We start from the raw sequence: 57292 nt of genomic DNA, 5'->3' as shown, positions 1-57292 counted from the left end.
GCTGAAGATCGTCGGCGACGAACTCAGCTCTGCCTACAAGAATGTCGACAAGCAGAAGCGCTACGCCGCCGTCGACGCCGTCAAGGCCAAGGTCAAGGCAGCGTTTGCCCCGGCCGAAGGCGAAGAGGCCAAGTACACGTCCGAGCAGATCGGCTCGGTATTCAAGGAACTCCAGGCCAAGGTCGTGCGCTGGAACATCCTCGACACCGGCTCGCGCATCGATGGTCGTGACCTCAAGACCGTCCGCAAGATCGTCTCCGAAGTTGGCGTCCTGCCGCGCACGCACGGTTCGGCGCTGTTCACCCGCGGCGAGACCCAGGCGCTGGTCGTTGCCACGCTAGGCACCGGCGAGGACGAGCAGTATGTCGATTCGCTGACCGGCATGTACAAGGAGAAGTTCCTCCTTCACTACAACTTCCCTCCCTACTCCGTCGGTGAGACCGGCCGCATGGGTTCGCCGGGTCGCCGCGAAATCGGCCACGGCAAGCTCGCCTGGCGCGCTATCCGCCCGATGCTGCCGAGCGCTGACCAGTTCCCCTACACGCTGCGCGTCGTCTCGGAGATCACCGAGTCCAACGGTTCATCGTCGATGGCCACCGTCTGCGGCACCTCGCTGGCGCTGATGGATGCCGGCGTTCCGCTGGCGAAGCCCGTCGCTGGTATCGCCATGGGCCTGATCAAGGAAGGCGAGCGCTTCGCCGTTCTCTCCGACATCCTTGGCGACGAGGATCACCTCGGCGACATGGACTTCAAGGTCGCCGGCACCGCCAACGGCATCACCTCGCTGCAGATGGACATCAAGATCGATGGCATCACCGAGGAGATCATGCAGATCGCGCTTGGCCAGGCCAAGGACGGCCGCCTGCATATCCTCGGCGAAATGGGCCATGCGCTCTCCGGCGCGCGCTCGGAACTCGGTGAGTTCGCACCGCGCATCGAGGTCATGCACATCCCGACCGACAAGATCCGCGACGTGATTGGTTCGGGCGGCAAGGTCATCCGCGAGATCGTCGAAAAGACCGGCGCCAAGATCAACATCGAGGACGACGGTACGGTCAAGATCGCTTCGTCGAACGCCAAGGAGATCGAGGCGGCCAAGAAGTGGATCCACACCATCGTTGCCGAGCCGGAAGTCGGCGAGATCTACGAAGGCACGGTCGTCAAGACCGCCGACTTCGGCGCCTTCGTCAACTTCTTCGGCCCGCGTGACGGCCTCGTCCACATCTCGCAGCTTGCCAACGACCGGGTCGCCAAGACCTCCGACGTCGTCAAGGAAGGCGACAAGGTCTGGGTCAAGCTGATGGGCTTCGACGAGCGCGGCAAGGTCCGCCTGTCGATGAAGGTCGTCGACCAGACCACCGGCAAGGAACTCGCCCGCGACAAGAAGACCGAAGGCGAAGAAAACGCCGCCTGAACAGGCTGATAGTGTAATCGAAGCGGGCGCGCCGTAAGGTCGCGCCCGTTTTCTTTTTGGAGCACAACGGGATTTTCCGTTTTTGCTGCGGTGGATCAGGTGGGATCAAGGAATGTCCGGCGAAGCGACGAAGACACTGTTCCATCCATTCGAGGCGCAAGCCATCTCGATGCCGGGCAAGGGCGAGTGCGCTCTCTTCCTGGGCGCGGAACCCGGCTTTCGGCTGCCTGACGGCTTCGAGGCCGAAATCCATCTGGTACAGGGCTTCCGACCCTATTTTCGGGCGCTGCAGACATCCGGCCGGATCATCACGCCGCAAGGCGAAGGCACGGGTTTCGATGTGGCGCTCGTGCTTGCCGGGCGCCATCGCGGACAAAACGAACTGCGTATCGCGGAAGCGCTTGAGCGTGTGGCGGCCGGTGGGTTGGTCGTTGTCGCTGGCGGCAAGGATGAGGGCATCGCCAGCCTGCGCAAGCGTCTCGGCGAGCTTGTGCCGCTTGACGGCCATATGCCGAAATACCACGGCACCGCCTTCTGGTTTCGCCGTCCGGCGGATGCCGTGGCCGCCGCCACGCTTCGCGCCGCCAATCCCGCTCCGCGGGTCGACGGCCGTTTCACGACAAATCCCGGCATGTTTTCCTTCGACCGGATCGATGTCGGTTCGAAACTGCTGGTCGATAACCTGCCTGCCGACCTGCGCGGCCACGTCGCTGATTTCTGCTCTGGCTGGGGTTATCTGGCGGCGGAGACGTTGGCGCGGTCACCGGCCATCTCCGCGATTGACCTGCATGAGGCTGACTTCGCTTCACTGGAAGCGGCAAAAGCCAATCTTGCGGATGTCGCCCAATCGGTTGCAAGAAATTTCTTCTGGGTCGATCTGCTGAGCGAGCCGGTTGAGCGGCGCTACGATGCCATCGTCATGAACCCGCCATTCCATCGCAGCCGCGCGGCCGAGCCCGAGATTGGTGCCGGCATGATCCGCGCGGCGGCGAAGGCCTTGAAGCCGGGCGGGCGGCTGTTCATGGTCGCGAACCGCCAGTTGCCCTACGAGCCGGTGCTGGCGGCGGCCTTCTCCAGCCATGCCGAGATCGCCCGAGACGGCATGTTCAAGGTGCTTTCCGCGCGCCGCTGAAACGGCGCCGCGGCGGCCTCAATGCATGTTGGCGACGAGAAGCTCGCGAGCGCCTTGCGCTGCGTGCACCTCGCGAAGCCCGATCTTGAGCGGTGCCGGGCGGCCGAACAGGTAGCCCTGGACCACTTCGCAGCCGGCGGCCCGGAGCAGTGTCGCCTGGTTCTCGGTCTCGACACCTTCAGCGATGATACTGACGCCGAGCGCTCGTGAAAGTCCGACGATGGTCGAGACGACCGCGCCCGAGCTCGAATCCGTGTCGATACGGCTGACGAAGGAGCGATCGATCTTCAGCTTGCCGAACGAAAAGTCGATCAGGTAGCTGAGGTTGGAATAGCCGGTGCCGAAATCGTCGACGGCGACCGAAATGCCCATCTCGGCAAGCTGGCGCAGGATGATCGCGGCGCGGTCGCGGTCCTGCATCATCGCCGTCTCGGTCACTTCCAGCTCCAGCCTGGACGGCTTGATGCCGGTGCTTGCCATCGTGTCGCGCACGATGCCGACGAAATCCCTGGTCATGAACTGCACCGGAGAGATGTTGACGGCGACGAAACAGTCATCCGGCAGATGCCGGGCATCGCTACAGGCCTTGTGCAACACCCACTCGCCGATGGGACCGATCATGCCGGTTTCCTCGGCGATCGGAATGAACTCCATCGGCGGTATCATGCCGCGTTCCGGATGGTTCCAGCGGATCAGCGCCTCGTAGCCAATAACCCGGCCGGTCGGTAGGTCGAGTTGCGGCTGATAGTGGAGGTCGAAGTCGCCCCGATCGAAGGCTGTGTTCAGCTCGGATTCGATCCATTGGCGATGGTCGGCGACCCGGCCCATGTCGGTGTGGAAGATCGACCAGTTGCCGACACCGCCGGCGCGCGCATTCTGCAGCGCCAGATTGGAGCGGCGCAGGATGAGCACAGGATCGACGCCGTCCTTGGGCATCGCAACGATGCCCACCGACAGGCTGACCGATTGCAGGTGGGAACTGAGCTGATAGGGCTCCATCATCTCGTCGATGATCTTCTCGACGGTGCCTTCCATCGATCCCTGGATTGCAAGGTCGGGCAGCAGCACCGCGAACTCGCCGGCGCCGATGCGCCCGATCACCGCGCTCTCGGGCAGGCAGGTCTTCAGTCGCTTCGTGAAGGCGCGGATCAGTTCGTCGCCCTGGCTGTAGCCGATTGCGTCGTTGATCTGCTTGAAGCGGTCGATGTCGATGTCGATGAGATACACCGGTTCACCGGTCTTGCTGGTGGCGCACGCGGCTTCGGCGATCTTGCCGACCATCGCCGGTCGTGCCAGCAGGCCGGTCAGCTTGTCGAAATGGGTTTCCTTGAAGACATATTCCGCCGATTCATCGACGCCGGCAAAGAACGACAAGGAGGCACCCGCGGCGGCTAGCGCGCAAAGGGCGGCCATGATGCAGATCATCGTGCTCACCGGCATGCCGGCAAGGTTACCGCCGAAGCTGTACTTCAGGCCCCAGAGGCCGAGAACGAAGCTGCCCATTCCCGAGCTTGCGATGGTCAGCAGCCGGAATATCGGTGTTCGCTTCGGGTTACCGACAGCTTGCATTACAAAAGTCCCCAGTGCGGGGCTTTCTAACGGACTTCTCCTTAAAATGAGTTTCCGTCAATGCATATAATTTTACTGGATAAGACTATTCCCGTCCGCCGTCGGTCTGCTTCAATTCGTCGAGGGTCGGCATCGAAACAATATGATAGCCGGAATCGACATAGTGGATTTCGCCGGTGACGCCGGAAGACAGATCGGACAGGAGATAAAGGGCCGAACCGCCGACCTCGTCGATGGTCACCGTGCGGCGCAGCGGCGAGTTGCGCTGCTGGTAGGAGAACATGTGGCGTGCATCGGAAATCCCCGCGCCAGCGAGCGTGCGCACCGGTCCGGCGGATATGCCGTTCACCCTGATCCCGCGCGGACCGTAGTCGTTGGCGAGATATCGCACGCTGGCTTCCAGGCCGGCCTTGGCGACGCCCATGACGTTGTAGTTGGGCATGACACGGACGGATCCAGCATAGGTCAGCGTGATCATCGAGCCACCGTCTTTCATCAAGGCGGCGGCATGGCGGGCCACTTCGGTGAAGGAATAGCAGGAGATAACCATGGTGCGGACGAAATTGTCACGACTGGTGTCGGCGTAGAGGCCTTTCAGCTCGTTCTTGTCGGAAAAGCCGATGGCGTGGACGATGAAGTCCAGCCCGCCCCAGCTGTTTCCCAGGGTCTCGAAGGTGGCGGCTACCGATGCGCTGTCCTCGACGTCACAGGGAATGATCTGGGACGCACCAAGCTTCTCGGCGAGCGGCTTGACCCGGCGCCCGAAGGCGTCGCCCTGATATGTAAAAGCGAGTTCCGCCCCATGTTCGGACAGTTTTTTGGCAATGCCCCAGGCGATCGAATGATCGTTGGCGACGCCCATGACAAGCCCGCGCTTGCCCTTCATCAATCCGTCCATGGCCGGCAATCCTTCTACAAAAACGCTGGCCTTATGCGGAATAGCGCTGGAAAACGAGCGTTGCGTTGGTGCCGCCGAAGCCGAACGAGTTCGACAACACCGTGTCGATCTTGGCGTTGTCGATGCGCTTCCGCACGATCGGCATGCCCTCGAATTCGGGATCGAGGTTCTCGATATGAGCGCTCTCGCCGATGAAGCCGCCTTGCATCATCAGGATCGAGTAGATCGATTCCTGCACACCGGCGGCGCCCAGCGAGTGGCCGGTCAGCGATTTCGTCGAAGTGATATGCGGCATGTCTTGGCCGAACACCTCGCGGATGGCGCCCATTTCCTTGGAGTCGCCGACCGGCGTCGAGGTGCCGTGCGTGTTGATGTAGTCGACCGGTCCGGACACTGTCGACAAGGCCTGCCGCATGCAACGAATAGCGCCTTCGCCAGAGGGCGCCACCATGTCGTAGCCGTCAGAGGTCGCACCATAGCCGACGATCTCGGCGTAGATCTTGGCGCCGCGCGCCTTGGCGTGTTCGAGTTCTTCCACAACCAGCACGCCGGCGCCGCCGGCAATGACGAAGCCGTCGCGGTTGACGTCATAGGCGCGTGAGGCGGAAGACGCCCGGTCGTTGAACTTCGACGACATGGCGCCCATCGCGTCGAACAGGTCGGACATCGTCCAGTCGAGATCCTCATGACCGCCGGCAAAGACCATGTCCTGCTTGCCCCACTGGATCAGTTCGTAGGCATTGCCGATGCAATGTGCCGAGGTCGAACAGGCCGACGAGATCGAATAGTTGACGCCGTGGATCTTGAACCATGTGGCAAGCGTCGCCGATGCGGTCGACGACATCGCCTTAGGTACGGCGAACGGACCGATGCGCTTGGGGCTGCCGTTCTTGAGCGTGGTCTCGGCCGCTTCGACAATAGTGCGGGTGGACGGTCCGCCCGAGCCCATGACGATGCCGGTGCGCTCGTTGGTGATGTCGCTCTCGCCAAGGCCCGCGTCCGCGATCGCCTGATCCATGGCGACGTGATTCCAGGCAGCACCCTTTGACAGGAAGCGCATCGCACGACGGTCGATCATTTCGGACGGGTCGAGCGTCGGTGCGCCCCAGACCTGGCAGCGGAAGCCATGTTCGGCAAAGGAATCGGAGAAGCTGATGCCGGATTTGGCATCGTGGAGCGAGGTCTGCACCTCGTTGGCATTGTTGCCGATTGACGACACAATGCCGAGGCCTGTGACTACGACCCGTCTCATGGGCTGCTCCTTCCAGAGTGTCCGGTGACGATCAGGCGACCGCCGACTGCTTTGACAGACCCACTTTGAGATCCGTCGCCGAGTATATGGGCTCGCCATCGGCCTTCAGCCAGCCATCGGCAATGCCGAGCACCAACCGTCCGCGCATCACACGCTTGAAGTCGATGCCGTATTCCACCTTCTTGACCGAGGGCGTCACCATGCCCTTGAATTTCACTTCACCGGTCGACAGCGCCATCCCCTTGCCAGGCTCGCCGAGCCAGCCAAGATAGAATCCGGTCAGCTGCCACATGGCGTCCAGCCCCAGGCATCCCGGCATGATCGGGTTGCCGATGAAATGGCAAGCGAAGAACCACAGGTCCGGCTTGATGTCGAATTCGGCCCGGATGAACCCCTTGTCGAACGCGCCGCCGGTTTCGCTGATCTCAGTGATGCGGTCGAACATCAGCATCGGAGGATAGGGCAACTGGGCGTTTCCCGGCCCGAACAGCTCGCCGCGGGCGCAGGCAAGCAATTCCTCATATTCGTAGCTGGATTTCGAACCCGCCATCAACTCGTCCCCGTAATCGTCCCGGGCGGTAGTGCGCCCTTGTCGTTGGTTTCCTAACACAATCTGTTTCCGGCCGGAAACCGGCGTTTGCGCTTAACCCGCCCGTCTGCCCGGGTCAATGCGCGCTATTGATCGTATTCAGCCGACAGAATATATGTCAGCGGGTGTCCGGTTCAGGCAGAGGCCCTTATTTTGCCACTCTGGACGTGTCTTGGGGCGGAAGTAAGGGCTCGACAAACAGATGGATCTGGGCAGCCGGAAGGAAGATGTCGCTGTGGACAAGCGGGTTCGCGAAGCAGGCTTGAGGCCGACACGTCAACGCATCGCGTTGGCCGATCTGCTTTTCGCCAAGGGCGACCGCCATCTTTCAGCCGAGGAACTACATGAGGAGGCGATCGCCGCCGGCGTGCCCGTATCGCTGGCCACGGTCTACAACGCCCTTCATCAGTTCACCCAGGCGGGCCTGCTGCGCATCCTGGCTGTCGAAGGGTCGAAGACCTATTTCGACACCAACACCTCGGACCACCACCATTTCTACATCGAAGGCGAAAACCGGATCTTCGACATCGCCGATGGTCCGGTGACGGTCACCAATCTGCCGGAGCCGCCGGAAGGGATGGAGATCGCCAATGTCGACATCGTGGTGAGGCTGCGCCCGAAACGCCGCGATTGATCCGCACGCGATGAAATCCCTGAATTTGACGGTCCGGCTCGAATGGGCCGTTGTCGCGGTGGCCGCCATCGCATTCTACGCGGTCGGCGGCAGTTCCTGGTGGCTGTTTGCCCTGCTCATCCTGGCTCCGGACCTGTCGATGCTCGGCTATCTCGCCGGGCCTCGGGTGGGCGCTATCAGCTACAACGCCCTGCACATCCTGATCCGCCGGTGCTGCTGCTGCTCGCGGGTCACTTCGGCGGCAGTGCGATCGCAACGACGATCGCCTTGATCTGGATCGTCCACATCGCCATCGATCGCGCGCTGGGTTACGGCCTCAAGCTTCCGAGCGGTTTCCAGGACACACATCTCGGCCGTATCGGCCGATAGACGATCCCATGGATCGAATCTGGTTTTCTCGAATGCTCATGCCCTTGGAGATAAAGCAGGGGCCGGATCAGTCCTTGACCCGCTCACCCGGATAGGCGCCCCATACAAGCGACTGCGCGAGCCAGCCGGTATGGCCCTCGAAAGTCATTTCGCACCACTGACCATTGCAGGACTTGATCGAGCCCATGACGCCGGGCTCGATGATGGCGACCACCCTCGCGCCGTCTTGCGGGCTGTTGAGCAGGTTGATCTTGGCATCCTTGCCGCGCTGCCAGGGCGAGACGATGGCTGTGCGCTTGCCTGAAAGCAGCGACTGGTTGATCCAGCCCTCCGACCCGTCGGCATCGCGTACGCGGCGCCAGGTATCGAATTCCTGGATGATTTCCATTGGCAGGCCGGCCTTCATGTACATCCAGTCGACAGAATAGTTGGCGCCAGGGCCAACGCGCGAATTGACGCGGCCGGATTTCAGGCTGACGAATCGCGGCAGTGGCAGACCGCTCGGTCCAAGCGTGATGCTCTGCGCGGGCGCGGCCGCGCCCTGCGCCGCCACGACCGGGGAATAGACGAGAGCGCCAAGACATGCTGCGCTGAAGGCCATGCGAAGCGACGCGTAACCAGACACTTTCGTTCCTTTCGGCGCCGGACTGTTGGCCATGGCGCCCCTTTTTCTTTGTCTTCCGCGGAACCGCTTGTTACATGGGTAACTGGCACCGCGACCAGTTTTCAGTTTCGCCTGTCTTGGTTAAAGAGGTCTCAACGAGATCGGGGTACGAGGAAACAATGGCAGGCAAAAAGAAGCCTCTCGTCGTCATCACGCGCAAGCTGCCGGACCCCGTGGAGACCCGCATGCGCGAGCTGTTCGACGCGCGGCTCAATGTCGAGGACAGGCCGATGACGCAGCCCGAACTGGTGGCGGCGGTCAAGGAAGCGGATGTTCTGGTCCCCACCGTGACAGATCATATCGATGCGGCGCTGATTGCCCAGGCGGGCGAGAATCTCAAGCTGATCGCCAATTTCGGCAACGGCGTCGACAAGATCGACGTGGCGGCGGCGGCCAAGAAAGGCATCACCGTCACCAACACGCCGAACGTGCTGACCGAGGATACCGCCGACATGACCATGGCGCTGATGCTGGCTGTGCCGCGCCGGCTGGTGGAAGGCGCCAGTGTCCTGACCGGTGACAAGAAATGGGCCGGCTGGTCGCCAACCTGGATGCTCGGCCGGCGCATCTGGGGCAAGCGGCTCGGCATCGTCGGCATGGGCCGAATCGGCACCGCCGTTGCCAGGAGGGCAAAGGCCTTCGGCCTATCGATCCACTACCACAACCGCCACCGCGTCCTGCCGGCGGTCGAGGACGGGCTGGAGGCGACCTATTGGGAAAGCCTCGATCAGATGCTTGCCCGCATGGACATCATCTCGGTCAATTGCCCGTCGACGCCGGCGACCTTTCATCTGCTTTCGGCGCGGCGGCTGGCCCTGCTGCAGCCGACGGCCTACATCGTCAACACGGCGCGCGGCGACATCATCGACGAGGAATCGCTGGTCAAGCTGATCCAGGACGGCAAGATCGCCGGCGCCGGCCTCGACGTCTACGAGCACGAGCCAGCGTTGAACTCGAAGCTGCTGAAGCTCGCCGCCAAGGGCAAGGTCGTGCTGTTGCCGCATATGGGATCGGCGACGCTCGAGGGCCGCATCGACATGGGCGAAAAGGTCATCATCAACATCAGGGCCTTTTTCGACGGCCACCGCCCCCCTGACCGGGTGTTGCCGCTGCGGACGTGACCTTGCCACGATTGCGTCGCCTTGCCGGAATCGTCCAATCGTATGACGCTTGAAGGTTAGCGGGAGCTTATATAAACGTCTTGCGCATGGTGATCGAGGTGGGCCGGCTGTAGCCCTCATGCGCGGTGCGTTCGGTTTCACGAAAGCCCATGCGGGCAAACACCGCATGATTGGCGGTCAGTTCGATCCGCGTCTCAAGTTCGATGGCCGCCTTGCCGCAGTCGCGGGCAAGGCGTTCGGCAGCCAGCATCAATTGCTTGCCGATGCCTTGGCCCTGCCGCTCAGGTTCGACCGCGAGCTTTCCGACATAAAGATCATCAGGCCTTTCCCGAACAAAGACGCAGCCGACAATCCTGCCGTCCTGCAACGCCGCGAAGCCTGTCTCGTGCGTGGCCTTTTCCCTGAGGCCCGCCACGGTGAGCCGGTGCGCCGAGGACGGTGGGTCGATGACGCCGTTCATCGAGGCAAAGGCGCGGAGGATAAGCGCCAGCACATCGTCCCAGCGCTCGAAATCGGCCGGAAGCCTAACAATGGAAACGCTCGCAGGCCCGCCCATGGGGTCAGTTTCTCTTGTAGCGGATCGTATCGAAGCGCGCGGCCAGCGCATCGTAAAGCAGCAGTCGGCCGACCAGAGGCTCGCCGATGCCGGTGATCAGCTTGATCGCCTCCATTGCCTGTAATGTGCCGACGACACCGGTCAGGGCGCCGAGAACGCCGGCCACCGCGCAGGACGGCACCAGGCCGGGCGGCGGCGGCTCGGGGAAAAGATCGCGATAGGCTGGGTTTAGCTTGCCATCCTTGCCGGCTTCGAACGGTTTCAGCACCGTCACCGAACCATCGAAGCGGCCGACGGCGGCATGCACGAGCGGCCGTTTCTCCGTCGAGCAGGCATCGGCCACCGCATAGCGCGTTTCGAAATCGTCGGAACCGTCGGCGACGACGTCATAGCGGGCGACGAGGGCCGCCGCGTTGTCCGCGGTCAGCCTGAATGTATGCGTTTCGACAGTGGTGTTGGGATTGATGCGGGCGATTGCTACCTTGGCGCTGTGGGTCTTCAGCATGCCGACCGTGTCGGTGCCGTGAATGACCTGCCGCTGCAGGTTGGAAAGCGAGACGACGTCGTCGTCGACGATGCCGAGCGTGCCGACGCCTGCGGCGGCAAGGTATTCGAGCACCGGCGCTCCCAGCCCGCCCGCGCCGACGACCAGCACCCGTGCCTGTTTCAGCTTCTGCTGTCCCGCCCCGCCGATCTCGGGCAGAACGATGTGACGGGCGTAGCGTTCGATTTCTTCGGCGGTCAATGCGGTGGGGGTCATTGCCAGACCATATAGCGGCGGAAAAACCTTGTCAGGGGTTCATCGGCGGAGATTCAGATGGTTGGCGCAACCGCGCCGTGGTCAACCGTCAGGAATTGTGCACGTCCGGTCAGGCTGGAAAACAGCGCTGCGTCGGTTCCGGTCATGAAGGCCTGGCAGTTCAACTCCTCCAGGATGGAGAACAGCGCCGCGCGCCGTCCGCTGTCGAGATGCGCGGCGATCTCGTCGAGCAGCAGGATCGGCGTCATGCCCGACATCTCGCCGGTCAGGCGGGCATGCGACAAGACGATGCCGACCAGAAGCGCTTTCTGCTCGCCGGTCGAGCAGAGTTCGGCCGGCATCGCCTTGGGCCGGTGCCGAACCATGAGATCCGAGCGGTGCGGGCCGTCGAGTGTCCGTCCCGCGGCACGGTCGCGCTCGCGACCTCTGGCAAGCGCGCGGCGGAAGCGTTCCTCGACATCGACTGCCGGCGCGGCGCTCACTTCGCTTTCCAATTCTCCCGAAAGGCTTATGTCTGCCTGGGGAAATGGTCCGGCGTCCGGCAATCTGTTGATCATGGTGGCGAGCAGGCGCACCAGTTCGGCCCGCGCCGCGGCGATCGCCACGCCGGTTTCCGCCATCTGCATCTCGATTGCGTCGAACCAGGCGCCGTCACGCGAACCCTCGGCCAGCAGGCGGTTGCGGCCGCGCATCGCTTTTTCATAATCGAGCGCACGCTGGCCGTGGCCCGGATCGATCGCCAGCACCAGCCGGTCGAGGAAGCGGCGGCGGTCGCCGGCCGGCCCGGTGAACAGGCCGTCCATCGCCGGCGTTAGCCACACGACGCGCAGCCACTCCAGCATGTCTTCGGCCGAGCGTGCCGTCGCGCCATTGATGCGCACTCGCCTGCTGCCCTCGCCAGCGGCATCGCCGGAAATGCCGGTGCCGATCTCGACTTCGCCTTGCGGCCCATCAAGACGTGCATGCAGCGCAAAACCGCCGTCACCACCCTCGCGCGCCACGTCGCCATAGGGCGCACGGCGCAAGCCGCGCCCAGGCGTCAAAAGGGAAATCGCTTCCAAGAGATTGGTCTTGCCGGCGCCGTTGTCGCCGGAAAAAACCACAGCGCCGGGGCCAAGATCGATTGACAGCGCCGCATAGTTGCGAAAATTCGTAAGTGTCAGCTTACTTATATGGGTCTGTTCCGGCAACCGCTATCCGCCTGTAGAAGTCGCCGCAATCATCGTTCCCAAGGCCGCACCCAGCAGAGCCGAGTGCGGCGATGCGGCTAAACGCGCATCGGCATCAGCACATAGAGTGCGGTTTCGTCGGCCATGTCGTGGATCAGCGTCGGCGAGCCCGCATCCGCGAGCATGAATTTTGCTTCCGTGCCGGTCAGCTGGGCGGCGACATCAAGCAAATATTTGGCGTTGAAGCCGATTTCGATCGGATCGGACGAATAGTCGGCGGCCAGTTCCTCGGTGGCGCTGCCCGAGTCCGGGTTGTTGACGGCAAGCGTCACCTGGCCTTCGGTGATTGAAAGCTTCACCGCCCGGCCGCGCTCGGAGGAAATCGTCGAAACGCGATCGACGGCGGCGGCAAAACTCTGCCGATCGATGATCAGCTTCTTGTCGTTGCCGGTCGGAATGACGCGCTGATAGTCGGGGAAAGTGCCGTCGATCAGCTTCGAAGTCAGAACGACGCTGCCGATGGTGAAGCGGATCTTGGTGTCGGACAATTCCGTGGTCACCGCCACGTTCGGATCGTCGACCAGCTTCTGCAACTCGCTGACCGTCTTGCGCGGAATGATGATGCCCGGCATGCCCTCGGAACCCGCCGGCGCGTCGATCTCGGCGCGTGCCAGGCGATGGCCGTCGGTCGCTACAGAGCGAAGCTTCAGCTTGCCGCCGACCTCATGCGTGTGCAGGTAGATTCCGTTCAGATAGTAGCGCGTCTCTTCGGTGGAGATGGCGAACTGGGTCTTCTCGATGAGGCCCTTCAGGGCGACCGAATCCAGCCGGAAAATATGCGAGAAGGATCCGGCCGAGAGTTCGGGGAAGTCGGACTGGGGCAGGCACTGGAGGCGGAAGCTCGAGCGTCCAGACGTCACGGTCATGGCATTGCCGTCTTCGTCGGTCTTGAGCATCACCTCGGCGCCGTCGGAGAGCTTGCGCACAATGTCGTAAAGCAGATGCGCTGGAACGGTTGTCGCTCCGCCGCGCTCGACCTTGGCGGGTGTGGCCTCGGTCACCTCGAGATCAAGGTCGGTCGCCTTCATTTCGAGACTGGCGCCCTCGGCGTTCAAAAGCACGTTGGACAGGATCGGTATGGTGTTGCGCCGTTCGACCACGCGGTGGACGTGGTTGAGCGACTTCAGGAGATTTGACCGTTCCAGGATAACACGCATGACGAAACAGGCTCGCTTGAATGAATGAACGGGTCCCCGGCGAGCGGCGCCCCGCGAAAGGTCTGAACAGGCTCAGAATCTGCATAAACTGACAGGAAAAAGCCAGCAAACGCAAGCCCGCGCCGCCGGTTCGGTCCGGTCATGCGGGCTTTCTGGGGATAAAGATGCCGAAGCCCGCGAACCAAAGCATTTTGCAACCGGGTGGAACCATTTGGCGTCCGCACAAATGCGGCAAAACAAACAGTTAGAGCGGTTTGCCAGCTCCAGGCCAGCCAACCGCTCCAGTGTTTCCGTTCGGGTCAGGCCTGGTCGTTGATCAGCCTTCTCAACAACTCAAGCTCCTGCGCCAGCGTGTTGTCGTTGCCCGACAGGTCTTCGATCTTGCGCACGGCGTGCAGCACCGTGGTGTGGTCGCGACCGCCGAAGCGCCGTCCGATCTCCGGCAGGGAACGCGGCGTCATGACCTTCGACAGGTACATCGCCACCTGCCGCGGCTTGACGATGGTGCGCGTGCGCCGGTTGGAGAGCAGTTCGGTCTTCGACACATTGTAGTGGCGCGCCACGATACGCTGGATGTCCTCGATGCGAACCCGCTTCGGCTCGCCCGAGCGATAGATATGGCCGAGGATCTCATCGATGCGGTCGATGGTGATCTGCGGTTCGAAGGATTGGCGGAACAGCAGCTGGTTGAAGGCGCCTTCCAGTTCGCGTCCGCTGCCGGTCACCGTGCGGGCGACATGGTTGAGGATCTCTTCCGAAATATCGAGCGAGGCGTCATCGATCCTGGCGGTAGCGAGGCGCAGCTTGAGCATGCCAATGCGCATGGAAAAGTCGGGCGCCGACATTTCCAGCGCGACGCCACCATTGAGGCGCGAGCGGACCCGGGGCTCCAGCGACTCCAGTTCCGACGGCGGCCGGTCGGCGGCAACCACCACCTGCTTGGCGCTGTCGAGCAGCATGTTGATGAGATGGCAGAACTCATGCTGGATCGACTTGCCCTGCAGGAACTGCATGTCGTCGATGATGAGCAGGTCGATATCGCGCAGCTGTTCCTTGAGCGTCAGCGCATTGTTGTCGCGGATCGCGGTGGCGAAACGCCACATGAAATACTCGGCCGTCAGATAGACGACGCGCGACTTCGGATTCTGCTTCAGCGATTCCGCCGCGATCGCCTGCAGGAGATGCGTCTTGCCTAGTCCCACCGTTGCGTGAAGGAAGAGCGGATTGAAGCGCACGGCGCTCGACTGGGATTCCGCCACTGCCTTGGCGGCAGCGAAAGCCACCCGGTTCGACGGCCCTTCGATGAAGGAGCCGAACGTGTAGCGCGGATCAAGCGGAGAACCGAGCACATTGTGCCGGAACTCGCTCTCGACGGGTGTTCCCGGGCGAGGGGCCGGTGCCCGCTCGACCCTGCCAGGGCCGGCTGTGCCCGTGGCAAGCGCCGTCTGTGTCTGCTTGGTCATCTTGCGCGCCGTGGGCATTTCGGGCTCTGGGCTGCCGCGGCCCTGACGGGTGGCGGTGCGCACGACGATCTCGATCTTGAGGAGTTCAGGGTCCTCATGCTTCCACAACTCGGAGATGAGATCGAGATAGTGGCCGTTGATCCACGAGCGCAGGAAGGCGGTTGGCACCGAGATGCGGACAATGCCCTTGGACGCCTCCGCGACCTTCATGCGGCCGAACCAGCTCGAATAAACCTCGGTTCCCAGGCGCGCCTTCAACTGGGCTTTGACCCGATCGAATTTCTGTTCCGCCTCGCTGGAAGCCGTCATGTCGTTCCCTCTGATCAAAGTTCCAGGAAATGGGAGGTCGCCCGTAAGCTCCCTTTCGATGCCGCTCTGCATGATCGAGTTCCTTGTCTTTCTGTACCTGTTTCCGCCGGGAGTGCGCCTCCTGCACCCGTGTTCCGGCGTCTGCTTTGCTGCGATGCCATCTGCCGCCGCTGGCAGACGATCTCGCCTCGTAGATCGGGGATCGGCACCGGCTTCCTGGAAGCCAGTCCGGTTGGTCATGCCAAGGCAATACGACTCCATCCGGCGAACAAAGCGCCGGCGCGCCGTCAATCTGCCATGTACAATTACGCCAGTCCCCTACCGTATCAAAAAGGCAAAACCAACCCGTCCGCGAAATAGATCCGCGTTGCAAACTCCGCCAATTTATGCTGGCCGATTCAGGCTGGGTTAAGGGCCTAAGGCCCGTCCCTTTCGATGGATGGACATTACCGAAATCGCTGTGGATAGGGCAAGGCCACCACTAACCGATTTTTAAGGAATCTGGTTAGCACAGAGGGTTGTGGAAGCCTTGCTGCAGGGGCATATTTTGACAAAGCCATTGTGATTCAAACCCTTTTCCGGCGAATATGAAAAAGGCCACGCGGCCTGAAATTTTCTGAAATAATTCGCTTGACAGCTACTTGTCCCCCATCGCCCCCGGGCGATGTGAACAAGCTGTGGATCACCATCCATAACTATCTGAAAAATAAGGGTAATTTGTGCCAGGCCCCGTTCCGGGCAGGGATGCGTTCAATGCCTGCGGGGATTGGTCAGCATGTTTATGCCGGCAAAGCATTTCGAGCTTCGAAATACCTGCGGTGCGTGGTTTTGGTGCTTTGTTTCAAGTGCTTGCCGGCAAACGAAAAAACCCGGCTCAAACGGCCGGGTTTTAAGAAGATCAGTTCAGAAAGGGGATGTTTAGGCCGACAGAACCTTGACCCTCTGGGCCAGTCTCGAAACCTTGCGGGATGCGGTGTTCTTGTGAACGACGCCCTTGGTCGCGGCGCGCATCAACTCCGGCTCTGCGATCTTGAAGGCTGCCTGTGCCGCTGCCTTGTCGCCGGAGGCCAATGCCTCTTCGACCTGGCGGATATACGTGCGGACACGCGAGCGGCGGTTCTTGTTGATCGCCGCGCGGCGGGCGATCTTGCGCGTTGCCTTTTTGGCCGAGGATGTATTGGCCATGATGCCTCTCTTCTGATCTGGTGAGCTCATGCGGGGTGCCGCAGGGCGCAAAAAACAAACGGGCAGCCACGGGGCCGCCTCGGTTGGTGCGGCTTATAGTGCAGCTTTTCCGGCGCGTCAACGCTCGCCGGCTTTCTTTTTGGTCAATGTTGCTGCTCTATCGGTTCGTGAAATTCGGCTTCCGCTTTTCAGCGAAGGCCGCCATGCCTTCCTTCTGGTCTTCGAACGCAAAAAGGGAGTGGAACAGGCGGCGCTCGAACCGCAGTCCCTCGCCAAGAGTGGTCTCGTAGGCACGATTGACGGCCTCTTTTGTCATCATCACGGACGGCAGTGAAAATTCGGCGATCTTGGCCGCTGCCTTCACGGCTTCCTCGACGAGATCGCTGGCTGGCACGACCCGCGACACCAGGCCCGAGCGCTCGGCTTCCTGCGCATCCATCATCCGTCCGGTCAGGCACATGTCCATTGCCTTCGACTTGCCGACAAAGCGGGTCAGGCGTTGCGATCCGCCCATGCCCGGCATGACCCCAAGCGTGATCTCCGGTTGGCCAAACTTGGCATTGTCGGCGGCAATGATGAAATCGCACATCATGGCCAGTTCGCAGCCGCCGCCCAGCGCATAGCCGGCCACCGCCGCGATGATCGGCTTGCGCGTGCGTGTAAAATCCTCCCAGCCGACGAAGAAGTCCTGGGTGTAGGCGTCGGCATAGGAGAGCGCCTGCATTTCCTTGATGTCGGCGCCCGCCGCGAAGGCTTTTTCCGAGCCGGTGACGACCATCGCCCCGATATCCGCATTCGAGCCGAAATCGGTGACTGCCGCGACCAGTTCCGCGAGGACCCGAGAATTCAGCGCGTTGAGCGCCTTTGGCCGGTTCAGCGTGATCAGGCCGACCTTGCCGCGCGTTTCGGTGAGGATGGTTTCATAGGTCATGGCCGCATCTCCTTGCTCAAAACAACTAGCTCACACCTGGCATGACCGGCAATAGAAGGTGGAGCGTCCGCTCTGCACGATGCGCTCTATGTGGCCACCGCAGCCGGGCTTGGAGCAAGGTTCTCCCTCGCGGTCATAGACAGCGAAGGAATGCTGGAAGTAGCCCAGGGAGCCATCCGTCTGCATATAGTCACGCAAGGACGATCCTCCGGCAGCGATGGCATCGGCAATGACGGAACGGATCGCCTCCGCGAGGCGCTCACTCTGTTCCCGGGCCTTCTTGCCGGGTTTGGCTATCGTGCCGGCCTCGCGCAGGGGCGAAAGGCCGGCGCGCCACAGCGCTTCCGACACGTAGATGTTGCCCAGGCCCGCGATCAGCCGCTGGTCGAGAAGTGCGGCCTTCAACGGCGACCTCCGACCCTGCAGCAGCGATGAAAGCAGTGCGCCATCCAGCGTGTTGCCGGTCGGCTCGACGCCCAGTCCTGCCAGCATAGGATGCTCATTGGCGGTCGCTTCCGAAAACAACATGAAGCCGAAGCGGCGCGGGTCGTTGAAAATCACCCGGGATCGGTCGCCACTGGCGGACGCGACGTGGAAAACGACATGGTCGTGATTGGCGCTCTTCGAGCGTTCATGATGGAACACGCCCGGCATTTCGTCGCTGTCGGACGTTTCGACGCGGAATGAGCCGGACATGCCGAGATGACAGATCAGCACGGGCCCGTCTTCCATATGCATCGTCAGATATTTGGCCCGGCGGCCAAGCGCATTGATCGTCTTGCCGGCCAGTCGCTCCGAAAACCGTTCGGGAAACGGGAAGCGCAAATCCGGCCGGCGGGCCTCGACGCGGATGATGCGCGCGCCTTCCAGAACCGGTTGCAATCCACGCCGTACTGTTTCGACCTCGGGTAATTCAGGCATTGCCACTTATCGCTGCGTAAAAGGAGGTGCCATGGCGACCGCGCGCCAGCCCGAGATGTTCCGCAACCGTTTCCCCGATATCGGCGAACGTTGCTCGAAGTCCGATATCGCCGCCTCTCAAACCAGGCCCGGTGCCAATGACCGGAATGCGCTCACGCGTATGGTCGGTGCCGCGCCAGGTCGGATCATTGCCATGATCCGCCGTGAGGATGAGCAGGTCTCCGTGCTTCAGCCGCGCAAGCGCCTCCGGCAGCCGCCGGTCGAAGTCTTCGAGCGCGGCGGCATAGCCGGCGACGTCGCGCCGATGGCCGAACTCGGTGTCGAAGTCGACGAAATTGGCGAAGACGACATCGCCGTCGCCAGCATCCTCCATCGCGCCCAGCGCCTTGTCGAACATCGCCATGTTGCCGGCGGCCTTGCGCACTTCCGAGATTCCGCGATGGGCAAAAATGTCGCCGATCTTGCCGACCGCGATGACCCGGCTGCCGCGTGCCGTCAGCCTGTCCAGCAAGGTCTGCTCCGGTGGCGGCACGGCGTAATCGCGACGATTGTGCGTGCGCGTGAAAGTGGCTGATGTCTCGCCGACGAAAGGCCGGGCGATCACCCGTCCGATGTTCAGCGGATCAACCAGCCCGCGCACCACCTTGCAGAATTCGTAAAGGCGTTCCAGGCCGAAATGCACTTCATGGGCGGCGATCTGGAGAACGGAGTCGACCGATGTATAGCAGATCGGCATGCCCGAACGGACATGCTCCTCACCGAAGCGTTCGATGATTTCGGTGCCGGGGGCATGGCAATTGCCGAGAATGCCCGGCACTCCGCCTTCGCGGATCATCGCTTCGGTCAGCTGGGCTGGAAAGGCGGGAACGGTGTCCGGAAAATAGCCCCAGTCGAAGCGGACCGGCAATCCGGCGATTTCCCAGTGACCCGATGGCGTGTCCTTGCCGCTGGAAATTTCCTGCGCCGCGCCGTGAAAGGTGGAGGCGAGGTGATCTCTGGCCGCTCCGTCGATCGTGAATCCCGTCGCGGTCCTGGCAGCCCCGCCCAGGCCGAGCGAAAGCATGTTGGGCACAAGAAGCGGTCCGCCGCGCAAACCTTCGCGATCAGCGCGTCCCTGCGCGCAGCTTTCAGCGATGTGTCCGAAAGTGTTGGAGCCGGTATCGCCATAGCGCTCGGCATCCGCGGCGCCGCCAATGCCGAAGGAATCGAGAACGAAAAGGAAAGCGCGCGCCATCTGGGCTCATCATTGCCTGTCTAGGGACCCAGACATAGGGTTCCATGCTGGCGTTGGCAATTCGGAAACCAAACCGCAACGGGTTGGCCCGATAATCGAGAGGTTGAGCGGTTTGGTGTTCTTCCCCGGCAGCACCGGCATGGGCATGGATCCGTGAAAACTGGCAGTGGATTTTCCATGAGACATCCCCTGAAGATGTATGCGGCGGTGGCGATGCTTGTCGGCGCGTCCTGGTCGGGTTCGGCACGCGCCGACTGGCGCGACGACATCGGCACGTTTCGCATCGGCGTCGTCGCGGAGCCCGGTGCCGGCAACACCGTTCCGGGTCTGGCGACATTGACCGACGCCTACACGAAGGCGTTGGGCATGAAGGTCGAATTTGTCGTTGCCCGGGACTACGCCGCGTTGATCGAGGCGCAGGCCGACGCCCACATCGAATACGCGGTCTATTCGGCAACCGCCTATGCCACGGCCTTGCAGCGTTGCGGCTGCGTCGAGCCGCTTGTGGCTCCGGTTGATTCCGACGGTGCTGTTGGCATCCGCTCCGTCCTGCTGACGCGAGGTGGCAAGGTGCGGGATATTGCCGCCATGGAAGCGCATCGGATCGCCATGGCTCCGTCAGACAGCGTTGGCGGCTCTCTTCTGCCGCTTGCCGCATTGACCGCTGAAGGCGTCAAGATCACTCAAAACGCGCCGTTCATGATACAGGCCAGTTCTGCCGCGGCCGCTGAAGCGATGCTGGTCGATGGCCAGGTCGATGCACTGTTCGGCTGGGCGACGGTTGCGGCCGACGGTCAATCCGAGGTTACAGGTGGCACCGAGGCAAGGCTCGAGGCGGCCGGGATCGGAAAATCCGAACTCGAGACCGTGTGGGCGTCAGGCATTTTGAGATACGGCCCCCACACAGTCCGCAGTGATCTTGACCCGGAAGCGAAACGCCGGCTCACTGTGTTCCTGACCAATCTCAAATCGATGTCGCCGGATATCTATGATCTTCTGGAAACCAAGCACGCCGGCGGCTTCACCAGCGCTGCTCCGAAGGACTACGATATGGCGGTTGCAATCGTGCACATGATGTCGGACGGCAGCTTGCAACGCTAATTGGACGAATGCATCTCGCCAAAGGCGAGCAAGCGGCCAAGGGTGTCGGACAGTCCCGTCGATCTACTGCTGGCATCGACATGCGGAACGTGCCTCAGCAATCGCTGCACGGGATCGTCTGGCTTCTGCGGGGACGCAGGTAATAGGTTTCGCCCATCGTTATCGTGTCGAATGCCGAGGTCAATCCGAGCCGCTGCTCGCCCCCCGCCGACCAGGTGATGATCGGCTTGTAGGCGAGGCTGCTTTGAACACGGATGAGGAAGGTGCCAGCGATCTTGAGCGAGGCCGGAACGGTGGTAAGAGTGTTGGGCGCAGCATCGACGCTGTTGACACCGCCGACGACCTTGCGCGACCAGACCACCTGCACCTTGGGCGTCGGATCGGTCGTGACTTGTATCGCCGTGATGATGATGTTGGGAACCGACCGGTTGTAGGGCTGAAGCGTCGAGGCGCCGATCTGCATGATCGCGTCGATATCCGCCTTGACGATTGTCTGCTGCTGCGTGACGAGGTCCGCGACCATGCTGCCGATGCGGCTGACCTTCTTGCTGGTCTCGATGGCTTGTGACGCCTCCATCGTTGTAAAGTACATGACCAACAGGACCGGTACGATGAACGCAAACTCGATGGCCGCGACGCCGCGACGATCGGCGAAGAAACGGGCCGCTTTCGACCAGATCCTTGCAATACCCGGATGTGCCCCCGCACAAATCATGCCTGTGCCCTTTTTTCTTGCTCAACCAAAGATGAGGTTCAGTCGTTGAACGGCTCGTTCTGCCACGTCACCGACGAGAAATGCAGCGTGTACCCGGTTCCCATGTTGGACATCGCCATGGCCAGGAAGTTGGTCATGACAGGCCATTTGTAGAAAACCCGCAGCATGTTCTTGGACTCTGACGGGCCAGGGGCAGCCGTGAACGTCGTCGGCGATGTGCCTGTCAGCGTGATAACTCCGTTCTTGTCGATGCTGAAGCCGGCTGCTGCGGCGGCGGCGAACGTTGCGTATTGGCGGAGGTCGACCTGCAATCCCGGGCAGTTCTGAGCAACGATGATCTGCATCTGGCTGCAGATCATCTGCTTCAACGAGGTGTCGGTCACAGTGGCCGCCCTTACCTGGCCCGTGCGCAATTGGCGCGCCACATTGTCCGTGGCGTTGGCCATCACTTCCTCTCCGGCAAATGAAATACAGCTCTCCAGGATAGCGAAGACGAGAAGTGCGAATGGAAACGCCAGCATGGCGAATTCGATCGCCGTGCTGCCCCGTCGGTTATGAAGGAAACGGGCGCAAAGCCCTGTTCGTCCCTTGTCGCGCTTGGGTCTGGGGTCTTCGCTCATGCCCGTTCCTGCCGATCTCATGCGTATCGGTGTAGTACTAGCGCAGATCCATTGAGGTCCGGTTTGGATGATCGTTAAAGTCGATCAAGGCCCTTTAACCTGCCGGTAACCGAAGCGTCCTTTTCGGCCAGTCTAAAGTAGACCGACCACCTACCGGCCTGTGCTCATCTCGGATTCGGAGGCCTTCTCGGCATCGCTCTTGTACGAGCTTTCGCAATAGGGGGTGCAAGACATGGTCTGTATTTCGGCGCGCCTGTAAATGCGCACCGACGATGCGGCCTGCCGCACGACGGTGACTTGCTCGTCGACGATCGGGCTACCTTCTTGATCGAGCACGACGAGGTTTGTGACGCCGAACCCCTTTCCCGTCAGCACGATCGTCGAGGCATCCTGTACGGCGGCATCGGCGATCGCCGGGTTGCCGACAACGATCGTGTCGGCCGCGCGCGACAATTTGACGATCTTTGCCTGGTTCATGGTGACTTCGATACCGGCGCCGGCCTTGGCGGGCACGACAAGGGCGGCAAGAAGCGCGGCAACTAGAAATGACGATCTGGGCTCGGCCATTGTAGCGCTCCACGGCAGCAACTGTTCAACGGAACATGAACGAGATTGGTGAACCAACGGTTAAGCAGCGGATCATCCGACGGTGTCTGGATCGGCATCGCGGCGCCGATCGGTTCATCCCAGTCATTCCACGGAATCAGGAAACGGTGCTTTTCGTCGCCAGGGCGCCGAGGTTCAGGCCGATGGCAGGCGCTTAGTTCACGGTTAACCACGCAATATGTTCAAATCGGGAAAGGAATCGGTAAGGCTGTTTATTAAGCCGATCGAAAGAGCTTCTCCCTAGATTGGCAGCATCCGATCAACCACCAAGAGAAGTTGACGGAAGTGCTGTAACACGTGGAGTAGGAGCTCTCGAATGTCTAATCTCATTGCACGTTTCGCGAAAGACGAATCCGGCGCGACCGCTATCGAATACGGTCTGATCGCTGCTCTCATCGCACTCGCCATCATGGTCGGCGCCACCTCGCTCGGCAACGCCCTGAACACCAAGTTCAGCGCGATCGCAACCGCGGTCAACACCGGTACCGCCCCGTAATATCTACGACTTCTGGTGGTTATTCAAAACAAGGGCCGCCGCGTTGGCGGCCCTTGTTTCTTGTTACCCAACCATTTTGAACTCTTGGCATCATCAATCGTTAATCGAACATGCCTAGGCTCGCGCCAGGTTGAGTTTGAACAGGCGCCGGCCAATGCTTGAAGCCTTGATCTTCGTTGTTTTCCCGTTTTGCATGTTGTTTGCGGCGATCTCCGACATGCTGTCGATGACGATCGCCAACCGTGTTCCGGTGCTGCTGGTGGTCGTTTTCGCGCTGGTTGCGCCGCTGACGGGCATGGATTGGGCAGCCTATGGTTGGCATTTTGCTGCCGGTGGTCTGGTGCTGGCCGTGACGTTCGGCCTCTTCGCGCTCGGAGGCATGGGCGGCGGCGATGCAAAACTGCTGGCGGCCACCGCCGTCTGGATGGGACTGAACATCCATCTCGTCGATTATCTCGTCGCCTCGACGTTCATCGGCGGGCTGCTGACGCTTGCCATCCTCCTCTACCGTAAATCGCCGCTGTCCGCCTTTACGGGCCATAACCCGTTTCTTCGCCACTTCGCCAACGAGGCGACGGGTGTTCCCTATGGCATAGCGCTCGGGCTTGGCGGGCTGCTCACCTATCCGGATTCGCCGTTGATGGTGTGGGCACTCGCAAGACTGGCTGCCTGATCTCGCAATCTAGTCGCTCCACTGTTGGAGTTGAGGAGCGGAAAGACCGCTCTTTCTCTGGGTGGAAGGCTGTTTCCAGCTAATTAATGTAAACCTTAAATTAATCACGATCGTAAGCATTGCATTAACCTTGTTTTGACGATTGCCGCTGCAGAGTCCGGCTTGGCTAGGTGGTTTGCCAAGGGCGAGGATTCGGACAGATGCCAGCATCCCGATTGATCATTCTGAGCGTGGCGGTGGCCGCGGCAGGTGGTGCAGGATATGTCGCGAAAAACATGGTGGCCGCGCCGCCGCCTCAGATCGTTCTCGATTCCGGCCCCAAGGCACCGGCGATTGCACTGCAGGACGTGCTGGTGCTCTCGGGCGATGTGCCCATGGGCGCTCCGCTTGAGAACAATATCAGCTGGGAGTCCTGGCCCGCGGACGGCATCAACGCAAATTTCATCACACGCGCCGCTGAGCCTGAAGCGCTGGAGAAGCTGAAAGGCTCCGTGGCCCGCATGGCGATGTATACCGGGGAACCGCTGCGGCGCTCGAAGCTTATCGGCGAGGGGCAGAGTTTCATGTCCTCTATCCTGCCCAGCGGAATGCGGGCGGTCGCAACGGCCATATCGGCCGACACGTCGGCAGGCGGCTTCATCCTCCCCAATGATTTTGTCGACGTCATCATGACCCGCAGGGCCGATGCCGCCAGCGGCAGCACCGGCTTCACCACGGAGACCATCCTCAAGAACATTCGCGTCCTTGCAATCGATCAAACCATTCAGGAAGACGAGCAGGGCAAGAAGACCAGGGTTGGCCAGACCGCCACGCTGGAGCTGACACCGCAGCAAGCGGAGATCATTACCGTGGCTCAGCAGATGGCTGATCGCCTCACTCTGGCGCTGCGGTCGATCGCGGACACGCAGGAAAAGATCTCGGAGGAGGCGGATTATCTCGTTTCCGGAAAAGGACGGCGGGGAACGGTTCGGCTGATCAAGTCGGGTGAAGTTTCCGAAGTGGGAGCAAGGAAATGAGGTCAAACCGTAAATTCCCTGCCCTTGTCGCCACGGCATTGCTGCTCGTCGGAACAAATGCACAGGGCCTCGTCGAGGCGAGCGCCGCCGGCAAGAATGCACAGGTGACGGCTTCCACCGCCACCCAGAAGATAAAGCTCGGCCTCAACAAATCCGTGGTCATCGACCTGCCCAGCGACGCCTACGATATCCTTGTCGCGAACCCTGCGGTGGCCGATGCCGTCACACGGACCTCGAGACGCATCTATCTGTTCGGCAAGGCGGTAGGCGCAACAAACATCTTCGTCTTCGGTCCCAATGGCGAACAGATCGTCAGTCTCGATCTGGCTGTCGAACGCGATGTGGCTGGTCTGGAAGACTACATCAAGCGCTTCATCCCGACATCGTCGATCAAGGTCGAGTTGTTGAATGACAACGTCGTCTTGACGGGGACAGTGGATACGCCGCTGGACGCCAAGCGCGCCGAACAGCTGGCAAACATATTCGTGTCCGGTGGTGAAGCAACGACGGGACAGTATTCTCAAACAGCCGCCGGCGGTTCGGCTCAAGGCGGGGTCGACATCAACAACCCGGACTCCCAGCGCCGCGTCAGCCAGATCGTCAACCTGCTGTCGATCATCGGCGACGATCAGGTGACGCTGAAGGTGACCGTCGCCGAAGTCAGCCGCTCGGTGATGAAGCAGCTTGGCGTCAACATGATGGGCAGCGGCGGCAGCAACGGCATCAGCTACGGCGCGCTCAGCGACAATTTCACGGGCCTCGGCAAGCAGTTGTCGAATTCGGGCTTCAACATAGGCACCTCGTCGCTACAGGCCTATATCAACGCGATGGAACAGTCCGGGGTCATGAAGACCTTGGCTGAGCCGACCTTGACCGCGGTATCCGGCGAGAAGGCGACCTTCAAGGTCGGCGGCGAATACAACATGGTGACTGGCGTCTCCCAGAACGTATCCACCGATAACCAGACTGGTCTGAGGACCTACTCCGTCTCGAAGATCGAGTACGGCATTGGCCTGGAATTCCAGCCGGTGGTGCTGTCTCCTGGCCGCATAAGCCTGAAAGTCAGGACTTCGGTTTCCGAGCCGACAACGGAAGGGTCCGTGTCGCTGTCTGCCGGCGGAACGAGCCCTGGCATGAATGCCCTGTCACTTCGCAAGCGCCTTGCCGACACAACGGTGGAACTTCCTTCCGGTGGTTCGATGATGATCGCCGGCCTTGTTCGCGATGATGTCAGGCAGGCCGTCAACGGGCTGCCCGGATTGACAAAGATTCCGGTGCTCGGTGCACTCTTCCGCAGCAGGGATTTTGTGCGCAACGAGACCGAACTCGTCATCATCATCACGCCTTATCTGGCAAGGCCGGTGGCGCGCAACGAACTTGCCAAGCCGGACGACAATTTCAACGCCCCGAGCGACGGCGCCGGCATGTTCCTTGGCCGCGTCAATCGTGTCTACGGCACCATGCAGACGGACAAGCCCAATGGCCGCTACCACGGCGTTGTCGGCTTCATCTACAAGTAAGCGGGGAACGGACATGTCTCAGTCAGTGTCGAAGGCAAGGACGATCGCCGCAACAATGCGGCCAGGCCGTTCGCGTATGTTCCTGCGGGCTATTCCGGTCGTGGCGGTCGCGGCGGCTGTGCTGCTGGGCGGCTGCGCCAGACGGGACAGCATCACGGTTGGCGCGATTCCGGACGATTATCGCACCAATCATCCGATCATGATCGCGGAGAAGAACCAGAAGATCGATCTTCCGGTCGGTGCCGGCGATCGTGGCATGACAGGCCATCAGCGCGACACGCTTCTGGGTTTTCTGGATGGTTACGACAAGAGCGCTGCTCCGGCACTCACCATTGCAATCCCTCTAGGCTCGGCCAACGAGGTCGCCGCCATGGTGGCCGGCCGCGATTTCGCCAGGCTTGCGGCGGCCAGCGGCGTCAATCGAAACCGGATCGTGATGACCTCTTACCAATCTGCTTCCGCGGAAGCCTCCGCGCCTGTTCGTGTCTCCTTTGTCGCGGTGAAAGCACAGACGGACAAATGCGGACGTTGGCCCGATGATCTGCTGGAGACGTCGGAAAACAAGCACTATGCCGATTTCGGCTGCTCGTATCAGAACAACCTCGCAGCCCAGATGGCCAATCCGGCCGATCTGCTCGGGCCGCGCAAGTCCTCCGATATCGACCCGGCCAATCGCAGCAAGGTCATCGACGTCTACCGCGCCAGAGGCATTTCGAACGAGTTCCTCGGCAACTCGGAAGTGACGTACTAAGTCCCAGGTCACGGAAAGAGCATGACAATGAGCAATCTTGCTTACGACGCCGAGGTGGATGGGGGCGAAACCTCGCCGCAGGATGTTGCCGCCATGCAGGCCCTGCGGCCGATCCCGCGTATCTCGATCCAGGCATTTTGCGAGACCGAGGGCGTTGCCAATCCGGTCGAGCGCGCCGGCGAGGACCGCCGTATGGCGAAGGCGCATCTGAAGGTTCACATGGGCGGTATCGCCACCGCCATCGAATTCTACCAGTCGGCGCCGACGCCCAATCTCATCCTTCTGGAGTCGCGCAGCGAGCCGAAACAGTTGCTGGAGCAACTCGGTCAGTTGTCCGAATATTGCGATCCGACCTCGAAGGTCGTGGTCATCGGCCATTACAATGATGTCGGCCTCTACCGTGAGCTCATCCGCTCGGGCATTTCGGAATATGTGATCGCACCGGTGTCGATGGCCGACATCGTCAGCGTCATATCTTCGATCTTTGTTGATCCCGATGCCGAGCCGATCGGTCGTTCGCTCGCGTTCATCGGCGCCAAGGGCGGTGTCGGCTCCTCGACCATTGCCCACAATGTGGCCTGGGCCATGTCGTCGCTGTTCAAGTCCGAAGTGATCGTCGCGGATCTCGACCTGGCTTTCGGAACGGCCAATATCAATTTCGATCAGGATCCGGCACAAGGCATCGCCGAGGCCGTGTTCTCGCCGGAGCGCGTCGATGAAGTCTATCTAGATCGGCTGTTGGCCCAGTGCGCCGAACATCTTTCCTTGTTGGCGGCACCGTCCACGCTCGAGCGGGTCTATGATTTCGATCCGGAAGCCTTCACGCAATTGATCGACACGGCGCAGCGCAGCGTGCCGCTCCTGGTGCTCGATGTTCCGCACATATGGACAGGCTGGACCAAGAATACGCTGGTCAAGGCCGACGAGATCATCATCACGGCCACGCCGGAACTGGCCAATTTGCGCAACACCAAGAATCTTGTCGACATGCTCAAACGGCTGCGTCCGAACGATCCGCCGCCGAAGCTGATCATCAATCAGGCCGGCATGCCCAAGCGTCCGGAAATATCGGCGTCCGACTTCGCCGAGCCGCTCGGCCTTTCGCCGATGTCGGTCATCGCCTTCGATCCGCTTTTGTTTGGCAACGCGGCCAACAACGGGCGCATGCTCGGCGAAATGGACGCCAAGAATCCGGCCGTCGGCACGATCAACGAAATTGCCCATGTCCTGACCGGGCGCAGCGAAATCAGGCCGAAGAAAAAAGCGGGTCTTGGCAACCTCCTCGGCAAGCTATCGCGCAGCAAGAAGTGACGCTTCAGTGGCGAAATTGGTAGTCGAACATGTTTGGTAAAAGAGGCAGTGACGACGGTAGCCGGTTCAATCCGGAGTTCCGTCAGCCGGCATCCGCGCCTGTCGCGCCCGCGTCTGCAAATGCCGCGGAAACGGCGGTTCTTGCCCGGCCCGGGGCACCCATGCCGCCAGGTACGTCCGCCACGCCGCCTGCCCGCCGCGCGGTCGAGGCGCCGCCATTGGCGCCTGAGCCCAAAAAGGTTCAGCGCGAGCGCAGCGAGAGCTACTACGACACCAAGAGCCAGGTCTTCTCCGCGCTTATCGACACGATCGACCTGTCGCAGCTGGCCAAGCTCGATCCCGAAAGCGCACGCGAGGAAATTCGCGATATCGTCAACGATATCATCGCGATCAAGAATTTCGCGATGTCGATCGCCGAGCAGGAAGAACTGCTCGAGGATATCTGCAATGACGTTCTGGGCTACGGGCCGCTGGAGCCTCTGCTCGCTCGTGACGACATCGCCGACATCATGGTCAACGGATCCAAGAACGTCTATATCGAAGTCAACGGCAAGGTCGAACAGACCGGCATCCGGTTTCGCGACAACCAGCAGCTCCTCAACATCTGTCAGCGCATCGTCAGCCAGGTTGGTCGGCGCGTCGATGAATCGAGCCCGATCTGCGACGCGCGCCTGCCGGACGGCTCTCGTGTCAACGTCATCGCGCCGCCGCTCTCCATCGACGGCACCGCGCTCACCATCCGCAAATTCAAGAAAGACAAGCTGACACTCGATCAGCTGGTCAAGTTCGGTGCCATTTCGCCGCAAGGAGCCGAAGTTCTCAAGATCATCGGCCGAGTTCGCTGCAACATCATCATCTCGGGCGGTACCGGTTCGGGCAAGACGACGCTGCTCAATTGCCTGACCAACTACATCGACCGCGAGGAGCGCGTCATCACCTGCGAGGACTCGGCCGAACTGCAATTGCAGCAGCCGCATGTCGTGCGTCTCGAAACCCGCCCGCCCAATCTGGAGGGCGAAGGCGAAGTGACCATGCGCGACCTTGTCAAGAACTGCCTGCGCATGCGCCCTGAGCGCATCATCGTCGGCGAAGTGCGCGGACCCGAAGTGTTCGATCTCCTGCAGGCCATGAACACCGGCCATGACGGCTCGATGGGCACGATCCACTCCAACAGCCCGCGTGAATGCCTGAACCGTATCGAATCGATGATCGCGATGGGCGGCTACACGCTGCCGCAGAAGACCGTGCGCGAGATCGTGGTCGGCTCGGTGGACGTGATCATCCAGGCTGCCCGTTTGCGCGACGGATCGCGGCGCATCACCCACATCACCGAGGTGATTGGTATGGAAGGCGACGTCATCATTACGCAAGACCTCGTCCTCTATAATATCAAGGGCGAGGATGCCAATGGCAGGCTGACGGGCGAGCATGTCTCGACAGGCATTGGGCGGCCGCATTTCTGGGATCGCGCCCGTTACTACGGCGAGGAACAGCGCCTCGCCAATGCGCTCGAGTCGATGGAGAAACGCGCTGACTGACGCGGTTGCAGACGTGGGGGCTCTGTGAATGTTCGGAATTGACGGCACCGTACTGGCGTTTGTCGTGCTCGCGGGCTTCAGCGCCGGCGCGGTGGCCTATGCTTTTCTGTTCAACCAGATCACCAACGAGAAGCAGGTCGGCAAGCGGCTCGAGACGATCAAGACCGCCGAGACCGACCGCTCCGTCGTCAAGGCCTCCCGCGACCGTGTGGCCGAAGCGGCCAAGCGCCGAAAATCGGTGCAGGATTCGTTGAAGGACCTCGAGCAAAAGCAGAAATCCAAGGACCTGGTCGTCAAGAAGCCCCCGCTGAAGGCGCAGATCCGTCAGGCCGGCATGAAGGTCTCTCTTGAACGCTTCTACATCTACTCCGCCGTTTGCGGTGTCGCTCTGACGGCGGTTGCCTATTTCGCCGGCGCACCATTGCTGGTCCTGCCCGGGGCATTGCTGGCGGGCGCTCTAGGCTTGCCGCGCTGGTTCGTCTCGTTTTGCCGGGCGCGCCGAGTCAAGCAGTTCCTCAACGAGTTTCCCAACGCACTCGACATCATCGTTCGGGCGGTCAAATCCGGACTGCCTCTCAATGACGCGATCCGCCTGATCGCCAATGAATCGCCCGAGCCGGTGAAGACCGAGTTCCGGCGCATCGTCGATTCCCAGCAGATGGGCCTGTCGATCCCCGACGCCTCCTTGCGCATGGCTGAAACCATGCCGTGCACGGAAGCGAGTTTCTTCGGCATCGTCATCCAGATCCAGTCTCAGGCCGGCGGCAATCTTTCCGAAGCCTTGGGCAATCTTTCGCGCGTGCTTCGCGATCGCAAGAAGATGAAGGCCAAGGTCCAGGCATTGTCCATGGAAGCGAAGGCATCCGCCGTCATCATCGGCGCGCTACCCTTCATCGTCGCCTTTCTCGTCTATCTGACCAGCCCGAACTACATCATGCCGCTGTTCACCACCAGCACGGGCAATTTGATCCTCGGTTGCTCGGGGGTCTGGATGTCGATCGGCATCCTGGTGATGCGCAAGATGATGAACTTCGATGTCTAGGATCCGAGCATGACCCTGAAAAGTGGTATCCGGTTTTCGGAAAAGGTCATGCTCGAACGAGAAGATAAAAAGCAATGACCGACCAAGTCGTCAAATCCCTAACGGACCCGGCGTTCCTGATCGCCTTGCTGGTCGCTATCGCCGTATTCGCCACCGTCTTCACGCTGCTGCCTGCCCTTGGCGGCAACCAGCTCAAGAACCGTATGAAATCCGTGGCTCTGGAGCGCGATGAGCTGCGCGCCAAGCAGCGCGCCAGGCTTGCCGCCGAGGCCGACCGCCGGCGCAAGGGTTTGCGCGAGGAACAGTCGATCGGCATGCGCAACATTGTCGACCGCCTCGACCTGAGGCGCGCGCTGGCCGACGAAGGCACGCTGCAGAAGCTCAAGGTTGCCGGCTTTCGCGGGCAGAATCCGCTGACGCGCTTCCTGTTCTTTCGCCTTGTCCTTCCGTTTGTCGGCTTCGCGCTGGCCCTGGTGTACCTGTTCGTGCTTGGCGGATTGCCTGACAAGCCGCTCTTGATCAAGGTGTTCGTCTGCATCGTTGTTGCCTATGGCGGCTTCTACGCACCGGTGCTCTACGTCAACAACCGTGCCACCAAGCGCAAGCAGTCGATCCAGATGGCGTGGCCGGATGCGCTCGACCTGATGCTCATCTGCGTCGAATCGGGCATGTCGGTGGAAGCGGCCCTTCGCAGGGTTGCCGACGAAATCGGCGCGCAGTCCGTGGCCTTGGCGGAAGAGTTCATCCTGACCAATGCGGAGCTCTCCTATCTGCAGGAGCGCAAGCAGGCCTACGAGAACCTCGCCAGCCGCACCGGCCTGGAATCGGTCAAGTCGGTATCGCAGGCGCTGGTCCAAGCCGAGCGCTATGGTACGCCTGTCGCGCACGCGTTGCGTGTGCTTGCGGCCGAGAGCCGCGACATGCGCATGAATGCGGCCGAGAAAAAGGCCGCGGCCCTGCCGCCGAAGCTCACCGTGCCGATGATCCTGTTCTTCCTGCCCGTACTCTTCGCCATCATCCTCGGCCCGGCCGGCATCCAGGTCAGCCAGCGCGGCATTTTTAGCGATCCGCACAAGACCAGCAGCCAGTAACTGGCGGCGACTAGAGCAATTCCAGGAAAAGTGTGAACGGTTTTCCGTCCGGAATTGCGTCAAAACAAAGAGATAGAGCGGTTCGGCGTTTCCGTGAAACGATGAACTGCTCTGGATAGCGAATTCAAAGGGCCGCGCTGCATATGCAGCGCGGCCCTTTTCATTTCGGCATGCCTGAGGATGGTTTGGTGGAAAACGCCGCGTGATCAGTTGGTGGCTGGCTTTGTCTTGTCCTGGTCCTTGAGCTGGCTCCAGGCGTTCTGCTGCGCCAGCATCTGGCGAAGGTAGGTTACATTCGCCTGCGCCTGGTCGGGCGAGAGCTCCTGCGATGCGATCTTCTCGGCCTCGTCGAAGCGCCCCTGCAAGCCAACCACCAGCGCCAGATTCTGCCGCACGCGGCTATCGGCGTTCGGCTGCTGGGCTGCCGAGCGCATATAAGTTTCGGCCATGCGCAGGTCGCCCTCCAGCACATAGGACATGCCGAGATTGGAAAGGATGGAGGGTTCGTTCGGTTTGAGCTCGAGCGCCTTGCGATAGAGCTGGCGTGCCTGGTCCTTCTGGCCCATCTGGTCGAGAATGGCGGCTTCCGCCGACACCAGTTTCCAGTCCGGATATTCCGGTGTCTGCGCGCGGCGCACGGCGTCCAGCGCCGGCTCCAACTGGCCGTTGGCGGCCAGCGCCTTGCCGTAGGCGGCCAGCACATCGCGATCCTTCGGCAATGCGATCGCCAACTTGCGCATCACGGCGAGCGACTGGTCGGCGTCTCCATCCATCTGCAGCGCTGCCGCATAGTTGGTGGCGATTCGCTTGTCGGCGGGGTTGCGCGCGTAAGATTGGCCGAGCGCCATCGTGGCGCTGTGCAATTCGCTCGCGGACATCGTCTCCAGGGGCTTGCCGCTGGTGCGGCCGATCGAACCGGTCGTGAGTTTGTCGGTTCCGCAGCCCGAAACGCTTGCGGCAAGAGCCAGGAGAAAGGCCGTGGTGACCAGCCGTTTTCCAGTGGCGTTCATCGTGCGGTTGGTCAGCATCGGCACCCAGGCCTCCGTTCATGCGCGTGGCCATTGCGTGGCCATCTTCCCTACCGCAGAAATATTCTGTTAACCCTAACGGACGGTTAACGATCCGGCTCCGAGCCTATGGATCGGAGTGGCGGAACGGGGCAAGCCGGCGTCATCACAGAGGATGCAGGTCGTTAGGCCATAGCGAGGTCGCGGCTCACAGATGTATTGACGCGCGGTCGATCCTGGGCTTTGACCTTTGATCCTCGGGGGGCGCACGCTGAAAGTTTATCTCATCAATCTCGACCGGTCGCAGGTCCGTCAGGCGAGAATGAGCGCCTTGCTGGAAGCAGCTGGCGTGGCCTTTGTCAGAGTGAGGGCTGTGGACGGACAATTGCTGAGCCAGGCCGACATTGACAGTGTCTATGTGCCACGCCCCGCGGATGTGCCGCTGACCAAAGGCGAGGTTGGCTGCTTCCTCAGCCATCGCGCCTGTTTCGAGAGGATAGCAGCGGACATCGATCCCTATGCGGTCATTCTGGAAGACGACATGCATCTTTCCCAGGATTTCGCGGCTATTTGCGCAGATTCCGGCTGGATCCCCGCGGGAGCCGATCTGGTCAAACTTGAGACGAGCTACAAATACGGATCCCTGGTCGAGATAGACAGACATGGCGTTCCGGTTGGCGATAGCAGGCGATGCCATAGGCTGCATGGCTGGGTCTCTGGCACCGGCGCCTATGTGGTTTCCCGAGACGCCGCATCGAAATTGCTGGACATGACCGCAAAGTTCGAAACACCGATCGACGTCCTGATTTATGATCCCCTGATCGGATCCGCCAGGCATTTCAAGATCCAGCAGGTGGTCCCGGCCCCCTGCATTCAGGATTCAGGGGCAAATTGGCCAACCACCCCAGGCATTGAGAGTATTCTCGCTTCCGAAAGAAAGGCCAGTGCCGGGGACAGAGAGGTCAAAAGGCAGAGATCGCTTGCCGGCAAAGTCTGGCGCGAACTGAAGCGGCCGTTCGAACGCCTCTTGATATCGCCCCATATCCGTATCAGGGAATTCTTCCGACTGGTGGTCGAGAAGAGGCGAAAGATCATCATCGAATTTCGCCGGTAGCCGGTCGCCCGATGACGGTGCGGCCACGCCGCGCAGCCTGTTGTTTGGTTTTTGGATTTGGAAGTTCCAAAGGCGAAGGTCGCCAAGGGGATTTCATCAGCGGAGAATATCGAATGCCTGTCGAACTCGTCGAGACGAAAACCAGCGATGCGCGGCCAATCCATCTGATCGCCATGGATGCTCTGGATACAGTTGGCCTTGCGCCGGCCAACGTCGCCTGGGCCAAAGCCAATGGCTTTTCGGGCGAAGCCGGCAGGACGCTCGTTGTGCCCGGCGAAAACGGCGCCATTGCCGGTGCGTTGTTCGGCATCGGCGAAGGCGAGGGCTCCCTCGCTGTAGGCGCGCTGGCCAGAACATTGCCGGAGGGCGAATGGAGCTTTGCGTCCACCCCCACGGACCCGGAACTCGCAGCGCTTGGCCTCATCCTCGGGGGGTATGTCTTCACCCGTTATGGCAAGAAACCGGGCAAGGCGCTGCGCTTCGCATTGCCCCCTAGTGCGGATGCCGCCCGCATCCGCCGTATCGCCGACGGCGTTTTCCTGACGCGTGATCTCGTCAACACGCCGACCAGCGACATGGGCCCGGACGAACTTGAGAAGGCGGTGAGGGTCCTGGCCGGGACCCACAAGGCCGAGGTGTCGGTCATCAAGGGCGACGACCTGCTCAAGCAGAATTTTCCGATGATCCACGCTGTCGGCCGCGCCTCCGTGGGTGCGCCGCGGCTGATCGATATGACCTGGGGTGAGATGGACGCGCCGAAGGTGACGCTGGTCGGCAAGGGCGTCTGCTTCGACACCGGCGGGCTCGATATCAAGCCGTCATCGGGCATGCTCCTGATGAAGAAGGATATGGGCGGCGCCGCCAATGTGCTGGGCCTGGCCTCGATGATCATGGCGGCCGGCCTGAAGGTCAGGCTGCGGGTGCTGATCCCCGCGGTCGAGAACTCGATTGCCGGCAACGCCTTCCGGCCCGGCGACGTGCTGATGAGTCGCAAGGGCATCACCGTCGAGATCGGCAATACCGACGCTGAAGGCAGGCTCGTTCTGGCGGATGCGCTCGCGCTGGCCGACGCCGAGGAGCCGCAGATGCTGATCGACATGGCGACCTTGACAGGTGCCGCGCGTGTCGCGCTTGGGCCTGACCTGCCGCCTTTCTACACAGGCGACGAAGCGTTGGCATCGGAACTGGCAGCGGCATCCCTGGTGGTCGAGGATCCGCTGTGGCGCATGCCGCTATGGCGGCCCTATGACGCAAAGCTCTCGTCGAAGATCGCCGACATCAACAACGTCACCACCGATGGGTTCGCCGGTTCGATCACCGCTGCGCTGTTCCTGAAACGCTTTGTCGAGAGGACCGCGGGTTGGGCGCATTTCGACATCTTCGCCTGGAACCCCTCCGACCGTCCCCACGGCCCTGCCGGCGGCGAGGCGCAAGGCATTCGCGCGCTGGAGCGGATCATCTCGGCCCGCTTTGGCTAACCATGATCCGAAACGAAGGCCGGCGAAGCAAAAGTGGGAACCGGTTTTCGGATGAGATCATGGTCCGACATGAAGACTCGACTGAAACGGAACCGAAACAATTTGCCGTCATGCTGATCGGATGTCGATTGTGCTGCGTCCGAGCCAGGCCTTGCGATTGTGGCAGCAGGTGATGCTGTCGCAGGTGCGCGACGACGCGCCAGACCTGACCATGCGCCAGACGGCGATCCTGTTCACCATCTATCTCGATCCGCCACCGCATACGGTGCGCGGGCTCGCCGCTAGGCTCAACGTCACCAAGCCGGTCATCACCCGCGCGCTCGACACGATGGGTGCGTTGAAATTGGTGTCGCGCCATCGCGACGAGCTCGACAAGCGGAACGTCTTGATCAAACGCACCGTCGAGGGTGCGCTCTTTGTCGAGCGCTTCGGCGATGTTATCATCGCCAAGGCCCACGAATTGCCGATCTGAAGCATGATCCCGAAAAGTGGGAACCGGTTTTCGGACAAGATCATGCGCACACAAAAAGCAGGGTTGCCGATTTTGACCGTCCATGATGCACGCCTTCACGCCTTCCGTTCCGATCTCGCCGATGCGAGGTTGAAAGGCGAGGTCGTTGCCGAACGCTTCGTGGCCGGTCGGCCGGCGCGAATTTCGGCCTCCGTGGCGGATGTGCGCAAGGCGCCAGGTCCGGACGCGGGCATCAACACCCAGTTCCTGTTCGGCGACGATGTGCTGGTCTTCGAGGATGTCGAGGGATGGGCCTGGGTGCAGGGCGAACGTGACGGCTATGTCGGCTATGTCGCCGATACGATGCTGGCCGCGCGTGACCATAAGCCAACTCACATCGTCGCGGTGCCGCGCACGTTCGTGTATCCGGGACCGGATCTCAGGTTTCCGCTTAGCGGCCAACTGTCGATGGGATCAACGGTGGCCGTGACGGGAGCGGCCGAAACGCGTGGTACTGGCTATGCGCTCCTGCCGTCCGGTGAGGCTCTCATCGCGGGTCATCTGCGGCCAGTCGATGAGGCTGCGATCGACTATGTCGCGGTGGCCGAGACCTTCCTCGGCACGCCCTATTTGTGGGGAGGTGTCTCCGGCTTTGGCATCGACTGTTCCGGTCTTGTGCAGCTGTCGATGCGCATGGCCGGCAAGGATGTGCTGCGTGATTCCGACATGCAGGCCGCAACCATTGGCGAGCCGCTGGAACCTGGTCCGGATTTTACCGGCTTGCGGCGTGGCGACCTGGTGTTCTGGAAGGGCCATGTCGCCATCATGACCGATGCCGAGACGATGATCCACGCCAACGGCCATACCATGCTGGTGTCGCGCGAAGGGTTGAAGGAAGCCATCGCCCGTATTGGTTATCTCTATGGTGGGCCGACAGGGTTTCGGCGGCCGTAACGCTTCTTCCCTCTCCCCGTAAACGGGGCGAAGGACGCTCCGATCACCTTTTGTTCCGATTCTTCTTGGCGATTGACCCTCGCCGCGCTACCTCTGGCGGGTGACAGAGCAGCCGCGCCTTGCCGAGCAGAATGCCGCCGTCGTCTTGCCCGAACCATTCATCAGATGGTTTGGCGAGAAAGGCTGGTCGCCACGCGCCCACCAGATCGAATTGCTGGCCAAGGCCCAGGCCGGTCAATCCGTGCTGCTGATCGCGCCGACCGGTGCCGGCAAGACGCTGGCCGGGTTCCTGCCTTCGTTGACGGAACTCGCCAATCGGCCCCGGAAGAAGCCCGGTGAGGCGCGACGCGGCATTCACACGCTCTATATCTCGCCCTTGAAAGCGCTGGCCGTCGATATCGAGCGCAACCTCGCCAGGCCGGTCGAGGAGATCGGCCTGCCCGTCACCATCGAGACGCGCACCGGCGACACGCCTTCGCACAAGCGACAGCGCCAGAAATTGGCGCCGCCCGACATTCTACTCACCACGCCCGAGCAACTGGCGCTGCTGATCGCGGCAGGCGATGCCAAGCGTTTCTTCGAGGATCTGCGCTATATCGTGCTCGACGAACTGCATTCGCTGGTGACATCGAAGCGTGGGCATCTGCTGGCGCTCGGGCTGGCACGGCTGCGCAGCTTTGTTCCCGGCCTGCAGACAATCGGCCTGTCCGCTACAGTGGCCGAACCGGACGAATTGCGGCGCTGGCTGGTTAGCCAGAATCCACCAGGTGACATGTCTGAACTGATCGTCGTCACCGGCGGCGCGAAACCTGAAATCTCCATCCTCGATTCGGAAGAGCGCGTCCCGTGGGCAGGACATTCCGCTCGCTACGCCACGCCGGAAATCTACCGCGAGATCAAGCGTCACAAGACCACCCTGCTGTTCGTCAACACGCGCAGTCAGGCGGAACTGCTCTTCCAGGAATTGTGGCGGGTCAATGAAGACACCTTGCCCATCGCGCTTCATCACGGCTCGCTGGACGTCGCTCAGCGGCGGCGGGTGGAAAAGGCGATGGGTGAAAACGCGCTGCGCGCCATCGTCGCCACGTCGACACTCGATCTCGGCATCGACTGGGGCGATGTCGATCTGGTCGTGCATGTCGGCGCGCCGAAAGGCGCCAGCCGGCTGGCGCAGCGCATCGGCCGCGCCAACCACCGCATGGATGAGCCGTCCAAGGCGATCCTCATTCCCGCCAACCGCTTCGAGGTGCTGGAATGCCGGGCCGCGCTCGATGCCAACTATCTCGGCGCACAGGATACGCCGCCGTTGATCAATGGCGGCCTCGATGTGCTGGCGCAGCACGTGCTGGGCTGCGCCTGCGGAGCACCATTCCGCGCCGATGATCTGTTCGAGGAAGTGCGAACGGCCGCACCCTATGCCAGTCTGGATCGGCCGACCTTCGACCGCGTCATCGATTTCGTGGCCACAGGCGGATATGCGCTCAAGAACTACGAGCGATACGCCCGCATCCGCCTGAACAAGGACGGGTTCTGGCGGGTATCCAATCCTCGAATTGCCCAGCAATACAGGCTGAATGTCGGCACCATCATCGAGGTGCCGGCGCTCAATGTCCGCTACGTAAAGGCCGGCAGCAGAGGCTCCGCCTCGCGCGGCGGCCGCATTCTCGGCAAGATCGAGGAGGCCTTCCTCGAAACATTGACGCATGGCGATACGTTCATGTTTGCCGGCAAAATACTTCGTTTCGAAGGCATCCGCGAAAATGAATGCTTCGTGTCGAACGCGCCAGGCAGCGACGCCAAGGTGCCCTACTATGGCGGCGGCAAGTTTCCGCTCTCGACCTACCTTGCCGAACAGGTCCGCATCATGCTGGACGACCCGACGCGATGGAAACAATTGCCGGAGCAGGTGGCCGACTGGCTGCGGTTCCAGGCCAACAGATCGGTGTTGCCCAAGCGGGACGACCTGCTGATCGAGACCTTTCCGCGCGGCAATCGCCATTATCTGGTCGCCTATCCCTTCGAAGGCAGGCTTGCCCATCAGACGCTGGGAATGTTGCTGACCCGTCGCCTCGACAGGGCGGGAGCCAGGCCGCTCGGCTTTGTCGCCACCGACTATGCGCTTGCCATCTGGTCGCTGGGCGACATGGGGTCAATGTTCAAAGCCAGGAAACCTTCGCTTGGCGCGCTCTTTGAACAGGACATGCTGGGCGACGACCTCGAAGCCTGGTTGGCCGACAGCTGGCTTCTCAAGCGCACCTTCCGCAATTGCGCGCTGATTTCGGGGCTGATCGAGAAACGCCACCCGGGCCAGGAAAAAAGCGGCCGCCAGGTCACAGTTTCGACCGACCTCATCTATGATGTGTTGCGCAGCCACGAGCCCGACCACATCCTGCTGCAGGCGACACGCGCGGACGCCGCGACCGGTCTGCTCGATGTCAGCAGACTTGCCGACATGCTCTCGCGTATCCAGGGTCGAATCATGCATAAGAATCTCGAACAGATCTCGCCGCTGGCTGTGCCGATCATGCTCGAAATCGGCAAGATGCCGGTGAATGGCGAGGCCGATGAAACATTGTTGATGGATGCGGCGACGTTGGTCGAGGAGGCCATGGGGCCGGGAATGAGTGAGGGATGAATTTTTCGCTGGCGCGGACATCGCTGATCGCCGAGGCCGATATGGTCGGCATCGCCGGCGAGCGCGCTGTATGCGATCCACGCGGCGTGCTCTACTTTCCCGAGCTCAGGCTTCTGGCAGTATCCGACCTGCATCTGGAAAAAGGCTCGTCGCTGGCCAGGCGCGGCACGCTGATCCCGCCCTACGACACCGGGGCGACCTTGCTGCGATTGCAGGCCGTCATCACCGATTACCAGCCTTCGATCGTCATCAGTCTCGGGGATAGCTTCCATGATGGCGGTGGCGCCGAGCGCATGCATGCAAGCTTCCGCGAACGGCTGGAAACGCTGATGGCCGGCCGCCAATGGTTCTGGGTTGCCGGCAACCATGACCCGGATGCGCCGGCCGACCTGCCCGGAGAAACGGTGCGGGAACTGGCCATCGGCTCGTTGCTGTTTAGGCATGAGCCGTCGAAGCTGCGCGTCGAAGGCGAGATTGCTGGTCACCTGCATCCTTGTGCCCGCATCGTGCAGCAGGGCCGTTCGGTGCGGCGTCGCTGCTTTGCCGGCGATGGCGGACGCATGATCATGCCGGCCTTCGGCGCCTATACCGGCTCGCTCAACGTGCTCGACCGCGCCTATGCCGGGCTGTTCCGGCCGGAAACTCTGATGGCCTACATGCTTGGCGCCGAGCGCATTTTTGCCATCTCCCGCTCGATGCTGAGGCCGGGCTGAAGTCGCTCTTCTAGAGCATGATCCCGAAAAGTGGGAACAGGTTTTCGCGGACAAACGGTTCCCGTTTGTCCAGAGATCATGCTCAAACAAGAAGATAGAGCCGCATCCCGATTCCATCGGGATGGAATAGGCTCTATCGTCCGTAGTAGAGGGTGACCGTATGCTTCGCCTCGGCGAAGAACAGCCAGCGTTCGACCAGCATGCCGGCGAATTGGATGATCGCGGCGAGCACTGACAGCACCGCCGCGAACGGCACTGGCAAGAAGAACGCCGCAATCAGCAGCGCGACAGGCAGAGCGAAGGCCAGCAATTGCGTGATCTGGCGCAGCCGGGCACTGTGCTTGCGCGCTATGCGAAAGCCCATTTCCTTGAGCAGATAATTCTCTTCGGTGTGCGGCCACTCCAGCGACCGCACTGTGCCGCCGGTCAGCCCAGTCGCTGTGTTGGCGGTTGTCGGGATTTCCAGTCGGTCATTGTAGCGCCATGTCGCCAGTTTCCAGCCCCAGCCGAGCAAGGTCAGCAGCACGCAAGCCGCCAGAAGCATCATTGAACCGAGAGCAAAACCCTGGAGCAGCGCGTTCAGCAGCACGCTGCCAGTCATCGCCGAGAAGATGAGATAGCCGGGCAGAGTGAAGCGGCTGTGCCACTGGGCGATCGGTTTCAGCGACGCATAGATCATCCCCGTGGTGCAGACGGTGGCGATCGCACCAATCGCTGCGAGCAGTCCGGCTGCGGCCACCCATCCACCCGCTCTGCCCAACAGAACCCAGCCGATGCCGAACAGCCCGGCCGGGATGAAGGTCAGGACCGACGAAACGCCTTCGCGCGACAGCCATGAACTGCGCCATTGCGAAAAGGCCCGCCAGGCGCGTTCAGGTCTGCCGAGATGACCGGTCGACGATAGGAGCCCGGCGGCGATCAAGCCGAGCGCCAGCCCCATGCCGATGAAGCCCAGCCAGAAATCGGCGGGGATGATGCCGAAGCCCCCGAGCACGCCGAGCAGCGCGAGCAGGCCGTAGCCGGCGCCCGTGGCGGTGGTGAAGAAGACGACGGAGAAGGCTGGATGCATGGCTAGTTCGAAAGCATGCGGTCGACCCAGCCGAGGAAGCCGCCTTCGGCCCGCACCGGTTCGAGGGCTGGCGCGGCCACCGATGCGGCGCGCGTGGTGTTAGCGCGTGGCGGCAGGTATTTGTTGGTTGGCTTGTAACCAAGTTCCGGCATCAGGTCGACGCCGCCACGCTCCGCCACCAGTTGCGAGACAGCTGACTGGGGATCACCGAGATCGCCAAAATGCCGGGCGCTGGTCGGACAAGCCGCGACGCAGGCCGGCACGCGGTCTCCTTCGGCCAGGTTGTCATTGTAGATGCGGTCGACGCACAGCGTGCATTTCTTCATCACGCCGACATCGGTGTCGAATTCGCGCGCGCCATAGGGACAAGCCCAGCTGCACAATTTGCAACCGATGCACTTGTCCTCGTCGATCAGCACGATGCCGTCGGAGGCCCGCTTGTAGGAGGCGCCGGTCGGGCAGACGGTGACGCAGGCCGGTGTCTCGCAATGCAGGCAGGAACGTGGGAAGTTCACCGTGCGCCCGCCCATCTCCGTGGTGTGTTCGTAGCTGTGCACGCGGTTGAACCAGACGCCGTCGACATGGCCGCCATAAGGGTCGATGTCGGTCAGCGGCGCCATGTGGCCGCCGGTGTTCCATTCCTTGCAGGCGGTGACGCAGGCCTGGCAGCCGACGCAGGTGTCGAGGTCGATGACGAGGCCGAGCTTCTTGTCGGTATGGGCTGGAAGGCAAGTCATTCCGCGGCCTCTCTTGCCAGCCGGAAATCGGCGCCGAAGCTCAACTTGTCGGGCGAAGGCTCGAAGTGCGGCGGCTGGTGGAAACGCTCGAATTGCGGCTCGGTGAAGCCAGCTTCCCCGGCCGCGCATTTGACGATGCGCACCCGCAGGTCGAACCATGCCGCCTGGCCGGTGACCGGATCGGAATTCGAATAGCGCTTGCCGTTCGCGTCAGCCGAGGTCTGATCGCCTATGACATGGTTGAGCAGGAAGCCGCGATTGGATTCCGCGGCGTCGTCCTTAAGTCCCCAGCTGCCGCGTCGCTTGCCGATGGCGTTCCAGGTCCAGACCGTGCTTTCGTTCACCCCGTCGATCAGCTTGATCTGTCCCTTCACCCTGCCGTTGATGCTTTCGATCCACACCCAGTCGTCGTCGACCAGACCGAGGCTGGCGCCAGTCCGGTGGTGCACGAACAGCCGGTTCTGGCTGGTGATCTGCCTCAGCCAAGCATTCTGCGAGCCCCAGGAATGATACATGTGCATCGGCCGCTGCGTCAGCGCGTGCAGCGGATATTTCCGCAGGTCCACAACCGCCTCCTCGAAGGGCATGTACCAGAACGGCAGCGGGTCCATATAGGTCTCGATGCGCTGGCGGTCGCCCTCTGGCGGCAACACAGTGCCGTGGCCACGCGCGGCGAGGCGAAAGCGCTGCATCGGCTCCGCGTAGAGCTGGAAAACGATCGGCTCTGCCTTCGGGATAAAACCCATCTGCACCGCGAAATCGAGATAGGAGCGGTTGGCCATCTTGTAGTAGCGCTGGTCGTCAGCGAAATCGTGGTGCCAGAAGCCGCCATTGTCGATGTAGCGTTGCAACTGGTTGGGATTGACCTCGCCCTTGCCGATCGAGGTTTCGTCCTTGCCGCGCCAGCCGGCGAGCGGCCCGATGCCGGGCGTCCGCTCATGGTTGACGATGTAGTCGGCATAATCAGTATATCTGGCCGATCCGTCGTCATTGACGAAGCCGGGCAGGCCGAGCCGGGCACCGAGTTCGATCAGCACCGACTGGAATGGCCGGACGTCGCGATCCGGCTCGACGACGGGATGGCGTATGGCATCGCCTGGCCCGTCGGCATGGCTGATCGGCCGGTCGAGCAGGCTGATGCAGTCGTGTCGTTCGAGATAGGTGGTGTCGGGCAGCACGAGATCGGCGAACGGCACCGTCTCGGAATAATAGGCATCGGAATAGATGATGAAGGGGATCTTGTAGTTACCCGCTTCATCGCTGTCGGTCAGCATGGCGATGGTCTCGACGGTGTTCATCGAGGAATTCCAAGCCATGTTCGACATGTACATCATCAGCGTGTCGATGGGGTACGGATCACTGGCCCAGGCATTGCGGATCACTGTGTGCATCAGCCCGTGCGCGGCAAGCGGCGCATCCCAGGAATAGGCCTTGTCGATGCGGAGAGGCGTGCCGGTCTCATCGACCAACAGGTCGTCCGGCCCGCACACGAAGCCCAGAGGCATGCCGTCGAGCGCCGTCATCGGCCTGGTGGTCTTGCCGGCCGGCTTCGGACCCGGCGGTGCCGATCTGGGGTAGGGCGGCTTGAAGCGGAAGCCACCGGGAACATCCACCGTGCCCAGAAGGACCTGAAGCAAATGGATGGCGCGGCAGGTATGAAAACCGTTCGAATGGGCGGAGATGCCGCGCATGGCATGCATCGCGACTGGGCGCCCCTTGATCGTCTCATGCCGGCGGCCAGCCCAGTCGGTCCAGGCCACCGGCAGTTCGATCGTCTGCTCGAAGGCGACATGAGCGAGTTCAGCGGCGGTCCTGCGGATCGTGTCGGCGGGAATGCCGCAGCGCTCCGCAACGGCATCGGGTGCATAGCTCTCATCGAGGTAGCGGTCGGCGATCAGCTGGAACACCGGCACGCAGCGCCGGCCATCCACGGCAAAGGTGCCGGTCAGTGCGGGTTTGGCGCTGGCGTCGGTGGCGCTGACAGGCGTCTTCGCAATCCTGTCCCAGGCCAGAGGGCTGCCGTCAGCGTCGCGCACGAACAGCCCGTCATCGGCCGCACCCGGCTCCTGGATGACCAGCGTGTGGGCGTTGGTGTAGCGCAAGAGATAGTCGAGATCGACGCGGCCCGCCTTCAGCAACTCATGGATGAGGGCGAAGACGAACAGGCCGTCGGTGCCGGGCCGGATGCCGATCCAGTCATCGGCAATCGCATTGTAGCCGGTGCGGCACGGATTGATCGAAACCACCTTGGCACCGCGCGCCTTGAGCTTGCCGAGCCCGATCTTGATCGGGTTGGAATCATGGTCCTCGGCGACGCCGAACAGCATGAAGTATTTTGTGTTGTCCCAATCGGGTTCGCCGAACTCCCAGAACGAGCCGCCGATCGTGTAGAGGCCGCCGGCCGCCATGTTGACCGAACAGAAGCCGCCATGGGCGGCAAAATTCGGTGTGCCGAAGCAGCTTGCCCACCAGCCGGTCAGCGACTGCGACTGGTCGCGCCCGGTGAAGAAGGCGAGCTTCTTCGGGTCGGTGCGGCGGATGGCCGAGAGCCGCTCCGTGGCGATCGAGAAGGCTTCCTCCCACTCGATCTCGCGGAACTCGCCGGAGCCTCGCGGGCCGGTGCGCAACAACGGCTTTTTCAGCCGTGCCGGGCTGTAGTGCTGCATGATGCCGGAGCTGCCCTTGCCGCAGATCACGCCGCGATTGACCGGATGGTCCTTGTTGCCGTTGATGTAGCGAACCTTGCCGTCCTTGATATGGACGTCGATGCCGCAACGGCAGGCGCACATGTAGCAAGTCGTCTTGGCAATGCTGTCGGAGATGCTGGGCGAGGTATCGACGCCGTCGCCTTCGTCTGGCGCGGTTGTGTCGGCAAGCGGCCGCTGGGAGGGGGCGGAGTTGGCGCCGCACGGCGGTCGGTGGCTCATGATCCCCGCATGCTGTTGCGGTCCGCGGACTTGGCTCTCGTTTTCGGTCCGGGGCCGCGCATGTAGTGCTCTTCAGGATGATAGCGGTCGCCAGCCAACTGCCGCCGAAGGCTCCGGGTCCAATGGGCAAGCAGCGATTTGAACCGCCCGATCATGTGTTCTCTGCGATTCCGATGGGGAATTTTTTCTAACTTCGTTCGAAAACTTAGAATAAAGCTATCGATCCGTCTAATCAGTTGTTCTTGTAAATTCAATCGATATTGGTTCTTAATGCCGCCATGACTCTGGATCAATTGCGCATTTTTGTTGCCGTCGCCGAACGCGGCCACATGACCAAGGCGGCCGAGCTGCTGGGCATTTCCCAGTCGGCCGCGTCCGCCGCCATCCGGGCGCTCGAGGAGCAACACGGCGTCCATCTGTTCAACCGGGTCGGCCGCAACATCGAGCTTGCCCAGACCGGCCACCGGTTCCTGCCGGAGGCCAAGGCCGTATTGGAGCGAGCCGCCGCCGCTCGCGACGTGCTGGAACATGTCTCGCAGACGGTCACCGGCAGCCTGTCGATCGCCGCCAGTCAGACGATTGCCAGCTACTGGCTGCCGCGCCGGCTGGCTTCCTTCCATGAAGCCTATCCCGCCGTCAGGCTGAGCGTCACCATCGGCAACACCAGGCAGGTGGAGGCCAATGTCCTTGATGGAACCGCTGATCTTGGCCTGGTCGAAGGGCGCACCGAATCCGACATCCTGCGTCGGGCCAAGGTCGATGTTGACAGGCTGATGCTGGTGGTCGCCAGCTCGCATCCGGAGATCGCCGAGATCTCTGACGGCCGGCCCGACATCAGGGGGCTGCGCTGGATCATTCGCGAGGGTGGCTCAGGCACGCGCGAGGTTCTGGAGGATCTGGCCCGCCACGAGGGCATTTCGCTGGCCGACCTGCAGATATTCCTGGTGCTGCCGAGCAATGAGGCGGTTCGCCAGGCGGTCGAGGCGGGTGCTGGCGCCACCATCATTTCGGAGCTCGTCGTCGCGCGCGCCGTCGCCGAGGGCAGTTTGCGCTCCGTGCCGATGGAATTGCCGAAGCGCGACTTCGCCATGATCACCCATCGCGATCGCCAGGCAAGCCTGGCCCAGATGGCGCTCAAGGCGCATCTCGGCGCCGAAACCACTGGAAGCAGTTCGGCCTAAATCAACCGAACTTCCGCTGAGCGTCCAGCGCCAGGCCAAGCCCGACCGAGCCGAACATGTCGCCGTCGATGACGGATGCCTGCGGCACCAGCGACAGGATCTCTCGTCTTGCCAGCGGGATCGCCGTCGATCCGCCGGTCAGGAACACCGCTGTGATGTCGGACGGCTTGACCTGGGCATCGCGGATGGTCTGTCCGACCGTGGTGGTGACCCGCTCGATATCCCTGGCAATCGTGGCGTCCAGCCCGCTGCGCGTGATCTCGGCGGCGAACTCCGCGCCCGGCAGTTTCACCGCAACCTCGGCGGATGGCATGTCGGTCAGCTCGATCTTGGCCTTTTCGACCAGTGCCGCTAGCGCGTGCCCATAGCGGTGCTCGACAATGTCGATGAAGCGGTCGACCAGCTCGGCGCGCTCGGCCTCGTAGCGGATCTGGCGCAAATGCGTCATCGCCTTGGCTGTGTAGACCAGGTTGATGCGCTGCCATGTCGCCAGGTCGATGAAATAGCCGGCCGGCAGATTGCGCTTGCCGTCCTTGGTGGGCGTCAGATAGCCGAGCTGCGGCATCACATGGGCGATGCTCAGCAGGCGGTCGAAATCCGTGCCGCCGATGTGAATGCCTCGGCTGGCCAGGATGTCGTCCTTGCGGTCGAGCGACCGGGCACGCTCCGGCGAGACGCGCACGATCGAGAAGTCCGACGTGCCGCCGCCCATGTCGATGATGAGAGCCAGTTCCTCGCGCGTCACCTTTTGCTCATAGTCGAGTGCTGCCGCGATCGGCTCGAACTGGAACGCGATGTGCTTGAAGCCCTGCGCGCGGGCCGCGCTCTCGAGTTCGCCTTGCGCCTTCGCATCGGCCTCCGCATCGTCGTCGACGAACTGTACCGGACGGCCCAGCACCACCGTATCGACCGCATCTCCAGAATCCTCCTCGAGCCGCTTCTTCAGATGGCTGAGAAACAGCCCGACGATCTCCATGAAGCCGATCGATCGCGACTTGATGCGCGTCTTTTCGTGGGCGAGCGAACTGCCGAGCACGCTCTTCAGCGAACGCATCAGGCGTCCTTCGACACTGTCGGTATAATTGGCGATGGCATGGCGCCCGAAACAGGTGCGGTTGTCCTCGAAATTGAAGAACACGGCACTGGGCAGCGTGACCTGGCCGTCCTCTAGCGCGACGAGGCGCGGCTGCCCGTTCCGGACCACGCCAACGGTGGAGTTCGAAGTGCCGAAGTCGATGCCGGCGAATGCTGATCGCATGACCTGATCCTGAATATCTGTGGCGAGCGGATTGGCGCGGCGAAGGCGCGCCGCTGTCGGGGGAGGACTGCTCGAACCGAATTGCTTTTATCCGCCAAATGGCTTGGGGGTGGCGGTCTAGCGCATGACCCCGAAAAGGGAAACCCTTTTTTCGAAGGGATCGGTTCCTAAAGCGCGCCGCGTCTGAACGGATTCATGCGACGCGCTTTAGGTCTTTGTTCTTGTGCATGTCGTTCTCCCAAAACCGGGGCCATTTTTGGCCGACATGCACTAATCCCGCCGGAAGATCAGCCGTCCGAGCCAACCAGTCACCATCGCCAGCGATACGGCGAAGACGCCGTAGAGAAAGGAATAATCGTGGGCGACCCGGAAGATCGACTGCTCGAAACCGGATTTGCGGATTTCGAGCTGGGCGGAGCTTTCCTTGATGAACAGGCCGCTCTTGAACAGGAAGGCGCGCGCCTTGTGGGTACCGACCGGAACGTTGGGAGCGAGCCTGACAGTGGCGCGGAACAGGTTCTGCGACAGGAACTGCACACCGCCGACATTCTCGCTGTAGAGGCCGGTCGCTGATTTGCGTTCGCGCAGCGCGGCGGTGAATTCCTGGATCGTGGAAGGGCTGTTGCTGGGATCGGCTGGCTGCATGTAGAGGTTGGAGGCGCCGAGCGACAGCTGCTTGTAGCTGTTCGGCTCGGTGATGTCCTGTAGCGGCCGCGTCGTCGCCACGGAGTAGGAGACCGGCACATTCTCGAAGGTCTCGGACTCCAGATTGACCCATACGCCAAGTACCCGGTCCTTGCGCCGCACCACCACCGGTTTGGGCGGCCCCTCGAGCACGACGATGACGTCGTAGCGCCCCTGGCGGGCGACCAGCGGGTCCGGGTTTTCAAGCGAGCCGAAGATGGTCAGGTCGGCGCCGGAAAAGCCGGCGGTGATCGAGACCTTGTCGGTGGACAGGCCGATCTGGATGCCTTCCGCCACAGGCGTCTGTGCTGATGTCGGTGAGGCCACCGCGACCAGCGACAGGAAGACGGCAGCGGCGAATGCCCTCGGATCCGGCATCAGTTCAGGCCCGCGCCGGACAGCGAAAAGAGGTTGGGCGGCGTCACGAAGAGATCGATGGCAAGCCGTATCGCCACCGCCAGGACCAGTAGCGCCAGCAGTGCCCGGAGCTGTTCGCCACGCAGCTTCTGGCCGGCCTTGGCGCCATATTGAGCACCGGCGACGCCGCCCGCCATCAACAGGAACGCAAGCATCACATCGACGGTCTGGTTGGTGGTGGCATGGACCAGCGTCGTGTAGGCCGAGGTGAAGATGATCTGGAACAGCGATGTGCCGATGACGACGTTGGTCGGCACTTTCAACAGATAGATCAGCGCCGGCACCATGATGAAGCCACCGCCGACACCCATGATCGACGACAGGAAGCCGATCGCGGCACCCAGGCCAAGCACCGGAATGACGCTGACGAACAGCTTCGACGCCCTGAACCGCATCTTTAGCGGCAGGCGGTGGATCCAGTTGTGCTGACCTGATTTCTTCAGCACCGGCGCGGCTCCGCTGCGGGTGGCGCGCAAGGCATTGACGCTCTCGACCAGCATTAGCCCGCCGACAGTGCCGAGCAGCACGACATAAAGCAGTGAGATGAACAGGTCGAGCTGGCCGAGCCGGCGCAGGAAGCCGAACACGAATATGCCGCCTGTCGAACCGACAATGCCGCCGGCCAGAAGCACAGCGCCGAGCTTGAAGTCGAGCGTGCCGCGCTTCATGTGCGACAATGCGCCGGAGAAGGATGAGGCGATGACTTGGTTGGCCCCGGTGGCGACCGCGATGGCCGGCGGAATGTTGTAGAAGATTAGCAGCGGCGTGATGAGGAAGCCGCCGCCGACGCCGAACATGCCCGACAGGAAACCCACCGCCGCGCCCATGGCCAGCAGCACGAATACGTTGACGGAAATTTCCGCGATCGGGAGATAGATGCCCACCCGTCAGTCTCGATCAGTTGTCTCCGGATGAATGCAGCCGTTGCGGGCATTCCGCGCCGAAGAGCACAGTTTTCTTGCGCCAGCGGCACGGCGAAGTCAAACCGCGCCGCGCCGCCGAAACAAAAAACATCTCAATCAGTTAACAGGCAAATGTGTGGCAAGGGCGTCGCGTAAGCGACGCATCCCGCGTTATTTGCGCGCCAGCAGCGCCTTGACCAGCGGTTCGTCGATCGTGCCCGTCGCCTTCATGCTGTTGTCGGTCTGGAAGGCCATGATGGCATTCTTGGTTTTCTGGCCAATCTTGCCGTCGGCGCCGCCGGCATCGTAGCCATTCTTGTTGAGGATGAGCTGGATATTCTTGACGGCCTTTGTCATGTCGACGCTGGCGGTCGTCTGCGGGGTGCCTTCCTGCCAGGATTCGGGAATGTCGGCCGAATTGGCCGCCGGATCGAGGGGCTTGGCCTTCCACAGCTCGGCGGCGGCGCGAGCGCGCTCGAGCTGTTCCGGCCTCAACGAAATGGCGACCTCGTCGCGCTTTGCGGCTGCATCCTTGTCGCCGGTCTTGGCGACGAGTGCGAACCACTTGTAGGATTCCTCGAGATTCTGCTTCATGCCAACGCCCTTGGCCGCCAGGATGCCAAGGTTGAACTGGCTGTCCTTGACGCCGACGTCGGCGGCGGCCTGGAACCAGTGCGCTGCCGACTCATTGTCGGTCACGCCGTCCGCGGCCATGGCGAAAAGCACGGCGAGATTGTGCATGGCGCTGGCGTTACCCTGCTCGGCGGAGAGCTGGTACCAGGTCTTCGCCTTCTTGATGTCGCGCGCGACGCCGATGCCCTTCTCGTAGAAATTGCCGATACGGTACTCCGCCGGGGCGAAACCGAATTCGGCCGACTTTTCGTACCATTTGGCCGCCGCCGCCATGTCTTCCTTGACGCCGCGCGACTCGGCATAGCGAGAGCCGATCTCGAAAATCGCCTTGGAGTCGCCGCCGGCGGCCGCGTCACGCAATGCCTGCGGGCCGGCATCGGCGGGGATGTCTATCTTGGTGGTGACAGCGCCCGCTGCCGAGGCATTGGCGGGAGGAACCGCGCCGGTCGTGTCCACGGCCGTAGCCGAGGCCGCGGCGGCCGGCACTGTCGCCAGGGGTTGCGTGTCGGCGTACGAAGCCATGGAGTCTGTAGCCGCCGGGGCCGTCGCGGATGCCATCGGAGCGGGTGTCGTGGAAGACGTCATGGCCGGAGCCTGCGGCATGGCTGCGGGCGCTGCGTTGACGGGCGTCTCGATGTTCGACGGCATGGCTACGGCAATCTGCGCCGGCGTGTCATCCTTGGCTGCCGGTTGGGCGGCTTCCGCCTGTCTGACGTTGCGGGCCGGCGCGCTGTCCATTGACGCCGCGAGCGGCTGGACCTTCGGCTCGGCACTGATCGAGGTCGTCTGCACCGGCTTTGCGGCGACGACCGGCGCCGCGTCATTGCTGGCCATCTCCGCAGGGTCGGCAAAAAAGGCCTTGCCCAGCTGCAGGCCGGCAAGCGCCAGCATGATCGCGGCGGCAGCCATCAGGATCGGCTTGCGCCGTGCCTTGAGCAGGTCGCCGATCCGCAGTGCCTTCACCGGGCCGCTCATCGTCGACTGACGCTTGAGGGCGTCGGCCTCGGCGGCGGCTGCCTGCGCGGCGCGTCTGGCAGCGGCGATGAAGTCCGATTTCGCTGCGTCGGTATCGCCTGCCTTGACCGGCGGCCCACGCTCGTCGCGCACGCGCTTCATGATGGCGTTGAGGTCCGGTGCGCCCGAGCCGGGCTCCAGTGGCCGGTTGGCCATTTTCGGGTCGAGCGGCTCGTCGAGGTCGACGGTGGGCGTGTCGACCGTTGGCGCCGAGCCGGCCAGCGGAAGATCCGCCTCCTTCTTCCCCTTGAAAGCGCGTGTCAGTCCGCCGAACATCGATTTCCTACGGCTGGGCTGCTCGCTCCTCTCGGCAATCGTGTCCGAACCGAGCGCCGCCATGGCCGCTGCCGCAGCAGCCTCCGCCGGCGTGCGTGTGCCCGGTTCGCCACGCGAGCCCGGTTCGCTGCGCATGATGGCGGCGGCGCGGCCGTCGAGATCAGCCATGTCGCCGGTCAGTGGTACGGGCTGATCGATATCCAGGGACGGTGCATCCTGAACCGCGATCTTGTTTCGCAGGCTTTTGCCAAAGGACTGAGCAGGCTGCGTGTCCACGAGCTCGCTCACCGCTTCGGCCGGTTCGCTGGTCTCCAGCGAACCAAGCCGGTCGACAATCTTCAGCAGCGTGTCGTGGATGGCCTCGAACGTCCTCGAGTTGCGCTCGTCCGAACGGCGCGTCAACGATTCCAGGGTCTTCAGATCCTGGGCTAGCCCGGTAACGGCGGCGGTGTTGGCGCTGGAGCCAGCCATCGAGCGGACGGCGTTTTCGGCCGCCTCGCGCGCGGCACCGAGGATCGAATCGCGGGTGCCGGCCAGGGACTTCTCGATTTCGTTGAGGCGCGGGCTGATGTCCTCGAATTCCGGCAGCGGCGTGCTGGGCTTGGAAAGATGGGCGGACAGGCCGGCAACCTGCGCCTCCAGGCTGCGGATCAGGGCCGGATCGATGCCGGCAACTTGCGCGGCGGAAGCATCCAGCCGGCTTGAAATGTCTTCCAGCCGGCTTTCGAGGCCACGGATCGCCGCCTCGCCTGCTGGGTCCGGAACACGTGTCTCGATGCGCTTGGCCAGCGCCGTGAAGCGTGCGTCGATGGCCTCCATGATACCGGCGCTGTCGACCTGCGGCATGCGCTGGTCAAGCCTGTCGGCAACCTCGTCCAGCCGGCGCTCGAGATCGCGAAACAGCATGTTGCCTTGCTGGATCGCGTCACCCTGGCGGCGTTCCATCATGCCGGACAGCACATCAAAACGCTGCTCCAGCCCCTGGAAGATGTAATCGGCGTCCGGCATGGCCGGGGCGTGATCTATCTTGTCGGCGATGCCAGCGATCTGCTTGGCCAGGCGCTCCATCGCCTGCTCGGGGAGGTTGGCCCTGCCGGCGAGATCGTCAACACGGTTCGACAGCATGTTCAGGCGATCGATAACCTCGTTGCCAGGGCGATCCTGGGCGACTTCCTCGATCTGCTCGGCAAGCGATGCGATCCGCTTCTCGATGCGCTCGAAGGGTTCGGGATCGAATGAATTGGCTTGCGCCGCGACGGTCGAGGCGAGGATGGCGCGGGAAATCTCGTCAAGCCGCTCGTCGATCATGCCGAGCGTGTCGCCGCCGCGATTGTTCTGCTGGCTGGCGAAATGATCGACGGCGCCGGCAAGCGTGCGGACCTTTTCCTCAAGCGAACGCAGCGACAGCGATTCTGGCAGGTTGTTGACGGCCTTGCTGATCTGTTCGAGCCGATCGGTCAGCATCGACAGGCCCGGGTCATCCGAGCGCTTGCGCTGGTCGGCATCGACACGGTCCTCGAAAGCGGTCCAGCGACGGTCGAAATCGTCCCAGCGACGGTCGACGGCCTGCACGCTCTCCTCGCGCGCCAACGTGTCGAGCGCGGCCTTGACCTGCTCCAGTTCGAGCCGCAGCATGTTGACGCTTCTGTCGTCGCTCTTTTCGGCCAGCGTCTGGATGGCGCCGGAAAGCCGTTCGAACTCGACGCCGAGTTCGGCGCTGCCCTTGCCGGGGCCGCCCGACTGGCCATTTCCCTGGAAGGCCCGCTCGATGTCCTTGCGCAGCGCATCGAACTCGCGCTGCAGGCCGGCTGTCATCTGGTGGCGCAATTCCTCGCGCAGCCCGCGCAGCTCGCCGGCGATCTTGCCGACCGCGGCGACGCTGTCCTCCTGGCCGCGCACGCGGTCGATGTCGCGGGCGATCGCCTGATAGTTCTGGTCAAACACGGGAGCGGTCGGTGCCGGGCTCTTGGGCCGCGCCGATTGCGGATCCTCGTACCAGCGCTGCTGGCCGTAGGGCCGAGCGCTCGGATAGCGTGGTTCCGCCCCGTACTGGCGCGGATCAGGCCGTTCCATCGGGTCCTCGCGTGTCCGCTCCAGCCTCTGTTCGAGTGTCTCCAGGGAACGGTTCAATTCCTCCAGCGTGGTATGCGGCTTGCGCTGCCTGCCGGTATTGAGTGTATCGAGATAAGACCGCTTGCTGTTCATCGATGCGCCCGTTTTTCAGAATGGCTGGCTTTCGGCCAGTTTCCCCAAAGTCCCTGCCGGGAACGAAGGCGACCGGGCTGCCATGCCGCGGTGAAAGACAAGCTTTCCGGGGTTCTCACCCGCGCTCCGAAAAACCGTGAAAAATTCGATACAGGATAACCACGGGTAACCGACACGCGCACATTTCACCCAACGTGGTAAACAACGCGTTAACCAAGCTTAAGAAGTTGCAACGTCGTCGCCAGGCCATGCCGCGATGCGGCAAAAAGCTCCTTTTGCAGAACGTTCTTGCGTCATAAGGCGGCTCTCGGTATAGAATTGACGTAAACGTAAAAGGTGCGCGGTGCGTCCCATTTGCGATTTGTTTGTTGAAACCACGACTGGAAGCACGCCCCCGCTTCCACTCAGGCGACGCAAGGTCCGAGACCGCGATGCCACAGATGGGGAAAGCCAGTGATCATGAAACTTGTTTCGCCCGGCGAGACCGCGGCCAATACCAATGAAGTACCGAATGAAGCCGGTGAGGAACTCGCCCGCATCGGCGAGATGTCCAAGAAATACGGCGTCACGCTGCGCACGTTGCGCTTCTACGAAGACAAGGGCCTGCTCAATCCGCAGCGTGACGGTTCGACCCGTCTCTACACGCGTCGCGACAAGGCGCGGCTCAAGCTCATCCTGCTCGGCCGCAAGGTCGGGTTCTCGCTGCGCGACGTCAAGCAGATGATGGATCTCTACGATCCGACCGGCTCCAACACCAAGCAGTTGCGGCTGGCGCTGGACAAGTCGGAGAAGCAGCTTTCCCGCCTGCAGAAGCAGCGGGCCCTGATCGACGACGCCATCAACGAGCTGAGCGGCTCGATGTCGGCCGTGCGCCAGATGTTGGTGGAGCGTACGGCAGCGCCCGCGAGCGCCGCGAGCTAGGTAGCCTGCCGATTGTGACGAATGAGAGCCGCGTGGCCTGTGCCGCGCGGCTCTTTTGTTTTCTGCCGTCCGCCCCAGATTCTGCCGAGCGCCTTCGCCTGGCGTCTGAAAAATATCGCATCGAAAAATATTGACGTTTACGCAAACGTCAATATTTGTTATCTCGATCCCGACATTGGTCCGCATGCCACTCATGGGCTAGGTTCGGGCCGAGACCGCATGGTGGAGGAAAAGCATGCCGATCTACGCAGCACCGGTCCAGGACACGCTGTTCGTGCTCAATGAAGTTCTGGGTTACCAGCGCTATTCCAATCTCCCCGGATTTTCCGACGCCACGCCCGACGTGCTCGAGGCGATCCTCGCCGAGGGTGCGAAGCTCGCCGAAAACGTCATGCATCCGCTGAACCGCGTCGGCGACCTGGAAGGCTGCGTGCGCCATGACGACGGCTCGGTGACGACGCCGAAAGGCTTCAAGGAAGCCTTCAACCAGTATCGCGAAGGCGGCTGGATGGGGCTGGCGGCGCCGGCCGAGTTCGGCGGCCAGGGCCTGCCCTACATGGTGCACCAGGCGGTCTCCGAATACATGGTTTCGGCCAACATGGCGCTGATGATGTATCCGGGCCTGACGCAGGGCGCGATCGCCGCCATCATCACCCATGGCACCGACGAGCAGAAAGCCAAGTGGCTGCCCAGGCTGGTCGAGGGCACCTGGACTGGCACCATGAACCTGACCGAGCCGCATTGCGGCACCGATCTCGGCCTGCTGCGCAGCAAGGCTGTCCCCAATGGCGATGGCACCTACAGGATTTCCGGCCAGAAGATCTTCATCTCGGCCGGCGAGCACGACATGTCGGACAACATCGTCCATCTGGTGCTGGCCCGCATCGAGGGCGCGCCGGAAGGCGTGAAGGGCATTTCGCTGTTCATCGTGCCCAAGCTGAAGCTCGATGCGTCAGGCAATCCGGGCGAAAGGAACACGCTCTCCTGCGGCTCGATCGAGGAGAAGATGGGCATCCACGCCAATTCGACCTGCGTCATGAACTATGACGAGGCAGAAGGCACGCTGCTCGGCGAGGTCAATGGTGGCCTGAAGGCCATGTTCACGATGATGAACGAGGCGCGGCTCGGCGTTGCCCTGCAGGGGCTTTCGCTGTCGGAGGTCGCCTACCAGAATGCGGTTTCCTACGCCAAGGACCGTTTGCAGGGCCGTTCGCTGTCGGGGCCGAAGGCGCCGGACAAGAAGGCCGACCCGATCATCGTCCATCCAGACATCCGCCGCAGCCTGATGACCATGAAGGCGTTCAACGAGGCCGGCCGCGCGCTGGCGCTGTGGACGGCGATCAAGTCCGACATCGCGCATCGCTCCCCCGATGACAAGGACAGGCAGGCAGCCGAGGACTACACCGGCCTGATGACGCCGGTGGTCAAGGGCGTATTCACTGACAAGGGCTTCGACCATGCTGTCATGGCACAGCAGGTCTTCGGCGGCCACGGCTACATCGAAGAACACGGCATGAGCCAGTTCGTGCGCGATGCCCGCATCGCCATGATCTACGAAGGCGCCAACGGCATCCAGGCGCTCGACCTCGTCGGCCGCAAGCTTGGCCTCAACGGCGGCCGCGCCGTGCAGGCCTTCTTCAAGGAAGTCGGCGAGTTCTGCGAGGAAAACCGCTCCGACGAGAAAATGGCGCCGTTCACCAAGGGGTTGAAGAAGGGCCTCAACGATCTGCAGGCCGCGACCATGTGGTTGCTGCAGAACGGCATGGCCAAGCCCGACAATGCGGGTGCGGCCTCGACCGACTACATGCACCTCTTCGGTCTTGTGGCGCTGGGCTACATGTGGGGCCAGATGGCCAAGGTGGCACTTGGCAAGACGGGCGCCAATGGCTCCCAGTCTTTTTACGACAACAAGGTCGTGACGGCCCGCTTCTTCATGGAGCGGATCATGCCGGAGACATCAGCGCATCTCGTCCGCATTTCCAGTGGCGCGGACACGCTGATGGCGCTGCCGGCGGAAGCGTTCTAAGTTTGAGCGCCGGCACACCGGCTGCAGTCGAAAAGCGGAGGAAGTCGTGGCGATAAATCCCGCCGAAGTGCTCGCTTTGCCAAAACCTGCCTGGGCGGCCGATGAGGTCGGCATGCTCTACGACATGGCGCACCGCTTCATGTCGGAGGAGATCGCGCCGCGTTACGACGAGTTCGAAAAGAACGAGATGGTCGACCGCGAGAGCTGGCTGAAGGCTGGTTCCGCAGGCCTGCTCTGTGCCTCGATGCCGGAGGAGTATGGCGGCTCGGGCGGCACCTTCGCGCATGAGAGCGCCATCATCGAGGCCATCGGCCATGTCGGCGTCGACGGCTTTGGCATCGGCCTGCACAATGCGATCGTCGCGCCCTACATCCTCCACTATGGCTCTGAAGAACAGAAGAAGAAATGGCTGCCGAAACTGGCGACTGGCGCGCTGATTGGCGCCATCGCCATGACCGAACCCGGTGCCGGCTCCGACCTGCAAGGAGTCAAGACGCGGGCCGAGAAGGACGGCAACCAGTACAAGATCAACGGCTCGAAGACCTTCATCACCAACGGCCAGCTCGCCAACCTGATCATCGTCGTCACCAAGACCGATCCGGCCAAGGGCGCCAAGGGCACCTCGCTGATCGTCGTCGAGACCGATGAGGTCGAAGGTTTTCAGCGCGGCCGCAACCTCGACAAGATCGGGCTCAAGGCCAACGACACGTCGGAATTGTTCTTCAACGAAATGCGCGTGCCGACATCCAACCTGCTCGGCCACGAGGAAGGGCAGGGTTTTGTCCAGCTGATGCAGCAATTGCCGCAGGAACGGCTGCAGATC

49 protein-coding genes and 1 pseudogene (2 of these 50 cut by a window edge) are annotated in these 57292 nt (G+C 62.1%); 25 read left to right on the top strand and 25 right to left on the bottom strand.

The features are described 5' to 3' along the window. Nucleotides 1-1414, top strand: partial view of a polyribonucleotide nucleotidyltransferase gene (gene pnp / locus ABVQ20_RS17615; protein WP_354460782.1) — the 3' portion only. 734 nt of this gene lie to the left of the window's left edge; 1414 of the gene's 2148 nt are visible here — the last part of the coding sequence; the start codon falls outside the window, past its left edge; it ends in the stop codon at nt 1412-1414. A gap of 112 nt (nt 1415-1526) precedes the next feature. Further along, nucleotides 1527-2546, top strand: coding sequence for a class I SAM-dependent methyltransferase (locus tag ABVQ20_RS17610; protein WP_354460781.1), 1020 nt, complete (start codon nt 1527-1529; stop codon nt 2544-2546). An 18-nt stretch (nt 2547-2564) separates the two neighbouring features. On the opposite strand, the gene ABVQ20_RS17605 is transcribed toward ABVQ20_RS17610, so the two are convergent. The 4 genes from ABVQ20_RS17605 to fabA form a co-directional block, all read right to left on the bottom strand. Further along, nucleotides 2565-4115, bottom strand: coding sequence for a putative bifunctional diguanylate cyclase/phosphodiesterase (locus ABVQ20_RS17605; protein WP_354460780.1), 1551 nt, complete (start codon nt 4113-4115; stop codon nt 2565-2567). Nucleotides 4116-4200: 85 nt separating this feature from the next. Beyond that, nucleotides 4201-5013: an enoyl-ACP reductase FabI gene (gene fabI / locus ABVQ20_RS17600; protein ID WP_354460779.1), complete on the bottom strand. Its 813-nt coding sequence runs from the start codon at nt 5011-5013 to the stop codon at nt 4201-4203. Between the two features lie 31 nt (nt 5014-5044). After that, on the bottom strand, nt 5045-6265 hold the full coding sequence (fabB, locus tag ABVQ20_RS17595) for a beta-ketoacyl-ACP synthase I (RefSeq protein ID WP_354460777.1): 1221 nt from the start codon (nt 6263-6265) through the stop codon (nt 5045-5047). Between the two features lie 31 nt (nt 6266-6296). After that, a complete protein-coding gene (gene fabA / locus ABVQ20_RS17590) occupies nt 6297-6815 on the bottom strand; it encodes a 3-hydroxyacyl-[acyl-carrier-protein] dehydratase FabA (RefSeq protein ID WP_354460776.1) in 519 nt (172 codons plus the stop codon). 241 nt (nt 6816-7056) lie between these two features. Here fabA and irrA point away from each other — a divergent pair, with 241 nt between their 5' ends. Together irrA and ABVQ20_RS17580 are read left to right on the top strand one after the other, a co-directional pair. Further along, entirely contained in the window at nt 7057-7488 is a 432-nt protein-coding gene (irrA, locus tag ABVQ20_RS17585) for an iron response transcriptional regulator IrrA (RefSeq protein WP_354460775.1), read from the top strand. Nucleotides 7489-7498: 10 nt separating this feature from the next. Then, nucleotides 7499-7857, top strand: a pseudogene (locus tag ABVQ20_RS17580) (DUF4260 domain-containing protein). Nucleotides 7858-7924: 67 nt separating this feature from the next. Here the strand turns inward: ABVQ20_RS17580 and ABVQ20_RS17575 are convergent. Then, nucleotides 7925-8482 (bottom strand): SH3 domain-containing protein, encoded by a 558-nt coding sequence (locus ABVQ20_RS17575; RefSeq protein ID WP_354460774.1) that lies wholly within the window; start codon nt 8480-8482, stop codon nt 7925-7927. Between the two features lie 158 nt (nt 8483-8640). Here ABVQ20_RS17575 and ABVQ20_RS17570 point away from each other — a divergent pair, with 158 nt between their 5' ends. Then, a complete protein-coding gene (locus tag ABVQ20_RS17570) occupies nt 8641-9642 on the top strand; it encodes a 2-hydroxyacid dehydrogenase (RefSeq protein ID WP_354460773.1) in 1002 nt (333 codons plus the stop codon). 67 nt (nt 9643-9709) lie between these two features. Here the strand turns inward: ABVQ20_RS17570 and ABVQ20_RS17565 are convergent, their stop codons facing one another. The 9 genes from ABVQ20_RS17565 to ABVQ20_RS17525 all read right to left on the bottom strand — a co-directional run bounded on the left by ABVQ20_RS17565 (nt 9710) and on the right by ABVQ20_RS17525 (nt 19387). After that, on the bottom strand, nt 9710-10198 hold the full coding sequence (locus ABVQ20_RS17565; protein ID WP_354460772.1) for a GNAT family N-acetyltransferase: 489 nt from the start codon (nt 10196-10198) through the stop codon (nt 9710-9712). A 4-nt stretch (nt 10199-10202) separates the two neighbouring features. Further along, nucleotides 10203-10958 carry a molybdopterin-synthase adenylyltransferase MoeB gene (locus ABVQ20_RS17560; RefSeq protein ID WP_354460771.1) on the bottom strand — a complete coding sequence of 252 codons (756 nt, stop codon included), beginning with the start codon at nt 10956-10958 and terminating at the stop codon, nt 10203-10205. Nucleotides 10959-11011: 53 nt separating this feature from the next. Further along, the gene (gene recF, locus ABVQ20_RS17555) at nt 11012-12148 is read right to left on the bottom strand and encodes a DNA replication/repair protein RecF (RefSeq protein ID WP_354460770.1); all 1137 of its coding nucleotides are present in this window, start codon (nt 12146-12148) and stop codon (nt 11012-11014) included. Between the two features lie 77 nt (nt 12149-12225). Further along, the gene (gene dnaN / locus ABVQ20_RS17550; protein WP_354460769.1) at nt 12226-13344 is read right to left on the bottom strand and encodes a DNA polymerase III subunit beta; all 1119 of its coding nucleotides are present in this window, start codon (nt 13342-13344) and stop codon (nt 12226-12228) included. Nucleotides 13345-13643: 299 nt separating this feature from the next. After that, nucleotides 13644-15188, bottom strand: a complete 1545-nt coding sequence (dnaA, locus tag ABVQ20_RS17545) for a chromosomal replication initiator protein DnaA (protein ID WP_354460768.1) — start codon at nt 15186-15188, stop codon at nt 13644-13646. A gap of 846 nt (nt 15189-16034) precedes the next feature. Beyond that, nucleotides 16035-16301: a 30S ribosomal protein S20 gene (gene rpsT / locus ABVQ20_RS17540; protein WP_227349086.1), complete on the bottom strand. Its 267-nt coding sequence runs from the start codon at nt 16299-16301 to the stop codon at nt 16035-16037. 157 nt (nt 16302-16458) lie between these two features. After that, nucleotides 16459-17232: an enoyl-CoA hydratase gene (locus ABVQ20_RS17535; RefSeq protein WP_354460767.1), complete on the bottom strand. Its 774-nt coding sequence runs from the start codon at nt 17230-17232 to the stop codon at nt 16459-16461. A gap of 30 nt (nt 17233-17262) precedes the next feature. Next, nucleotides 17263-18153, bottom strand: a complete 891-nt coding sequence (gene mutM / locus ABVQ20_RS17530) for a bifunctional DNA-formamidopyrimidine glycosylase/DNA-(apurinic or apyrimidinic site) lyase (RefSeq protein ID WP_354460766.1) — start codon at nt 18151-18153, stop codon at nt 17263-17265. Further along, a complete protein-coding gene (locus ABVQ20_RS17525; protein ID WP_354460765.1) occupies nt 18146-19387 on the bottom strand; it encodes a phosphopentomutase in 1242 nt (413 codons plus the stop codon). Before ABVQ20_RS17525 ends, mutM begins: the two co-directional genes overlap by 8 nt. A gap of 177 nt (nt 19388-19564) precedes the next feature. On the opposite strand from ABVQ20_RS17525, the gene ABVQ20_RS17520 reads away from it, so the two are divergent. Further along, the gene (locus ABVQ20_RS17520) at nt 19565-20488 is read left to right on the top strand and encodes a PhnD/SsuA/transferrin family substrate-binding protein (RefSeq protein WP_354460764.1); all 924 of its coding nucleotides are present in this window, start codon (nt 19565-19567) and stop codon (nt 20486-20488) included. A 94-nt stretch (nt 20489-20582) separates the two neighbouring features. Here ABVQ20_RS17520 and ABVQ20_RS17515 read toward each other — a convergent pair whose 3' ends face one another. From ABVQ20_RS17515 to ABVQ20_RS17505, 3 genes are all read right to left on the bottom strand, one after another. Continuing rightward, entirely contained in the window at nt 20583-21203 is a 621-nt protein-coding gene (locus ABVQ20_RS17515) for a TadE/TadG family type IV pilus assembly protein (protein ID WP_354460763.1), read from the bottom strand. 38 nt (nt 21204-21241) lie between these two features. Next, nucleotides 21242-21823: a TadE/TadG family type IV pilus assembly protein gene (locus ABVQ20_RS17510; protein ID WP_354460762.1), complete on the bottom strand. Its 582-nt coding sequence runs from the start codon at nt 21821-21823 to the stop codon at nt 21242-21244. Nucleotides 21824-21973: 150 nt separating this feature from the next. Further along, the gene (locus ABVQ20_RS17505; protein ID WP_354460761.1) at nt 21974-22390 is read right to left on the bottom strand and encodes a pilus assembly protein N-terminal domain-containing protein; all 417 of its coding nucleotides are present in this window, start codon (nt 22388-22390) and stop codon (nt 21974-21976) included. 355 nt (nt 22391-22745) lie between these two features. Here ABVQ20_RS17505 and ABVQ20_RS17500 point away from each other — a divergent pair, with 355 nt between their 5' ends. From ABVQ20_RS17500 to ABVQ20_RS17460, 9 genes are all read left to right on the top strand, one after another. Continuing rightward, nucleotides 22746-22925, top strand: a complete 180-nt coding sequence (locus tag ABVQ20_RS17500; protein ID WP_354460760.1) for a Flp family type IVb pilin — start codon at nt 22746-22748, stop codon at nt 22923-22925. Between the two features lie 154 nt (nt 22926-23079). Beyond that, nucleotides 23080-23598, top strand: coding sequence for an A24 family peptidase (locus ABVQ20_RS17495; RefSeq protein WP_354460759.1), 519 nt, complete (start codon nt 23080-23082; stop codon nt 23596-23598). Between the two features lie 200 nt (nt 23599-23798). Beyond that, nucleotides 23799-24614: a Flp pilus assembly protein CpaB gene (gene cpaB, locus ABVQ20_RS17490; RefSeq protein ID WP_354460758.1), complete on the top strand. Its 816-nt coding sequence runs from the start codon at nt 23799-23801 to the stop codon at nt 24612-24614. Continuing rightward, nucleotides 24611-26134: a type II and III secretion system protein family protein gene (locus tag ABVQ20_RS17485; protein WP_354460757.1), complete on the top strand. Its 1524-nt coding sequence runs from the start codon at nt 24611-24613 to the stop codon at nt 26132-26134. The genes cpaB and ABVQ20_RS17485 overlap by 4 nt, the downstream gene beginning before the upstream one ends. Before the next feature lie 13 nt (nt 26135-26147). Further along, nucleotides 26148-26885, top strand: a complete 738-nt coding sequence (locus tag ABVQ20_RS17480; protein WP_354460756.1) for a CpaD family pilus assembly protein — start codon at nt 26148-26150, stop codon at nt 26883-26885. A gap of 27 nt (nt 26886-26912) precedes the next feature. Further along, nucleotides 26913-28196 carry a CpaE/TadZ family protein gene (locus tag ABVQ20_RS17475; RefSeq protein ID WP_354460755.1) on the top strand — a complete coding sequence of 428 codons (1284 nt, stop codon included), beginning with the start codon at nt 26913-26915 and terminating at the stop codon, nt 28194-28196. 29 nt (nt 28197-28225) lie between these two features. Further along, on the top strand, nt 28226-29734 hold the full coding sequence (locus ABVQ20_RS17470) for a TadA family conjugal transfer-associated ATPase (protein WP_354460754.1): 1509 nt from the start codon (nt 28226-28228) through the stop codon (nt 29732-29734). A gap of 28 nt (nt 29735-29762) precedes the next feature. Next, on the top strand, nt 29763-30776 hold the full coding sequence (locus ABVQ20_RS17465; protein ID WP_354460753.1) for a type II secretion system F family protein: 1014 nt from the start codon (nt 29763-29765) through the stop codon (nt 30774-30776). Nucleotides 30777-30850: 74 nt separating this feature from the next. After that, a complete protein-coding gene (locus tag ABVQ20_RS17460; protein ID WP_354460752.1) occupies nt 30851-31867 on the top strand; it encodes a type II secretion system F family protein in 1017 nt (338 codons plus the stop codon). Between the two features lie 206 nt (nt 31868-32073). On the opposite strand, the gene ABVQ20_RS17455 is transcribed toward ABVQ20_RS17460, so the two are convergent. Next, nucleotides 32074-32895 carry a tetratricopeptide repeat protein gene (locus ABVQ20_RS17455; RefSeq protein WP_354462200.1) on the bottom strand — a complete coding sequence of 274 codons (822 nt, stop codon included), beginning with the start codon at nt 32893-32895 and terminating at the stop codon, nt 32074-32076. A gap of 229 nt (nt 32896-33124) precedes the next feature. On the opposite strand from ABVQ20_RS17455, the gene ABVQ20_RS17450 reads away from it, so the two are divergent. From ABVQ20_RS17450 to pdeM, 6 genes are all read left to right on the top strand, one after another. Then, nucleotides 33125-33988, top strand: coding sequence for a glycosyltransferase family 25 protein (locus tag ABVQ20_RS17450; RefSeq protein WP_354460751.1), 864 nt, complete (start codon nt 33125-33127; stop codon nt 33986-33988). 113 nt (nt 33989-34101) lie between these two features. Further along, nucleotides 34102-35466, top strand: a complete 1365-nt coding sequence (locus tag ABVQ20_RS17445; RefSeq protein ID WP_354460750.1) for a leucyl aminopeptidase family protein — start codon at nt 34102-34104, stop codon at nt 35464-35466. A 121-nt stretch (nt 35467-35587) separates the two neighbouring features. Then, nucleotides 35588-35938, top strand: coding sequence for a MarR family winged helix-turn-helix transcriptional regulator (locus ABVQ20_RS17440; protein ID WP_354460749.1), 351 nt, complete (start codon nt 35588-35590; stop codon nt 35936-35938). Between the two features lie 72 nt (nt 35939-36010). Next, the gene (locus ABVQ20_RS17435) at nt 36011-36871 is read left to right on the top strand and encodes a C40 family peptidase (RefSeq protein WP_354462199.1); all 861 of its coding nucleotides are present in this window, start codon (nt 36011-36013) and stop codon (nt 36869-36871) included. 100 nt (nt 36872-36971) lie between these two features. Continuing rightward, entirely contained in the window at nt 36972-39506 is a 2535-nt protein-coding gene (locus tag ABVQ20_RS17430; RefSeq protein WP_354460748.1) for a ligase-associated DNA damage response DEXH box helicase, read from the top strand. Then, complete coding sequence (pdeM, locus tag ABVQ20_RS17425; RefSeq protein ID WP_354460747.1) at nt 39503-40219, top strand: ligase-associated DNA damage response endonuclease PdeM; 717 nt, start codon at nt 39503-39505, stop codon at nt 40217-40219. Before ABVQ20_RS17430 ends, pdeM begins: the two co-directional genes overlap by 4 nt. A gap of 133 nt (nt 40220-40352) precedes the next feature. On the opposite strand, the gene ABVQ20_RS17420 is transcribed toward pdeM, so the two are convergent. The 3 genes from ABVQ20_RS17420 to ABVQ20_RS17410 are packed head-to-tail and all read right to left on the bottom strand — an operon-like array spanning nt 40353 to nt 44952. Then, nucleotides 40353-41288 (bottom strand): dimethyl sulfoxide reductase anchor subunit family protein, encoded by a 936-nt coding sequence (locus ABVQ20_RS17420; protein ID WP_354460746.1) that lies wholly within the window; start codon nt 41286-41288, stop codon nt 40353-40355. A gap of 2 nt (nt 41289-41290) precedes the next feature. Next, nucleotides 41291-42025, bottom strand: coding sequence for a 4Fe-4S dicluster domain-containing protein (locus tag ABVQ20_RS17415; protein WP_354460745.1), 735 nt, complete (start codon nt 42023-42025; stop codon nt 41291-41293). Beyond that, nucleotides 42022-44952, bottom strand: coding sequence for a molybdopterin oxidoreductase family protein (locus tag ABVQ20_RS17410; protein ID WP_354460744.1), 2931 nt, complete (start codon nt 44950-44952; stop codon nt 42022-42024). Before ABVQ20_RS17410 ends, ABVQ20_RS17415 begins: the two co-directional genes overlap by 4 nt. Before the next feature lie 278 nt (nt 44953-45230). Here ABVQ20_RS17410 and ABVQ20_RS17405 point away from each other — a divergent pair, with 278 nt between their 5' ends. Next, complete coding sequence (locus ABVQ20_RS17405; protein WP_354460743.1) at nt 45231-46133, top strand: LysR substrate-binding domain-containing protein; 903 nt, start codon at nt 45231-45233, stop codon at nt 46131-46133. Nucleotide 46134: 1 nt separating this feature from the next. Here the strand turns inward: ABVQ20_RS17405 and ABVQ20_RS17400 are convergent, their stop codons facing one another. The 4 genes from ABVQ20_RS17400 to ABVQ20_RS17385 all read right to left on the bottom strand — a co-directional run bounded on the left by ABVQ20_RS17400 (nt 46135) and on the right by ABVQ20_RS17385 (nt 53522). Beyond that, entirely contained in the window at nt 46135-47391 is a 1257-nt protein-coding gene (locus ABVQ20_RS17400; protein WP_354460742.1) for an Hsp70 family protein, read from the bottom strand. A gap of 270 nt (nt 47392-47661) precedes the next feature. Beyond that, nucleotides 47662-48453, bottom strand: a complete 792-nt coding sequence (locus ABVQ20_RS17395; protein WP_354460741.1) for a TIGR02186 family protein — start codon at nt 48451-48453, stop codon at nt 47662-47664. Beyond that, nucleotides 48453-49376 (bottom strand): sulfite exporter TauE/SafE family protein, encoded by a 924-nt coding sequence (locus ABVQ20_RS17390; RefSeq protein WP_354460740.1) that lies wholly within the window; start codon nt 49374-49376, stop codon nt 48453-48455. Before ABVQ20_RS17390 ends, ABVQ20_RS17395 begins: the two co-directional genes overlap by 1 nt. A 189-nt stretch (nt 49377-49565) precedes the next feature. Next, on the bottom strand, nt 49566-53522 hold the full coding sequence (locus ABVQ20_RS17385) for a peptidoglycan-binding protein (protein WP_354460739.1): 3957 nt from the start codon (nt 53520-53522) through the stop codon (nt 49566-49568). Nucleotides 53523-53981: 459 nt separating this feature from the next. Here ABVQ20_RS17385 and ABVQ20_RS17380 point away from each other — a divergent pair, with 459 nt between their 5' ends. The 3 genes from ABVQ20_RS17380 to ABVQ20_RS17370 all read left to right on the top strand — a co-directional run. Beyond that, nucleotides 53982-54443, top strand: a complete 462-nt coding sequence (locus tag ABVQ20_RS17380) for a MerR family transcriptional regulator (protein WP_354460738.1) — start codon at nt 53982-53984, stop codon at nt 54441-54443. A 235-nt stretch (nt 54444-54678) separates the two neighbouring features. Next, nucleotides 54679-56469: an acyl-CoA dehydrogenase gene (locus tag ABVQ20_RS17375; RefSeq protein ID WP_354460737.1), complete on the top strand. Its 1791-nt coding sequence runs from the start codon at nt 54679-54681 to the stop codon at nt 56467-56469. A 46-nt stretch (nt 56470-56515) separates the two neighbouring features. Next, on the top strand, nt 56516-57292 hold the 5' portion of the coding sequence (locus tag ABVQ20_RS17370) for an acyl-CoA dehydrogenase family protein (RefSeq protein ID WP_227349057.1). 396 nt of this gene lie beyond the right edge of the window; only the first 777 of its 1173 coding nucleotides appear in the window; it begins with the start codon at nt 56516-56518; its stop codon lies beyond the right edge, outside the window.

Origin of the sequence: Mesorhizobium shangrilense (genome assembly GCF_040537815.1) — a bacterium.
GTDB lineage: Bacteria > Pseudomonadota > Alphaproteobacteria > Rhizobiales > Rhizobiaceae > Mesorhizobium > Mesorhizobium shangrilense.
This window is presented reverse-complemented; position numbering and strand designations above follow the sequence as displayed.

What these genes read in the sequence shown, in the direction of transcription:
- ABVQ20_RS17610 (WP_354460781.1), top strand. Translation starts at nt 1,527, where the DNA reads ATGTCCGGCGAAGCGACGAAGACACTGTTCCATCCATTCGAGGCGCAA.
- ABVQ20_RS17605 (WP_354460780.1), bottom strand. Translation starts at nt 4,115, where the DNA reads ATGCAAGCTGTCGGTAACCCGAAGCGAACACCGATATTCCGGCTGCTG.
- fabI (WP_354460779.1), bottom strand. Translation starts at nt 5,013, where the DNA reads ATGGACGGATTGATGAAGGGCAAGCGCGGGCTTGTCATGGGCGTCGCC.
- fabB (WP_354460777.1), bottom strand. Translation starts at nt 6,265, where the DNA reads ATGAGACGGGTCGTAGTCACAGGCCTCGGCATTGTGTCGTCAATCGGC.
- fabA (WP_354460776.1), bottom strand. Translation starts at nt 6,815, where the DNA reads ATGGCGGGTTCGAAATCCAGCTACGAATATGAGGAATTGCTTGCCTGC.
- irrA (WP_354460775.1), top strand. Translation starts at nt 7,057, where the DNA reads ATGGATCTGGGCAGCCGGAAGGAAGATGTCGCTGTGGACAAGCGGGTT.
- ABVQ20_RS17570 (WP_354460773.1), top strand. Translation starts at nt 8,641, where the DNA reads ATGGCAGGCAAAAAGAAGCCTCTCGTCGTCATCACGCGCAAGCTGCCG.
- ABVQ20_RS17565 (WP_354460772.1), bottom strand. Translation starts at nt 10,198, where the DNA reads ATGGGCGGGCCTGCGAGCGTTTCCATTGTTAGGCTTCCGGCCGATTTC.
- ABVQ20_RS17560 (WP_354460771.1), bottom strand. Translation starts at nt 10,958, where the DNA reads ATGACCCCCACCGCATTGACCGCCGAAGAAATCGAACGCTACGCCCGT.
- dnaN (WP_354460769.1), bottom strand. Translation starts at nt 13,344, where the DNA reads ATGCGTGTTATCCTGGAACGGTCAAATCTCCTGAAGTCGCTCAACCAC.
- dnaA (WP_354460768.1), bottom strand. Translation starts at nt 15,188, where the DNA reads ATGCAGAGCGGCATCGAAAGGGAGCTTACGGGCGACCTCCCATTTCCT.
- rpsT (WP_227349086.1), bottom strand. Translation starts at nt 16,301, where the DNA reads ATGGCCAATACATCCTCGGCCAAAAAGGCAACGCGCAAGATCGCCCGC.
- ABVQ20_RS17535 (WP_354460767.1), bottom strand. Translation starts at nt 17,232, where the DNA reads ATGACCTATGAAACCATCCTCACCGAAACGCGCGGCAAGGTCGGCCTG.
- mutM (WP_354460766.1), bottom strand. Translation starts at nt 18,153, where the DNA reads ATGCCTGAATTACCCGAGGTCGAAACAGTACGGCGTGGATTGCAACCG.
- ABVQ20_RS17525 (WP_354460765.1), bottom strand. Translation starts at nt 19,387, where the DNA reads ATGGCGCGCGCTTTCCTTTTCGTTCTCGATTCCTTCGGCATTGGCGGC.
- ABVQ20_RS17520 (WP_354460764.1), top strand. Translation starts at nt 19,565, where the DNA reads ATGAGACATCCCCTGAAGATGTATGCGGCGGTGGCGATGCTTGTCGGC.
- ABVQ20_RS17515 (WP_354460763.1), bottom strand. Translation starts at nt 21,203, where the DNA reads ATGATTTGTGCGGGGGCACATCCGGGTATTGCAAGGATCTGGTCGAAA.
- ABVQ20_RS17510 (WP_354460762.1), bottom strand. Translation starts at nt 21,823, where the DNA reads ATGAGCGAAGACCCCAGACCCAAGCGCGACAAGGGACGAACAGGGCTT.
- ABVQ20_RS17505 (WP_354460761.1), bottom strand. Translation starts at nt 22,390, where the DNA reads ATGGCCGAGCCCAGATCGTCATTTCTAGTTGCCGCGCTTCTTGCCGCC.
- ABVQ20_RS17500 (WP_354460760.1), top strand. Translation starts at nt 22,746, where the DNA reads ATGTCTAATCTCATTGCACGTTTCGCGAAAGACGAATCCGGCGCGACC.
- ABVQ20_RS17495 (WP_354460759.1), top strand. Translation starts at nt 23,080, where the DNA reads ATGCTTGAAGCCTTGATCTTCGTTGTTTTCCCGTTTTGCATGTTGTTT.
- cpaB (WP_354460758.1), top strand. Translation starts at nt 23,799, where the DNA reads ATGCCAGCATCCCGATTGATCATTCTGAGCGTGGCGGTGGCCGCGGCA.
- ABVQ20_RS17485 (WP_354460757.1), top strand. Translation starts at nt 24,611, where the DNA reads ATGAGGTCAAACCGTAAATTCCCTGCCCTTGTCGCCACGGCATTGCTG.
- ABVQ20_RS17480 (WP_354460756.1), top strand. Translation starts at nt 26,148, where the DNA reads ATGTCTCAGTCAGTGTCGAAGGCAAGGACGATCGCCGCAACAATGCGG.
- ABVQ20_RS17475 (WP_354460755.1), top strand. Translation starts at nt 26,913, where the DNA reads ATGAGCAATCTTGCTTACGACGCCGAGGTGGATGGGGGCGAAACCTCG.
- ABVQ20_RS17470 (WP_354460754.1), top strand. Translation starts at nt 28,226, where the DNA reads ATGTTTGGTAAAAGAGGCAGTGACGACGGTAGCCGGTTCAATCCGGAG.
- ABVQ20_RS17465 (WP_354460753.1), top strand. Translation starts at nt 29,763, where the DNA reads ATGTTCGGAATTGACGGCACCGTACTGGCGTTTGTCGTGCTCGCGGGC.
- ABVQ20_RS17460 (WP_354460752.1), top strand. Translation starts at nt 30,851, where the DNA reads ATGACCGACCAAGTCGTCAAATCCCTAACGGACCCGGCGTTCCTGATC.
- ABVQ20_RS17455 (WP_354462200.1), bottom strand. Translation starts at nt 32,895, where the DNA reads ATGCTGACCAACCGCACGATGAACGCCACTGGAAAACGGCTGGTCACC.
- ABVQ20_RS17445 (WP_354460750.1), top strand. Translation starts at nt 34,102, where the DNA reads ATGCCTGTCGAACTCGTCGAGACGAAAACCAGCGATGCGCGGCCAATC.
- ABVQ20_RS17440 (WP_354460749.1), top strand. Translation starts at nt 35,588, where the DNA reads ATGTCGATTGTGCTGCGTCCGAGCCAGGCCTTGCGATTGTGGCAGCAG.
- pdeM (WP_354460747.1), top strand. Translation starts at nt 39,503, where the DNA reads ATGAATTTTTCGCTGGCGCGGACATCGCTGATCGCCGAGGCCGATATG.
- ABVQ20_RS17420 (WP_354460746.1), bottom strand. Translation starts at nt 41,288, where the DNA reads ATGCATCCAGCCTTCTCCGTCGTCTTCTTCACCACCGCCACGGGCGCC.
- ABVQ20_RS17415 (WP_354460745.1), bottom strand. Translation starts at nt 42,025, where the DNA reads ATGACTTGCCTTCCAGCCCATACCGACAAGAAGCTCGGCCTCGTCATC.
- ABVQ20_RS17410 (WP_354460744.1), bottom strand. Translation starts at nt 44,952, where the DNA reads ATGAGCCACCGACCGCCGTGCGGCGCCAACTCCGCCCCCTCCCAGCGG.
- ABVQ20_RS17405 (WP_354460743.1), top strand. Translation starts at nt 45,231, where the DNA reads ATGACTCTGGATCAATTGCGCATTTTTGTTGCCGTCGCCGAACGCGGC.
- ABVQ20_RS17400 (WP_354460742.1), bottom strand. Translation starts at nt 47,391, where the DNA reads ATGCGATCAGCATTCGCCGGCATCGACTTCGGCACTTCGAACTCCACC.
- ABVQ20_RS17395 (WP_354460741.1), bottom strand. Translation starts at nt 48,453, where the DNA reads ATGCCGGATCCGAGGGCATTCGCCGCTGCCGTCTTCCTGTCGCTGGTC.
- ABVQ20_RS17385 (WP_354460739.1), bottom strand. Translation starts at nt 53,522, where the DNA reads ATGAACAGCAAGCGGTCTTATCTCGATACACTCAATACCGGCAGGCAG.
- ABVQ20_RS17380 (WP_354460738.1), top strand. Translation starts at nt 53,982, where the DNA reads ATGAAACTTGTTTCGCCCGGCGAGACCGCGGCCAATACCAATGAAGTA.
- ABVQ20_RS17375 (WP_354460737.1), top strand. Translation starts at nt 54,679, where the DNA reads ATGCCGATCTACGCAGCACCGGTCCAGGACACGCTGTTCGTGCTCAAT.